General features: G+C 66.2%; 35 protein-coding genes, 1 tRNA gene and 2 pseudogenes. 12 read left to right on the plus strand and 26 right to left on the minus strand.

The annotated features are described in order from the left end of the window. Nucleotides 1-29: 29 nt before the first annotated feature. A complete protein-coding gene (locus tag MT490_RS08610; RefSeq protein ID WP_297386045.1) occupies nt 30-830 on the minus strand; it encodes a class III extradiol ring-cleavage dioxygenase in 801 nt (266 codons plus the stop codon). 78 nt (nt 831-908) lie between these two features. On the opposite strand from MT490_RS08610, the gene MT490_RS08615 reads away from it, so the two are divergent. From MT490_RS08615 to MT490_RS08635, 5 genes are all read left to right on the plus strand, one after another. Further along, complete coding sequence (locus MT490_RS08615) at nt 909-1418, plus strand: (2Fe-2S)-binding protein (protein ID WP_297386047.1); 510 nt, start codon at nt 909-911, stop codon at nt 1416-1418. A 120-nt stretch (nt 1419-1538) separates the two neighbouring features. Further along, the gene (locus tag MT490_RS08620) at nt 1539-2486 is read left to right on the plus strand and encodes an RcnB family protein (RefSeq protein ID WP_297386049.1); all 948 of its coding nucleotides are present in this window, start codon (nt 1539-1541) and stop codon (nt 2484-2486) included. A 107-nt stretch (nt 2487-2593) separates the two neighbouring features. Beyond that, nucleotides 2594-3334 carry a 2OG-Fe(II) oxygenase gene (locus tag MT490_RS08625; protein ID WP_297386051.1) on the plus strand — a complete coding sequence of 247 codons (741 nt, stop codon included), beginning with the start codon at nt 2594-2596 and terminating at the stop codon, nt 3332-3334. A 48-nt stretch (nt 3335-3382) separates the two neighbouring features. Beyond that, nucleotides 3383-5149, plus strand: coding sequence for a single-stranded-DNA-specific exonuclease RecJ (recJ, locus tag MT490_RS08630; protein WP_297386054.1), 1767 nt, complete (start codon nt 3383-3385; stop codon nt 5147-5149). A 60-nt stretch (nt 5150-5209) separates the two neighbouring features. Beyond that, a tRNA-Glu gene (locus tag MT490_RS08635) sits at nt 5210-5284 on the plus strand. Nucleotides 5285-5563: 279 nt separating this feature from the next. On the opposite strand, the gene MT490_RS08640 is transcribed toward MT490_RS08635, so the two are convergent. From MT490_RS08640 to MT490_RS08650, 3 genes are read right to left on the minus strand one after another with little or no spacing between them, the layout of a single operon-like run. Beyond that, nucleotides 5564-6343 carry a sulfite exporter TauE/SafE family protein gene (locus MT490_RS08640; protein WP_297386056.1) on the minus strand — a complete coding sequence of 260 codons (780 nt, stop codon included), beginning with the start codon at nt 6341-6343 and terminating at the stop codon, nt 5564-5566. A gap of 7 nt (nt 6344-6350) precedes the next feature. Continuing rightward, nucleotides 6351-6869 carry a rhodanese family protein gene (locus MT490_RS08645; RefSeq protein WP_297386057.1) on the minus strand — a complete coding sequence of 173 codons (519 nt, stop codon included), beginning with the start codon at nt 6867-6869 and terminating at the stop codon, nt 6351-6353. Nucleotides 6870-6873: 4 nt separating this feature from the next. After that, nucleotides 6874-7188, minus strand: a complete 315-nt coding sequence (locus tag MT490_RS08650; RefSeq protein ID WP_297386059.1) for a metalloregulator ArsR/SmtB family transcription factor — start codon at nt 7186-7188, stop codon at nt 6874-6876. Between the two features lie 71 nt (nt 7189-7259). Here MT490_RS08650 and MT490_RS08655 point away from each other — a divergent pair, with 71 nt between their 5' ends. Next, entirely contained in the window at nt 7260-8147 is an 888-nt protein-coding gene (locus MT490_RS08655) for an MBL fold metallo-hydrolase (RefSeq protein ID WP_297386061.1), read from the plus strand. 466 nt (nt 8148-8613) lie between these two features. Here the strand turns inward: MT490_RS08655 and MT490_RS08660 are convergent, their stop codons facing one another. The 16 genes and pseudogenes from MT490_RS08660 to MT490_RS08735 all read right to left on the minus strand — a co-directional run bounded on the left by MT490_RS08660 (nt 8614) and on the right by MT490_RS08735 (nt 25007). Continuing rightward, nucleotides 8614-9534: a hypothetical protein gene (locus MT490_RS08660; RefSeq protein WP_297386064.1), complete on the minus strand. Its 921-nt coding sequence runs from the start codon at nt 9532-9534 to the stop codon at nt 8614-8616. 2 nt (nt 9535-9536) lie between these two features. Then, nucleotides 9537-11333, minus strand: a complete 1797-nt coding sequence (locus MT490_RS08665) for a hypothetical protein (RefSeq protein WP_297386066.1) — start codon at nt 11331-11333, stop codon at nt 9537-9539. A 500-nt stretch (nt 11334-11833) separates the two neighbouring features. Further along, nucleotides 11834-12067: an AlpA family phage regulatory protein gene (locus tag MT490_RS08670; protein ID WP_297386068.1), complete on the minus strand. Its 234-nt coding sequence runs from the start codon at nt 12065-12067 to the stop codon at nt 11834-11836. A gap of 5 nt (nt 12068-12072) precedes the next feature. Beyond that, complete coding sequence (locus MT490_RS08675; RefSeq protein ID WP_297386070.1) at nt 12073-12291, minus strand: DUF2274 domain-containing protein; 219 nt, start codon at nt 12289-12291, stop codon at nt 12073-12075. After that, nucleotides 12291-12554, minus strand: a pseudogene (locus MT490_RS08680) (TrbI/VirB10 family protein); the annotation flags it as partial. The pseudogene MT490_RS08680 and the gene MT490_RS08675, both read right to left, overlap by 1 nt. A gap of 476 nt (nt 12555-13030) precedes the next feature. After that, nucleotides 13031-13192: a hypothetical protein gene (locus MT490_RS08685; RefSeq protein WP_297386072.1), complete on the minus strand. Its 162-nt coding sequence runs from the start codon at nt 13190-13192 to the stop codon at nt 13031-13033. Continuing rightward, nucleotides 13162-13302, minus strand: coding sequence for a hypothetical protein (locus tag MT490_RS08690; RefSeq protein ID WP_297386074.1), 141 nt, complete (start codon nt 13300-13302; stop codon nt 13162-13164). Before MT490_RS08690 ends, MT490_RS08685 begins: the two co-directional genes overlap by 31 nt. 251 nt (nt 13303-13553) lie before the next feature. Next, entirely contained in the window at nt 13554-13955 is a 402-nt protein-coding gene (locus tag MT490_RS08695; protein ID WP_297386076.1) for a copper-binding protein, read from the minus strand. Next, nucleotides 13952-17107: an efflux RND transporter permease subunit gene (locus MT490_RS08700; protein WP_297386078.1), complete on the minus strand. Its 3156-nt coding sequence runs from the start codon at nt 17105-17107 to the stop codon at nt 13952-13954. Before MT490_RS08700 ends, MT490_RS08695 begins: the two co-directional genes overlap by 4 nt. After that, nucleotides 17104-18579, minus strand: coding sequence for an efflux RND transporter periplasmic adaptor subunit (locus tag MT490_RS08705; RefSeq protein WP_297386080.1), 1476 nt, complete (start codon nt 18577-18579; stop codon nt 17104-17106). The genes MT490_RS08700 and MT490_RS08705 overlap by 4 nt, the downstream gene beginning before the upstream one ends. After that, nucleotides 18576-19802: a TolC family protein gene (locus tag MT490_RS08710; RefSeq protein WP_297386081.1), complete on the minus strand. Its 1227-nt coding sequence runs from the start codon at nt 19800-19802 to the stop codon at nt 18576-18578. Before MT490_RS08710 ends, MT490_RS08705 begins: the two co-directional genes overlap by 4 nt. 174 nt (nt 19803-19976) lie before the next feature. Beyond that, nucleotides 19977-20339 (minus strand): hypothetical protein, encoded by a 363-nt coding sequence (locus MT490_RS08715; protein WP_297386083.1) that lies wholly within the window; start codon nt 20337-20339, stop codon nt 19977-19979. A 67-nt stretch (nt 20340-20406) separates the two neighbouring features. Further along, the gene (dmeF, locus tag MT490_RS08720) at nt 20407-21366 is read right to left on the minus strand and encodes a CDF family Co(II)/Ni(II) efflux transporter DmeF (protein WP_297386085.1); all 960 of its coding nucleotides are present in this window, start codon (nt 21364-21366) and stop codon (nt 20407-20409) included. 34 nt (nt 21367-21400) lie between these two features. Continuing rightward, nucleotides 21401-21847 carry a DUF305 domain-containing protein gene (locus tag MT490_RS08725; protein WP_297386086.1) on the minus strand — a complete coding sequence of 149 codons (447 nt, stop codon included), beginning with the start codon at nt 21845-21847 and terminating at the stop codon, nt 21401-21403. Between the two features lie 95 nt (nt 21848-21942). Then, nucleotides 21943-23088 (minus strand): copper resistance protein B, encoded by a 1146-nt coding sequence (locus MT490_RS08730; protein WP_297386087.1) that lies wholly within the window; start codon nt 23086-23088, stop codon nt 21943-21945. Continuing rightward, on the minus strand, nt 23085-25007 hold the full coding sequence (locus MT490_RS08735; protein WP_297386088.1) for a copper resistance system multicopper oxidase: 1923 nt from the start codon (nt 25005-25007) through the stop codon (nt 23085-23087). Before MT490_RS08735 ends, MT490_RS08730 begins: the two co-directional genes overlap by 4 nt. Nucleotides 25008-25252: 245 nt before the next feature. Between MT490_RS08735 and MT490_RS08740 the strand changes: the two genes are divergently transcribed. Continuing rightward, entirely contained in the window at nt 25253-26473 is a 1221-nt protein-coding gene (locus tag MT490_RS08740; protein ID WP_297386090.1) for an integrase arm-type DNA-binding domain-containing protein, read from the plus strand. Nucleotides 26474-26884: 411 nt separating this feature from the next. Here MT490_RS08740 and MT490_RS08745 read toward each other — a convergent pair whose 3' ends face one another. Then, nucleotides 26885-27058, minus strand: coding sequence for a hypothetical protein (locus MT490_RS08745; RefSeq protein WP_297386091.1), 174 nt, complete (start codon nt 27056-27058; stop codon nt 26885-26887). 57 nt (nt 27059-27115) lie between these two features. Between MT490_RS08745 and MT490_RS08750 the strand changes: the two genes are divergently transcribed. Next, entirely contained in the window at nt 27116-40792 is a 13677-nt protein-coding gene (locus MT490_RS08750) for an autotransporter-associated beta strand repeat-containing protein (RefSeq protein WP_297386093.1), read from the plus strand. Between the two features lie 517 nt (nt 40793-41309). Beyond that, entirely contained in the window at nt 41310-41450 is a 141-nt protein-coding gene (locus MT490_RS08755; RefSeq protein ID WP_297386095.1) for a hypothetical protein, read from the plus strand. Between the two features lie 77 nt (nt 41451-41527). On the opposite strand, the gene MT490_RS08760 is transcribed toward MT490_RS08755, so the two are convergent. Both MT490_RS08760 and MT490_RS08765 read right to left on the minus strand, forming a co-directional pair. Next, complete coding sequence (locus MT490_RS08760) at nt 41528-41731, minus strand: AlpA family phage regulatory protein (protein WP_297386096.1); 204 nt, start codon at nt 41729-41731, stop codon at nt 41528-41530. A gap of 272 nt (nt 41732-42003) precedes the next feature. Then, on the minus strand, nt 42004-42186 hold the full coding sequence (locus MT490_RS08765) for a hypothetical protein (protein WP_297386098.1): 183 nt from the start codon (nt 42184-42186) through the stop codon (nt 42004-42006). A 145-nt stretch (nt 42187-42331) separates the two neighbouring features. On the opposite strand from MT490_RS08765, the gene MT490_RS08770 reads away from it, so the two are divergent. After that, nucleotides 42332-42955 carry a hypothetical protein gene (locus tag MT490_RS08770; protein WP_297386100.1) on the plus strand — a complete coding sequence of 208 codons (624 nt, stop codon included), beginning with the start codon at nt 42332-42334 and terminating at the stop codon, nt 42953-42955. A 14-nt stretch (nt 42956-42969) separates the two neighbouring features. After that, nucleotides 42970-43257, plus strand: a complete 288-nt coding sequence (locus MT490_RS08775; RefSeq protein WP_297386102.1) for a sigma factor-like helix-turn-helix DNA-binding protein — start codon at nt 42970-42972, stop codon at nt 43255-43257. Here the strand turns inward: MT490_RS08775 and MT490_RS08780 are convergent. Both MT490_RS08780 and MT490_RS08785 read right to left on the minus strand, forming a co-directional pair. Continuing rightward, nucleotides 43222-43503 (minus strand): conjugal transfer protein TraD, encoded by a 282-nt coding sequence (locus MT490_RS08780; RefSeq protein ID WP_297386103.1) that lies wholly within the window; start codon nt 43501-43503, stop codon nt 43222-43224. The two genes, MT490_RS08775 and MT490_RS08780, sit on opposite strands and share 36 nt — an antisense overlap. A gap of 22 nt (nt 43504-43525) precedes the next feature. Then, entirely contained in the window at nt 43526-43828 is a 303-nt protein-coding gene (locus MT490_RS08785) for a conjugal transfer protein TraD (protein ID WP_297386105.1), read from the minus strand. Between the two features lie 172 nt (nt 43829-44000). Between MT490_RS08785 and traA the strand changes: the two are divergent. Continuing rightward, nucleotides 44001-45572, plus strand: a pseudogene (gene traA, locus MT490_RS08790) (Ti-type conjugative transfer relaxase TraA); the annotation flags it as partial. Here the strand turns inward: traA and MT490_RS08795 are convergent. Then, the gene (locus MT490_RS08795) at nt 45562-45813 is read right to left on the minus strand and encodes a transposase (protein WP_363321739.1); all 252 of its coding nucleotides are present in this window, start codon (nt 45811-45813) and stop codon (nt 45562-45564) included. The pseudogene traA and the gene MT490_RS08795 sit on opposite strands and share 11 nt — an antisense overlap. Nucleotides 45814-45842: the final 29 nt, after the last annotated feature.

Genomic DNA, 45842 nt, shown 5'->3' on the forward strand with positions numbered 1-45842 from the left:
CTCCCTCTCCCACAAGGGGAGAGGGATTTTCACCCGAAACGATACCCGCTCACCGCCCAGCCCATCACGTGGTCGCGGTAGTCGCACACGGCCGGCCCCTCCCCGCCCGCGCCGAGCGCGACCATCAGCGGCAAGAGGTGCTCCTCGCGGGGATGGGCGAAATGGGCGTGGGGGAGTTCGTCCCACGCCGCCACCCGCGCGGCCCGGCGTGCCGGATCGGGATCGGTGACGGCGTCGACCAGGGCCGCGTCCCATTCGTCCGCCACCGGGGTGACCTGCGGGCCGCGGGCGCGGAGGTTGTGGAAGCTCATTCCCGAGCCGACGATCAGCACGCCTTCGTCCCGGAGCGGCGCCAGAGCCCGCCCGATCGCGATATGCGCCGCCGGGTCGAGGTCCTTCCGCAGCGACAGCTGGGCGAGCGGAATGTCGGCGCCCGGCACCGCCACCATCATCGGAATGAACACGCCGTGATCCCAACCGCGCGCACGCTCGACGCCGACCGGGAAGCCCGCGCCCTCGATCAGCGCCTTGGCCCGCGCTGCGACATCGGGCGCACCGGGCGCATCCCAGCGCAGGCGATAGGTGTGTTCGGGAAAGCCGTAATAGTCGAACAGCAGCGGATGGCCGTCGCCGGCATGGACGGTCACCTGGTCCTCCTCCCAATGCCCCGAGACGAGCAGGATCGCCTTGGGCCGTTCGGGCAGGCCGTGGATCAGTCCGGCGAGATAGGCCTGCATGCTGCGCCACATCGGATCGGGCGGACCGCCCTCCGGGTCCATGAAGAAGCAGGGCCCGCCGCCGTGCGGGAGGAAGAGCGTGGGGAGTGTCATGTGGGGGATGTCGGCCTCTCCGCACGCAGTCGCAATGCCGGTTTCGGAAACGTGCCGTTTCCCGCTACACCCGCCGCCATGACTCGCTTCACCGTCAACAACCAGCCGGTCGAGTACAGGATGGACCCGCGCACGCCTTTGCTCTGGGCGCTGCGGGACGCGTCGAACCTGACGGGCACCAAATATGGCTGCGGCACGGGCGATTGCGGCGCCTGCGCGGTGGATGTCGACGGGGGGCTGCGGCTCGCCTGCCAGGAGACGATCGGCGCGCTCGAGGGGACCTTCGTCACCACGATCGAGGGGCTTTCGAAGGATCGCAGCCATCCGGTCCAGCAGGCCCTGCTCGCGACCAACATCGTCCAGTGCGGCTATTGCATCCCCGGCATCGTCATGGCCGCATCGGTCCTGCTGCGCACCAACCGCAACCCGAGCGAGGACGACATCAAAAGCGCGATCCCCAATATCTGCCGCTGCGGCATCTATCCGCGGCTGATCGGAGCGATCACCGAGGCGGCGCGATCGGCGCGCGGCGAGGCGCCCCTGCCCGAAGAGCCCCAGCCTGAAGCCGAGACCCAGGCGCCGGAATGAACTTGCCCAATTCTTTCAGTCGCCTTTCGCCCCAATTCAGCAACCGCTCATCCGGCGAAGTCTAGATCAAATCCTATCTTGAAGCCCGGCCCCTTGCCGGTCTCGACGGAGACAGTTGAGATGAAGAAGACCTTGCTCGCGGTGATCATCGCCGCAACGGCTCTGGTCCCGCCGGCAGCGCTCGCGCAGGACCGGGGACGCTGGAGCGGCCGCGATCGCTCCGAGAATAGTTCGGGCGAACGGTCGTCCGAAGTCCGCCAGAACCGCGGCGAATGGCGCCAGCAGCAGAGCCAGCAGACGCCGCAGGAGCGGCCGCAGCGCCAGCGGGACGGCGGCGACCGCCAGCGGGGCGGCTGGAGCCGTCCGCAGCAGCAGCAGACCCCGCAGGCAGTGCCGCAGCAATCGTTCCAGCAACAGCAGCAGCAGCGCTGGGGCGGCAATCGCGGCGATCGCAGCCAGTGGAACAACAGCGGCGATCGCAGTCGCTGGACGGGCAGCCGCAGCCGGTGGAACGGCGGCGACCGCCGTCCGGACGCCGACCAGACCCAGGAACGGTCAGGCCTGCAGTTCCGCGACCGCGACGACCGCAGCCGGTGGAACGGGGGCGACCGCAGCCAGTACAACCGCGGCAATCGCGACTGGAACGACAACGACCGCAATCGCGACTGGAGCCGCGACCGCAATCGTTGGGACAATGATCGCAGCCGCAACTGGAGCGGCGACCGCAACCGCTGGGACAGCGATCGCAGTCGCGGCCGCTGGAACAACAACTGGCGCAACGACCGCCGCTACGACTGGCGCGGCTATCGCAGCAGCAACCGCAGCCACTACCGCCTGCCGCGCTATTACGCGCCGAGCGGCTGGGGATATGGCTATCGGCGCTTCGGGATCGGCTTCACGCTGAATTCGATCCTCTATTCGTCGAACTACTGGATCAACGATCCGTTCTATTATCGCCTGCCCGATGTCGATGGGCCCTATCGCTGGGTGCGCTATTACAACGATGCGCTCCTCGTCGACATCTACAGCGGCGAAGTGGTCGACGTGATCTACGACATCTTCTGGTAAGGACGCCCGCAGCCTTATCGGAGATCCTGGGGCCCGGCGGCGACGCCGGGCCCCTTGTCGTTTGGAAAGGCTTGCAAATCCCCTCGCCGCGCGCGATTTCGCGGGCCGTGAGCAAGAGCAAGAACGAAGGCCGGGTCTCGGGCGGCCCCTCGCCCATCCGCGCCCGGATCGGCCGCGACGTCGCCGCGCGGCTGGAGGCGAACCCGCGGGTCCGGCGCGCCAAGGTCGACACGGCGCAGATGTATACCGTCCCCGATTTCCTGAGCGACGCCGAGTGCGACGCGCTGATCGCGCTGATCGACTCCAATTCGCGCCCTTCGACCCTGCTCGCGGTGAGCGAGGATCCCGATTACCGGACCAGCCACAGCTCGGACCTCTATCGGTGGTCCCCCGACATCCTCGCGATCGACCAGCGCATCGCCCATCTGCTCGGCATCCCCGAGGAGAATGCCGAGACGCTCCAGGGCCAGCGCTACGCGGTGAACCAGCAGTTCCGCGCGCATTGCGACTATTTCCACGAGTCGAGCGCCTATTGGCCCAAGATGAAGGAGACCGGCGGCCAGCGCACCTGGACCGCAATGGCCTATCTCAACGACGTGCCCGAGGGCGGCGCCACCTGGTTCCCGCGCGCGGGCATCCGCTTCAAGCCGAAGCGCGGGCTGCTCGTCGTGTGGAACAACATGACGCCTGACGGCACCCCCAATTACGACACGCTCCACGAGGGCATGCGCGTGATGGAAGGGATGAAGTACATCGTCACCAAGTGGTTCCGCGAGGGCGCGTGGATCAAGGACTATGTGCCGACCTATGTCGCGGGCGGGATCGAGACCGCCGGCTCCGGCAGCTGACGGACGGCCGCCCTCGACAACCCTGCCCAGGGGGGCCACAACCTGCGCATGTCAGCCGTGCTCAACATCCACCGTTCGATCCTCGGCCAGCCGTGGCGCTGGCGCGGGCTGGCGGCGGATGCGCGCGATCCGGGCTTCGCGCCCGACGATCTGGTGACGCAGCTGCTGCTCACCCGCGGCTGCCCGCGCGAGGCGATCGACGATCATCGCGCGCCCAGCATCCGCGCCTTCATGCCCGACCCCTCGATCTTCCGCGACATGGACCGCGCCGCCGAACGCCTCGCCGATGCGGTCGAGCGCCGTGAGCAGGTCGCGATCTTCGGCGATTACGACGTCGACGGCGCCACTTCCGCCGCACTGCTGATCCTGCTGCTGCGCGACCTGGGGCTCGAGGCGCGTCCCTATATCCCCGATCGGCTGATGGAGGGCTACGGCCCGTCGGGCGAGGCGCTGGTGCGCCTGCACGGCGAAGGCGCGCGGCTGATCGTCACCGTCGATTGCGGAGCGCAGGCGTTCGAGGCGCTCGACATGGCGCGGGCCGTGGGCGCCGAGGTGATCGTCTGCGATCACCACAAATGCGCCGCCGAGCTCCCGGCAGCCTATGCCCTGGTCAACCCCAACCGGCTCGACGAGACCGAGGGCGCCGCGCACGGCCATCTCGCGGCGGTGGGCGTCGCCTTCCTGCTGGGCGCGGCGCTGATCCGTTCGCTGCGCGCGCGCGGCTGGTTCAAGGGGCGTGCAGAGCCGCGGCTGCTCGATCTGCTCGATCTGGTCGCCCTGGGCACGGTGGCGGACGTCGCGGCGCTCAAGGGGCTCAATCGCGCCTTCGTGGCGCAGGGCCTCAAGGTCATGGCGCAGCGCCGCAACATCGGCCTCAATGCGCTGATCGAGGCGGCCCGGCTGACGCGCGCGCCGACCTGCACCGATCTGGGCTTCGCGCTCGGGCCGCGCATCAATGCCGGCGGGCGCGTCGGGCGATCGGACCTCGGCGTCCGCCTCCTCACCACGCGCGATCCGGACGAGGCGCGCGCGATCGCGGAGGAGCTCAACATCCTCAACGAGGAACGTCGCGCGATCGAGGCCGAGGTCCAACTCGCCGCCGAGCAACTGTGCCTGGCGAAGGGGAATCGCGCGATCACGATCGTCGCGAGCCGCGGCTGGCATCCGGGCGTGATCGGCATCGTCGCCGGCCGGCTCAAGGAGAAGCTCGGCCGCCCCTCGATCGTGATCGCGCTCGACGAGAACGGCCTGGGCAAGGGCTCGGGGCGCTCGATCCCCGGCGTTGACCTGGGCGCCGCGGTGCTCGCCGCGAAGGACGCCGGGCTGCTCGCGGCGGGCGGCGGGCATGCAATGGCGTGCGGCGTCACCATCGCCGAGGAAGGGCTCGAGGCCTTTGCCGACTTCCTCGAGGAGCGTCTTTCCGAACGCGTGACCGCCGCGATCGGCGAGCGCGCGCTGCTGCTCGACGCGGTGCTCGCGCCCGGCGGCGTCAATCCCGAATTGGTCAATGCGATGGAGGCCGGCGGCCCCTATGGCATGGGCTGGCCAGCGCCGCGCGTGGTCGCCGGGCCGATCTCGGTGCTCAAGGCGGACGTCGTCGGCAGCGGCGGGCATGTCCGGCTGATCGTCGCCGGCGAGGACGGCCGCAGCCTCAAGGCAGTCGCCTTCCGCCAGGCCGAGACCGAGCTGGGCGCCGCACTGCTCTCCGCCCCGCGGCACCGCAAGCTCTGGCTCGCCGGACGGGCCAGGATCGACGACTGGGGACCCCGCCCCGCGGCCGAACTTCACATCGAAGATGCGGCATGGGCCGATTGAGACGATCGCGCTTGACCCGCGCCGCATCCTTCCCTAACCGGCCGTTCCACGCTTCGGCATGGCCCCTTCGTCTAGCGGTTAGGACGCGGCCCTTTCACGGCTGAAACACGGGTTCGATTCCCGTAGGGGTCACCAAGCCTTTTCAATGGCTTGGATGGCATTCTTGCCAACGATTCTCGCAATTTCTCCAAAATTCCTCTCAAATAGATTCTGGGATCTCCGGGGATTGCCTCGGAAGCGAGCTCAAGTGCGCCATCGCGGGAATCAGGACCTAGCCCCAGCGGCGGGATTGGCGGACGGCTTCGTGTCCATCGCTGGCGTTCAATCCGTCTTAGCTCCGTCCGAAAGCCGACCCGCATCTTTCGAAGTCGACGGGCGCAAAGCTGCCGGTTGATAATCTTGAGACCACACCGCTCAAAGCGACGACAGGGTGACGTAAGAGCCGACGGCGATGACGACGGTCGCGAATCCCTTTTCAAGCACACCCTTGCGGGCGGCGAACAGACGCCCCAGCCAGATGCCGAGGATCGTTCCGCCCACGCCGCCAGTCACCAGCAGCGCGGTCACCGTCCAGTCGACCAGCCCGGACGCGGCATAGGAAGTGGCGGTCGTCAGGCCCAGCGCGCTGACGACGACCAGCGACGTGCCGACTGCGTAGGGCAGCGGCATCGCCGTCGCGAGGATCAGTCCCGGCACGATCAGAAACCCGCCGCCGATCCCGAAGAAGCCGGCGGCCAGCCCCACGGCGAGCCCGATCGGCACGAGCCGCGGCAGGAGCACGCCGGCGCTTTCCCGCGTGAGGCGCACGTCGGGCGCCTCGGCTGTCCGCCGCTTGCGGAACATCGACAGGCCGACGCCGATCATCAGCAGCCCGAAGAGCGCGAGCAGTTGCTTGCCGTCGATTGCCTTGCCCAGCTCCGCACCGAGCGCCGCGCCGATCATTCCGGACGCGGCGAACACGCCGGCGCAGCGCCACTTCACCCGGCCGGCGCGGGCGTGTCCTGCAAGGCTGGCAAGCGCGTTGGCCGCCACCGCGACGGCGGCCGTGCCGATCGCCGCATGCGGCGAACCGACGCCGACGACATAGACCAGGAGCGGCACCGCGAGGATGGATCCGCCGCCGCCGACAAGGCCGAGCACGAGGCCGATCAGGCCGCCCGATGCCAGCGCCGCAACGATCGAGACCGCGTCCATCGGTGTCTCAGACCGCCGCCCGCCGGTTCCAGGGCATGATGCGGAGCAGGTTCGCCATGCCGCACCAGCCCGTGGTGCCGGCGAACATCAGCCCTGCACCGACGAAGGCGGACAGCCCGAAGAAGCCCGGTGCCACCAGCCACCCGAGCAAGACGCCGGCCAGCACCAGGGCGCCGGCGGTGATCTGCACCTGCCGCATGATCTCCAGCGGCTGTCTGCGATCGGCGATGGTCGCGAGGCCGGCGCGCCGCCAGCTATCGATCCCGCCCTCGAGAAGATAGGCGGGCGCACCGGCGGCGGCCGTCCGAAGCTGCGCCGCGTTCGCTGTCGTCCGCATACCCGAGCGGCAGTGGAATATGACGGCTCGGCTGTCGCTCGTCAGATCGCTGATCCGCGCGAGCGGCAGGTTGAGCGCGCCGGGGATGCGCTCGCGCGCATGTTCGTCGGCGTCGCGTATATCGACCAGGCGCGCGCCGGTCTCGATCGCCGCACGTGCCGCGGCCGGGGACAGGGTCTCGATCGTCATGACATCAATCCTTGCAGAAGAGCTGATAGAGCGTGGTGAGCAGCGTTTCGACGCGCGGATCGGCGATCCGATACCAGAGCGTCTGACTGTCGCGCCGGAAGGCGATGAGCCCCTCGTCGCGCATCTTTGCGAGATGCTGCGAGCAGGCCGACTGCGACAACCCGACGTCGCGGGCGAGGTCGCTCACCGTCACCTCGCCATGCTCGACGAGCTTGCACAGCAGCATCAGTCGGCGCGCATTGCCGATCGCCTTCAGCGTCTCGGCAACCTGCCCGGCCTTCGTCTCGAACATCGCCAAATCCATGGGCGGCTTGAGCATCGTACTACTCCGTTAGATATTGCTAATTTAGGTTATGCTAATATATAGTCAAGGCATAACGGAGAACGACCATGACCCAACCCCTTATCGAGGCATTTTTCGACGAGCCGACGAACACGATCAGCTACCTCGTCGGCGACCCCGCCACGCGCATTGCTGCGGTCATCGACCCGGTGCTCAACTTCGATCTGGCCAGCGGGACCGCCGACACCCGCTCGGCAGAGCGCATTCTTGCTTTCGCGCGCGAACAGGACTGGCAAATCGAGATGGTGCTGGAGACGCACGCGCACGCCGACCATCTGTCGGCCGCTCCGTTCATCAAGGCGCGCACCGGCGCCTGGATAGGGATCGGCGCGCATATTCGCGACGTGCAGCGCATCTTCCGCCCGGTCTTCGCGATGACCGATTTGAAAACCGACGGCTCCGACTTCGATCGGCTGTTCGAGGACGGCGACCGCTTCGCGATCGGCGCGCTGGAGGTGGAGGTGCTGTATGTTCCGGGGCACACGCCGGCGGATGTCGCCTATCGGATCGGCGACGCGGCCTTCGTCGGCGACACGCTGTTCATGCCCGACTATGGCACCGCGCGCGCCGACTTCCCCGGCGGCGACGCACGCACGCTGTACCGGTCGATCCAGCGGCTGCTGTCGTTGCCCGACGACACGCGACTGTTCCTGTGCCACGACTACAAGGCGCCAGGGCGGGACGAGTATCGCTGGGAGACCACGGTGGGAGAACAGCGCCGGTCCAGTGTCCATGTACACGATGGCGTGACCGAGGATGCGTTCGTCGCGATGCGGGAGCAACGCGATGCCGGACTCTCAGTGCCGAAGCTACTGCTACCCTCGATTCAGGTCAACATCCGTGCGGGCCGGTTTCACGAGGCGGAGGCAAACGGCGTGACTTACCTGCGGATACCGGTGAAATGGCAAGGTCACGCGGGTAAGCCGGGGCAATAGGCGGGCATCCGACCAATGAGCCACATGACGGCAGCTTCGCGCCCATCTTGGTCGCACGAACTTTCGAAACTTACACTCCAAAGCGGTCATTGGTTCAGGTCTAGGTTTGAAGGCTCGATGAATCATGATCTGACTCCCTTGAAGCCCGTGCGGGCGCGGAGCGGCTCTACAGCAGAGTCGGCCGGACTGGACGTCGATGCTATCTCGTGACGGCGCCAAAAGAGCGATGGGGACCAAGTTAGGTCCGCAGTTTCGACCCATGCGGACATTGGCCTCCGAATTTAGTAGTCCCAAGCTCCAAGAGCGGCGAAGCCGAAGTCTCCAGCTCGTACCTGGCCCCCAAGGATGGTGATCGATAAGTCGGCCACATGACCCCGTTCAGATCGAGCATCGTGCTGTCGCTGGATACTTCTAGCTAACTCGGATTCCGATCAAAATTTGTCCGCACTGCCAAGCTATGCCTGGCTCAGCGCTCTCCGCCCACGCTGACAATCAAACCCAGCGTGCCCTCAAAACCCTCCCCGCGACGCTGGCGCTGTACAATGTCTAGTGCGAAGCTTGTCCCTGGCCCATGGCCCTCTGGCACCATACCTGTGATGCCAATCATGGTGCCGCGGCCCGGCTCAAGCACCAGTTCGGTTGCGTCGCCCTCCCGGCCAAAGTGGCCATGCTCGTCGCGGCCCTGCAGCAAATTGACTCTCAGCTCTTCAGCATGCCGCAGCGGGCGCTTGGCCAAGCGCGCCAAGCTTTCCATTCTGACGCCGCCAAGCGGCTTGACTGAAATTTCAAATGCGGCCGCCTCGGTGAATGGATTGAATGCGTTGAAAAAGAATTGGAAAGGCTGCCCCGCGCTCGCCACGACTTCCGCAATGTTGAATTGCGCCCAATGCCTATCGCTTGATGGGTTGGGTGTGGTTTTTCCTGGATCAAGCGGGCTCGAAACATGGGCAAGCAGGCAAACATGCTCAGGGGCCCAGGTGGGCACGATGCCAATAATGGACTGAGAGCGCCGTGCTTTGCCATCGCATGGAGCCAGGACCACTGTTTGCCCAAATGGATTGAGCTTGGAAAACGCCGTGCATGGGTCGGCCCACCACACTCTAACATAGACTGGCGCCGCCGTTGTCCCACGGCCAAAGTTTGCGACTTCAACAGTGACTTCGGTTGGTTGCCCCCTAACGAACGCATTTTGGCCAGGCTGATTGTTGACTACAATCGATGGGCATAGCCACGAAATGACATTTGCTGGCAGAGGGCGCTCGACTGCCGGCCGGCCCATGTCATTCTGGAAATAGGGAATGACGAGCCAGTTGTTTATGCGCGGGTCGTGATCACGGTCTTGCGAGCCGTGCTGATTGTCGGGCGCGGAGCCAGGTTCCAGCACCATGCTCATTCCTCCGAGTAAGCCAGCACGTCGACAGCGAAGCTGGGATCATTGATCGAACCCCCGCCGGCCACGGCCCAGCATGGATGGCCAAAGCCCCGGTCTGCATCGAGATCCAAATTTTCGCCAGGATCAGCGTTGGTCAGAAAGCGTCGCAGCAGGGGCATAGCGACGGCGTTGGCTGAGTGATCATAGTCTGATGGCCATGGGGCCGTGAGCCTCCATGGATCTGCGTTCGCTGGGAATGGCACGGCAGAAGCTGGCGCTTCGAACGCGGAAACAGGGTCAAAATGATATGTCTCAAGCGCATTGGCTTCTTCCCGGTGCGGCCAGCCAGCGCGCTGTGGCACGCGCAGAAACTGCTGGTACAGCGGAGACGTGATGAGCAGCTCGTCAGGGTAAATCAGGCCCGTCACAGTGAGATACGACAGGGCCAAGTCAAATGCTTGCCAAGCAGTCAGCTGAAGCTTGAACATTTCGAGCAAAATATGCCCTGACGCTTCTGGCGTGCTGATCGCTGTAAGCTGGCCCTGATTGATCCCAGTGGTCTGTGTTGGATCAGGCTCTTCCGAGCCCAGCAGTTCATCGAAGAACTCTTCAGGCTTGCATTCTCCCTCTGCTGCCCATTGGAAAATGCAGAAGATCAGAAGCCCCAGCCCGACGGCAAATAGGCCGCCAAGGCCCAAAATGATGCCTAGGCACGCATCGCCGCCACTGGACTTTGAATCTGATTTGCCTGGCTCGCTTACCCCCGTGTCTGGACCTTCGCCGCCCAGGCCTGGCGGCTCTGGAGGCCCCTTGGGCTCGCCAGCATCTCCGCCAGAGCCACCCACCATCATCCCTGGAATATCATCATCGCCATTGCCAGACATGAAGGTCATTGGCGGATCTGGTGCGAGCGGCCTGCTGAATACGATCAGCAATTCCAAATGCCGCACGAGCCGGTTCAATCCCAAATTCCAACTCGGCTGGCTTCGGCTTGGATGTGCTTTGCTGAACGCACTCTCGAGCGCTTGCTTTATGGCATTGGGCAAAGCAAAGCCACCAATAGCGCCGCGATAGCTCAGGCGACGCGCGAGTTCAGGCAGCGAGCTTACAGCCGTGTTGGACTTGAGCCAGCTGCCCAACGTGTTTCGTGCAAGCCTGTCTCTGTAGCGATGCGAGCGCCTGGGGCCGCCGACCACTGCGCCAAGAAAAGCTGAGCCAGCGGCATTGCCAGCAAAGCCAGAGACGGCGCCAACAGCAAGCGCCCTGGTCTGGACGTCGTTCGCATTGGCAAGCAGCGCGCTGACAAACGCGTCTGTGCGCCGCCCTAGAAACGCGTCTCTGACTGTCCACTGGCTTGATGGCTCATCATTTTGCCGGGCGTGCGGCTTCAAATGCGGCAGCGGCGCGATTTGGTCGCGCAGGGCCTGCATTTCGCTGCCAAGCTGCGTGACTGTCGTTTTGAGTGCGGCCAAGCGGCTGATGCTCGACTGGGCAATTGCTAGCGCTCCAGCCTTGGTGGGGTCAGCCATGGCCAGCTCAAGTTCTTGCCGGGCCAAGCCAAGCTCTTGATACGCCGTTAACCCACGCTTCCATAAGCTTGCTGCTTGCTCAAGCAGCTGCAGCTCGACACCGTCTGAGCCTGCATGCTCGAGCAGCACGTCGATAAATGAGCCAAGTGTCGCTGCGTCTCTGTCGATATCGGCTGCGTCAGCCAGTTTCTGGGCTTGCGACGCCAATGCTGGTTCATCGAACGCCGTGGCCAAATTGGCTTTGAGTGCGTTCAAAACGGCTTCGTGCGCGTGATATTCAATCATTGCTCGCGCTCCCAGCAAGGCATGCGACAGGCACAGGCGCACGGCTGGCCTGCGTGCATGATGGATTTTGTCTCGGAAGCTATCGAACGGCCCATATCTCCCTCGCTCGAACAAGAGCTCGGCCGCTCGTTCTCAAGCGACCAGAAGCAGAAAAATGCGACTCGATTCGACCAATTAAATCACGAAACGGACTAACGAGAAAGCGCGCGGTGCGGCCACGCTGCAATTTACATTATCAACAGAGATAACGGTCTCACTAGCTTGCCGAGTCTGTTTGCTGATCTGCGCGTGGAGCCATTTGCGCGTGGTTTGCTGCTGCGCGCCGTATTGCGGAAAAACCCACCACGGAGAGGGCAATATTTCCCCAACGGCGTGGCGCGATATGTTCATTTGGCATCGCGACTTGAACAGGGGATCAGATTAAGCCGCGGCCGCCCCTATGCCGTGCTTCAAGCGTTCGGCCTCTATCCCACGGCTGGCGGCGCGCAAGACCGAGGCCGCTACTCGGCCGGCAAGTCCCGATCCACAATCCGCCGGCTCACAACCTCTCGTAAACTGGCGACAATGAGCAGCGTGCTCCGTCGGTCCTTCGCGATCTGGATTTCGCCCGAGGCGATCAGTTCATAGATCCTCGACCGGCTTAGTCCGGTCATGGCGACCGCGGCAGGGATGCGAACGCTGATCGGCTCGATCGAACCATTCGCGGTGCTCTCGCCCGGTTTGGCGATGGCCATGGCAGTCACTTTCCGCTTGCCCGAGTTTTCACAAATGCCCGGTCGCTATCGAGAAAGGCGGTCAGCATGGATGGGATGAGGTCGGCAACTGCCTCTTCCTGGCCATAGGTTTCCCGGTAAAGCGCCGCATATCGTGTGAGATCCGCGAACAGCTGCGGGGTCACCTGGATACCGACCTTCACCGGAGTGCGATCGGGAAGCCGCGGAAGACGTAGATCAGCCATCACCGCTCCTCCACCCAGGGTTTCAGGATCAGATCGTGATGCACCAGCAGCCGGACGGGCGCGCCCGGCCGGATGGTGATCGTCGGCTGGACCTGCAGATTCCGCGAAGTGAGCTGGTCGCCGGCTCGCGAAACATTCTGCTGGGTCGACTGCCGGACGGCCTGGACGAGATCGTTCTCGCCGCTGAACTGCAGTTCCGAGCCCACGCCCAGCAGCGTCGACAGCACGACGCCCTTGAGCAGCGCCCAGCTATGAAAATCGACTTAAGACACGCGCCGACGCTTTTAGCCGCAAGCAGCCTGAACATGTGCGACGGCCACCCGGCGATGCGCCGTGCGAGACCATGGTTTCTCAAGCGAGGTTCTCACGCCTCGGCGCCGCCGTGTAGACGACGCGAAACGGAGGATAAGGCCATTCGGCAATTTAGCAACTCGCCGCGGCGGCCTTGCGCAGGGCGCGCAGGAGCTTGGCAACGCAGGCGGAGCCGGGTGTTGAGAGCATGCTTGAGACATGCGCCTTCGCTTTTAGCCGTGAACCGGCCTGGACATATGCGAAGGCCACCCGGCCACGCGAAGGGTTCGGTCATTGCTCCTGCCGCATCCGTGCTCACCGGGACGCAGCGAGAGTCCCTGCGCCTGCAAAGACCGCGAGCACGAGAGACGACGCGCAAAAGCCCATTGAGATGATCCCGATGGATCATTGCAACGAGATCGTTTCGCATCCGTTTCCACGCCATTGTCTATTCCCCGTGAAAGACCGGCTGTGCGGCCGCCGGGGGCGGCAGATGCGCCGATCGCAGGTGGGATGCCGACTGGCGCATGATCTGGACGCCGCCGCTGATCCCGAGTGTGGTGAGGATCGCGGCGACGATCAGGTCGAGCCAACCGTTCCGGTGCCGCATACGGCCAACGCCGCGGCGACCACGGCGACATTGTCGGTCGCGTCATTGCGCGAGCAGATCCAGATCGAGCGCATGTTCGCCTCGCCGCTGCGGCACCGGTACAGGATCAAAGCAACCGAGGCATTCGGCGCGAGGGCGAGACCGCGATCGCGATCGCGATTGCGGAACCGTGGACCGGACCGCCACCGAGCATTTGCACGAGGTGGATCGCAAGATCGCGGACCTGACTGCACTCCGACGCGAGCTGAGCGCGCTGGTCGCCTCGTGCCGGGGCGGCGCGATCGCCGAATGCCGCATTCTCGAGGCGCTGGCGCCGGCCTTCGCAACGCCGAAGGGCAACGCCTCACGGCCGGCGTGTGCATCACTGCCTGGTGATCGCGGTCACCTCGCCGCCATTCTCTTCGAGTTTCAAGTCGAACGCTACCTTGTCGCCCACCTTGACGCTGTCGAGCAGGCCAGGCGCGGCCTTGAACGCCATCGTCATCGCGGGCCAGTTGGCTTCGGCGATCGGACCATGCTCGATCGTGACCGTGCCGGCGGCCTTGTCGATCGCCTTGACCGTCCCGGTGGCATGGGCGGTCTTCGCCATCGGCATCGTCATGTTGTCCATGTCGCCCGACCTATTGTCCATGCCGGCCACGTTGCCGGAGGTTTCGGCCGACACGGTATTGGCGGGCGCGGACGCGTTGGTCGCGGCCTTCTCGCCACAGGCGGCGAGCAGCGCGACGAGGCCGAGCGCCGGAATCAGGTAAAGAGGCTTCATTGGTCATCTCCTTGCAGGTTGAGGGACGAAGGTAGCGTCGCGCCGGGCCGCCGCATCAGCAGCCAGGCGGCGGGGATCACGAACATCGAGAGCAGCGGCGCGGTCAGCATCCCGCCGATCATCGGCGCCGCGATGCGGCTCATCACCTCGGAGCCGGCGCCGCTACCGATCAGGATCGGCAAGAGCCCGGCGATGATCACCGCGACCGTCATCGCCTTGGGCCGGACGCGCAGCAGCGCGCCTTCCCGGATCGCCGACTGGACCTGATCCGCGTCGGGATCGGGTCCGCGCTCCTCGAGCGCGTGGCGCAGGTAGATCAGCATCACCACCCCGAACTCGGCGGCGACGCCGGCGAGCGCGATGAACCCGACCCCGGTCGCGACCGACTGGTGATAGCCGAGCAGGTAGAGCAGCCAGAACCCACTGGTCAGCGCGAAGGGCAGCGTGCCCATGATCAGCGCCGCCTCGCCGACGCGCCGGAAGATCAGGAACAGGAGCAGGAAGATGATCGCGAGTGTGGCGGGCACGACCAGCTTCAGCCGGTCGAGCGCGCGCTGAAGATATTCGAACTGCCCCGAATAGGCGAGCGATACGCCGGGCGAGAGCTTGACCTGCCGTGCCACTGCCGTTTGCAAATCGGACACGACCGAGGCGAGATCGCGACCGCGCACGTCGACATAGACCCAGGTCGAGGGGCGCCCGTTCTCGGTCTTGAGCATCAGCGGTCCGTCGGCGATGGCGATCTTCGCGACCGTACCGAGCGTGATCTGCTGACCCGAGGGCGTCAGCACGGGAAGTGCCCGCAGCCCCTCCGGACTATCGCGCAGCTCACGCGGATAGCGCACGCTGATCGGGTAGCGCGCCAGCCCCTCGACCGTCTGGCCGATATTTTCGCCGCCTACGGCCCCCGAGACGATCGCCTGGACATCGGCGATGTTGAGGCCGTAACGCGCGGCTGCGGCGCGATCGATATCGACATCGATATAGCGCCCGCCGGTCAGTCGCTCGGCCAGCGCCGAGCTGACACCCGGCACCGCCTTGGCGACGCCTTCCACCGCGCGCGCGATCCGGTCGATCTCGGCAAGGTCGCTGCCCGACACCTTGACCCCGATCGGGCTCTTGATGCCGGTCGCGAGCATGTCGATCCGGTTGCGGATCGGCGGCACCCAGATATTGGCGAGTCCCGGGACCTTCACCGCGCGGTCGAGTTCCTCGACCAGCTTGTCCGGCGTCATGCCCGGCCGCCACTGGTCGCGGGGCTTGAACCGGATCGTCGTCTCGAACATCTCGAGCGGCGCCGGATCGGTCGCGCTCTCGGCGCGACCGGCCTTGCCAAACACGCTCTGCACCTCAGGCACCGCCTTGATCATGCGATCGGTCTGCTGGAGCAGTTCGGACGCCTTCGCCGCCGATAGCCCGGGCAAGGCCGAGGGCATGTAGAGCAGGTCGCCTTCGTTCATCGCCGGCAGGAACTCGCCGCCCAGCCGTGACGCCGGCCAGGCAGTGGTCGCGAAGACCAGTGCGGCAATCAGCAGCACCGTCTTTGGCCGCCTTAGCGTCCAGTCGATCGCGGGGCGATAGGTAGCGGTCAGCACACGGTTGATCGGATTGGCCTGTTCGGACGGGATGCGTCCGCGGATCAGCCAGCCCATCAGCACCGGTACCAGGGTCACCGACAGGATTGCGGCTGCTGCCATCGTCCAGGTCTTGGTGAAGGCGAGCGGCGCGAACAGCCGCCCCTCCTGCGCCTGGAGCGTGAACACCGGCACGAACGACAAAGTGATGATCAGCAGGCTGAAGAACAACGCCGGCCCCACCTCGATCGCGGCCTGGGTGATGACGCGCCAGCGTTCGTCGCCAGCCAGCGGCTCGCCCGGATGCTGATGCTCCCAGCGCTCGATCGCCTTATGGGCATTCTCGATCATCACGATCGCCGCATCGACCATCGCGCCGATCGCGATGGCGATGCCGCCCAGCGACATGATGTTGGCGTTGACGCCCTGGAAGCGCATCACGACGAATGCCGCGAGTATGCCGAGCGGCAGCGTCACGATCGCCACCAGCGCCGAGCGGACGTGCCAAAGGAACAGCGCGCAGACGAGCGCGACGACGATGAACTCCTCAAAAAGCTTGTGGGTGAGGTTGTCGATCGACGCGTCGATCAGCTGCGAACGGTCATAGGTCGGCACGATCGCAACCCCGCCGGGCAGGCTCTTCTTCAACTCCTCGAGTTTGTGTCTGACCGCCTCGATCGTGCTGCGCGCATCTGCGCCCGAGCGCAGGATGACAACGCCGCCCGCGACCTCGCCGTCGCCGTCCAGCTCGGCGATGCCGCGGCGCATCTCGGGCCCTACCTGGACGGTGCCGACATCGCCCAGGGTCACGGGCACCCCGCCTGCGGCGGTCTTGAGCGGGATGGCGCGGAAATCGTCGAGCGACTTCAGATAGCCCGAGGCGCGGACCATATATTCGGCCTCGGCCAGCTCGACGACCGCCCCGCCCGTCTCCTGGTTGGCGCGCTGGATGGCGTCGACGGCTTGCTGGTGGGTCACGCCGTAGCCGGCCAGCTTTGCCGGATCGAGCACGACCTGGTACTGCTTGACCATCCCGCCGATGCTGGCGACATCGGCGACGCCGGGCAGGCTCTTGAGTTCATAGCGCAGGAACCAGTCCTGCAGGCTTCGCAGCTGCGACAGGTCGTGGCCGCCGGTGCGGTCGACCAGCGCATATTCATAGACCCAGCCGACGCCGGTCGCGTCGGGCCCGATCGCACTCTTCGCCGCCTCGGGCAGCCGTCCCTGCACCTGGTTGAGATATTCGAGCACGCGGCTGCGCGCCCAATAGAGATCGGTGCCGCCGGCGAAGATCACATAGACGAAGCTGTCGCCGAAGAAGCTGTAGCCGCGCACGGTCCTCGCGCCTGGCACCGAGAGCATGGTGGTCGCGAGCGGATAGGTGACCTGGTTCTCGACGATCTGCGGCGCCTGGCCCGGCCAGGAGGTGCGGATGATCACTTGCGTGTCCGAGAGATCGGGCAGCGCGTCGATCGGCGTCGCCCGTACCGCCCACAGCCCGGCGACGACCAGCGCCAGCGCGCCGAGCACGACGAACAGCTTGTTCGCGACCGACCACTGGATGAGGCGCGCAATCATCGGCCCGCCTCGTGCGTCATGCGGCGCAGCGTCGGTCCCTCAGGCGGTTGGTCGAAGCCGAACCGCACGCGGTCACCGGCCTTGAACCGGCGCGCAAGCGCCGGGCGGCCGAGCCGGAAAGTCATTGTCATCGCCGGCCATTTGAGCGCCGGCACGGGACCGTGATCGAGCGTCACGCCATTCGCATCGATCTTTCCGATCCGTCCGGTCGCCTCGAAGAGCGCGGGCTGCGCGACTGGCGCCGGCGCTGCGTCTCCGATCGGCCGCGCCTGCATGCCCGACAGGCTGGCCTCGGAATCGAGCAGAAACTGGCCCGACGCCACCACCTTCTCGCCCTCGGACAGGCCGGCAAGAATCTCGGTCCGCCCGCCGGTCTCGCTGCCCGACTGTACCTCCGCGGGCTGATAGCGGTCATTGGGAAGCGCCAGCATCACGAGCGCGCGCTTGCCCGTGCGGATCACGGCTTCGGACGGCACGAGCAGTGCCGAACGGCTGCTCCCGCCGAAGTCCACGCTCGCGAACATGCCGGGCCGCAGCCGCCCGCCACGATTGGGCAGCTCGATCCTGACCGTCAGCGTCCTGCTCTCCGCCTGGACGTCAGGCAGGATCGCGGCGACACGGCCCGCGAAGCGCTCGCCGGGCCAGGCCGCGAGTGTCGCGGTTGCATCCTGGCCGGGGCGGAGCTGGCTAGCCAGCGCCTCGGGTACCGCAGCATTGAGCCAGACCGTGCCGAGCCCGTTCACCTCGGCCAGTGTCTGCCCCGCGGCGACCGTCATGCCCTGGCGCACCCCGAGCGTCCTGATCGTGCCGCCGGTCGGCGTCGAAATCGTGATGACATTGTACGGACGCCCGCCCCGCTCGACCGCGGCGATCGTGCCGGACGGCATACCGAGCAGTACGAGCCGCTGCCGCGCCGCCTGGATGAGCGGCGCGTTACCGGTACGGCGCACCGCCAGATATTCGGCCTGCGCGCCCGCCCATTCGGGGACGAGCAGGTCGGCGAGCGGCGCACCGGCACCGATCACATCGCCGGGCGCGCGCGCATAGACCCGGCTGACGAAGCCCGACGCGCGTGCCTGCACGATCGCCACGTCGCGCTGGTTGAAGTCGATCGTGCCAGTGGCGGTGAGGCCACTCGCCAGCGCGCCGCGCTCGGCGGTCGTGACCCGCAGCCCCAGGCCCTGCACGCGCGCCGGATCGATCGCCAGACCGGGTCCGCGCTCAGCCTCGTCGGCATATTTGGGCGTGAGTTGCATATCCATGAACGGCGACTTGCCGGGCTTGTCGAAATGCTGGCTCGGCACCATCGGGTCGTACCAGTAGAGGATCCTGCGGCCGTCCTGGCCGACCTGCCGTTGCGGCGCATCGGTCCGGCCGAATTGGGCGATGCCATAACCGGCGCCGCCCGCGACGAGCGCGATGGCAGCGGCCGCGAGCCCGAGCCGGGCGCGGCGCGAAAGCTGGATGGTCATTGGTCACCCCCATAGGTCAGCACCAGCCGCGCGGCGTCGCGCGCGACGGTCGCTTCGCGGTCGAGCGCCTGCAGTGCGGCGTCGGCGAACATCGTCTGCGCCTGGATCAGGTCGAGCAGCGTCGCGCGGCCGGCAGAGTAGCTCACCGTCTCGAGATCGACGCGCTGGCGCGCCAGCGGCAACAGCGTGTCTTGCGCGCGCATCCATTGCTCGTGGTGCATGACATGATCGGCGAGCCCTGCTTCGAGATCGGCGATCAATGCGCGGCGCAGGTCCTCACGCTGCGCGAGCGCCGCGCCTTCGGACGCGATCGAGGAGGCGATCATCGGATCCTGGCGGCGTTTGGCGAACAAGGGCAGGCTCACCGTCACCCCGGCCGAGACCATGTCGCCATAGCCGCTGCCGCGGCGCTGATAGGCGAGGTCGAGGCCCCAGTCGGGGCGCTTATCGGCGCGTGCCAGGGTGACATCGGCTTCAGCGGCGCGCACCCGCGCGATTGCAGCGTCGAGGTCGGGATGCTGCGCGATCGCGGTCCGGAGCTGGTCCGGATCGATGGCGAAGTCCGGAAGCGCGCCCTCGATCTCGGGGCGGGGATCGCCGGTCCAGCGCGACAGGATCGCCCGCGCCCGCGCCACTTCGGATGCGACTTCGCTCCGCCGGTCCTCGAGCACGGCGATCGCCTGCCGGATTTCCAGGGTCTGCGCAGGGCGCGCCGAGCCCGACGCGACGCTCGACGCCGCCGGCGAGACATAATCCGCGAGTTCGGCGAGTGCCTTGCCGATCGCCGCGAGCCGGCGTTCGGCATAAGCGAGATCGATCCAGGCGAGCGCCGTTGCTACCTGCACTCGTCTTGTTTCCGCGACCCGGTCGGCTTCGGCGACGCCGATATCCGCCTCTGCCCGCCCCGTGCGCGCGCGACGCTTGGCGCCGTTGGGCACCTCCTGGCTGATCCCGAGCCGCGCCATGGTCATCTCGTCGCGGTCGAAGCTCCACGCCGGCGGTCCCGAGATCGGGAAATTGTCGAGGCCGACCCCGAGCCTAGGATCGGGTAATCGTCCGGCGGACACGGCTGTCGAGCGGCGTGCGTCGACCTCGAGCGACCGCGCGCGCAGCGACGGCGCTTCGGCAGTGGCGCGTCGAAGCGCCTCGCCGAAGGTCAGCGGATCGGCCAATGCCGGCGTGGGCAGCACCGCGAGCAGCGGCGCAAGCAATAGGAAACGCATGGAAAGCTCCTGACCGGAAGGCGATCAGGCCGCAGCCGGCGACGAGGCGGGTCTGGAAAGGTTCGCTCCACACCGGCATCGCCGCCCAAGCCCGGGCAGATCACCAAGGGCGACCGCACGGCGCAAGGCACGCCGCTCATGCGCACGCGCCCGCCGTTCGGCCGCTGAGGCTAGTCAGCCGCGGAGCGTCGGAGGATGTTGCTCAGGAGAGAGATCGGTTCCGGTCAGGACCGGCGCGACCGTCCAATAAAGGGGCGTGGCCGCGACCCGGCGCACTGCATCAGCACTGTCCCCGCTGATCGCGAGCACGGGCACAATGCACCCCATCGCTGCGATGCAATCGAGCGTCATGCCCTTGCAAGGTCCCTGGACAGGCCGCGGGCGCTCCTTCTCCATCATTTCCATGCAATCGGCATCCATTCCGGAAACCGCAACAGGCGCCGTCGGCATCCGTGGGCCCGAAGCATAGGCGGATTGTACCCCGAGGAGTCCGATCAAGGCGCCGAGCAGCAGAAGGAGATGGAGCGCACGCTTCATTGGTGCCGGAGCCTAACCGAAAAGCGGCGGCGCAACAATTCGCCTTTGCCTCCGGGGCAAGCGCCGGTCATGCCGCCCTGCGCAGGCGCGGATGCTCTCCTGGGCAACGATGCACCTCCACCGTCACATGGACCAGTTCCTCATGGATGGTCACCCGCGCAGCATAGTCGCTCGGTGAAAGCGGATCGGCAGCGACCAGAGAGACGATCGCGGCATAGCGTCCCGGGCCGACACGCCAGACATGGAGATCGGCGATTTCGGCATCGCCATCAGTCATCGCCTCGCGGATTTCGGCCTCAAGTGCCGGATTGGCGGAAGCGTCGAGCAAGACCGCGGCCGTATCGCGCAGCAATCCCCAGGACCAGCGGGCGATGACCAAAGCGCCGACGATGCCCATTGCCGCGTCCATCCAGGTCCAGCCAAGGAACCAGCCAGCGAGCAGCGCGACAATCGCGAGCAACGAAGTCAGCGCGTCGGCAAGAACATGGGCATAGGCCGAGCGCAGATTGTTGTCGGCGTGCGCGTGTTCGTGGTCATGAAGTTGGCCGTGGTCATGCGAATGGCCATGGTGATCGTCGCCGAGCAACCACGCGCTTGCGAGGTTGACCGCCAGCCCCAGCGCCGCGATCCACAAGGCCGGCGCATAATCCACGGTGGCGGGTACAAGCAGCCGGCCGACCGACTCGACCCCGATCCCGAGCGCGATCAGCGCCAGGACGAGCGCGCTCGCAAAGCCGGCTAGATCGCCGACCTTGCCCGTCCCGAAGGTGAAGCGCGGATTCTCCGCGTGACGCCGCGCGAAGGCATAGGCCAGCGCCGCGACGCCGAGCGCTCCGGCGTGCGTCGCCATGTGCAGCCCGTCGGCAAGCAGCGCCATCGAGCCGGTGAGCCATCCCGCAGCGATCTCGACCACCATCATCGCCGCGGTCAGCGCCACTACCCAGCGAGTGCGGCGTTCATGTTCGTCATGCGCGTCGCCGAGAAAGGCGTGGCTGTGGCCGTGCGTCGAAAGAGTCTCAATGTGCATAGCGCCCCCTATTCCTTCGGGAGGTTCAAAACCATCATCTCCGCGCGAGAATCGCCTTCATCTGCGCGATCTCCTCGGCTTGCGACTGCTTGATCCGCTCGCAGAGCGCAATGACCTCAGGGTCGGTCAGCGACGCCTCCTTGCACATCAGTATCGCGCCCGAATGGTGCGGGATCATCGAGCGCAGAAAGTTGGTGTCGCCGATCGTCGTCTGGGTGCGGATCAGAGCGAACGCGATCAGGAACACGGCGACCGCGCCGGCGAGCAGCGCGCCGTTGGCGGCCCTGGACGGGAACATGTGGCGCATCGCGAGGATCATCAGCACCACCATCGGCGCGACCATCATCAGCGTCATGTAGAGCATGTTGAGGTTGCTGTAGAAGCTCGACAGGTGGTCGATCATCACGAACATCACCAGGTACATGATGATGCCGCTGACCACGGTCTGCACCGCGAGGCTCACATAGGCGTTCTTCATCATTGCGCGTCTCCTTGGGATTTCCCCCGGGGCAAGCGCGGGACGCCTGCGCCCCGTGCATGTGGCTGTCGTACCCGTCCCTCCCTGCCCTTCATGATTCAGAACCAGATGCGCACGCCGGCCACAAAGCTCGTAGTGGAGGGATCCTCGCCGTCCGCGCGCGCGAAATCGGCGGTGCGGCCCGTCTTCGCCTCATAGGAAACGCCGACATAGGGCGCGAACCGGCGCGTGATCTCGTAGCGGAGCCTGACGCCCAGCTCGGCGTCGGTCAGGCCCGAGCCGACGCGGTTCGCGGGCACGTCCTGCGCCGAAAGGTTGAACTCGACACGCGGCTGCAGGATCAGCCGCTGCGTGATGCGCTGGTCGTAATAACCTTCGAGCCGGCCGAGCAGGTCCCCCCTGTCGGACAGGAACAGCGCGCCCTCGACCTCGAACATATAGGGCGCGAGCCCCTCGAAGCCGACCGTCGCGTAGGTGCGGTCCGGCCCTCGGCCGAAATCCTGGCGGATACCCCCCTGGAGGTTGAAATACGGGCCGATGGCGCGGCTATAGAACGCCTGGACCTCGGCGCTCTCGATCTGCTCGCCGAACGCGCCTTCACCCTCCGATTTGAGCCAGAGGCGGTCGATGTCCCCGCCGACGAACGCCTCCCCGTCCCAGTGATAGCCGTCGCGGCCCTGCCGCGCGCGATACTCGGCGAGGTTGAACATGACCTGGTAGAAGGTCTGCCCGCCCTGTTCGCGCATCATATGCTCGCGCGCACGCGCCATCTCGTCACGCGGGAACTGGCGGTCGGCATAATGATCCATCGGCGGCAGTGGCGCGGGGGCATCGCCGGCGGGCAGCGCCGTCCCGGTCATCTGCATCCCGCCATGCGCCTCCGCGGGCGCCGCGCCGTGCTGGCTGTGGTCCTGCGTGTCCATGCCGGGCATCGGCTCGGCCGGCTTGGCCTGATCCGATGGGGGCGGCGTCTGGCCCATGTCGTGCGCCGAATGGTCCATGCCCTCCATGCCGCCGCTTTGCGGCGTCGCCGGCCGCGGTGCCGTGGGCTTGGGCGCCGGCCTGGCGGCAGGCTTCGCCGCCCGCTTTTTCGGCGCAGGCTTTCTGGGGGCTGGCTTGGGTGCGGGCTTCTTCGCTGGAGCGGGCATCTGCATGCCCTGATGCTGCGAATGGTCCTGCGCGAGCGCCGGCTGGCCAAGCGCGAGCGCCGTGGACGCCGTGAACGCGACGAGGAGCCGGTTCATGCCGCCTCTCCCTTCGGCCGCACGCTGACGACCCGCATCATGCCCGCCTCCATGTGATAGAGCAGGTGGCAGTGGAACGCCCAGTCGCCGACCGCATCGGCGGTGAAATCCCAGGTCACCTTGCCGCCCGGCTGGACGATCACCGTGTGCTTGCGCGGGCCGTGATCGCCGTGCCCGGTGACCAGCTCGAAGAAATGGCCGTGGATGTGGATCGGGTGGCTCATCATCGTGTCGTTGATGAGGTTGACCCGCACCCGCTCGCCCTCGATGAACGGGATCGGCTCGTGCTTGTCGGACATCTTCTCGCCGTCGAATGACCACATGAACCGTTCCATGTTGCCGGTCAGGTGGATGTCGATGCTGCGCGAGGGCGCGCGCACGTCGGGGTTGCGGTCGAGCGCCATCAGGTCTTTGTAGACCAGCACCTTGTGTCCGACGTCCTCGAGGCCCTGTCCGGGCTCGTCGGTGCGATCCATCGGCATCGGCGAGATCGTCTGCACGCCGGGGCCTTTCCTGACCTGGGGCGCGTTCGAGAAGTCGCGCATCTTCATTGAGCCCATGTCCATGCCGGCGTGCTGACCGGAGGCACTGCCCGTCGCGCCATGATCCATGCCGGGCATCGCGCTATGGTCCATGCCCGGAATCGCGCCATGATCCATCCCGGGTATCGCGCTGTGGTCCATGCCGCCCATTGCCGCCGCGGCACCGGTGGCGAGTTTCGCCGACGCATTCTGTTCGGCGGTGGGGTCGATCCCGCGGGAGGCGCCGGACATGTCCATGCCCTCCATGCCTTCCATGCCCGACATGTCCATGCCCATGTCCTTCATCGTCACGAGCGGACGTTTCCTGAGCGGCGGCACTTCGCCCGCCATTCCGGGCCGCGGCGCCAGCGTCGCGCGCGCCATCCCCGAGCGGTCGATCGCCTCGGCGACGATCGTATAGGGCTTGTCCTCTGCCGGGGTGACGACCGCGTCATAGGTCTCGGCGACGCCGATCTGGAATTCCTCGACGTCGACCGGGTGGACGTTCTGGCCGTCGGCCTGGACGATCAAGAGGGTGAGCCCGGGCACGCGCACGTTGAAGTTGGTCATCGCGGAGGCGTTGATCACGCGCAGCCGCACGCGCTCGCCGGGCTTGAACAGCCCGGTCCAGTTGTCGCTCGGGCCATGGCCGTTGACGATATAGGTGTAGGTCGAGCCGGTGACGTCGGAGACGTCGGTCGGGTCCATGCGCATGGCGCCCCAATCGAGCCGGTCCTTGAGCTTCTGGTCCTTGCCCGACAGCAGACCGGTGAGCGTCTGGCGCTGGAAGTTGAAATGTCCCGCATCGACCTTCATCCGGCGGAAGATCTCCTGCGGAGAAAGCGGGCTGTGATCGGCGAGCACGAGCACATGCTCGCGGTCGTACCGGACCGGATCGGGCCCGGCAGGGTCGATCACGATCGGCCCGTAATGGCCGAACTGCTCCTGCATCCCCGAATGGCTGTGATACCAATAAGTGCCGTTCTGCCGAACCGGGAACTCGTAGAGGAAGCTCGACCGGGGCTTGATGCCCGGAAACGAGACGCCCGGCACGCCATCGAACTCCGGGGGCACGAGCAGGCCGTGCCAATGGATCGAGCTGTCCTCGTCAAGGTCGTTGACCACGTTGAGCCGCACCGTCTGACCTTCGCGCAGGCGAAGAAGCGGCGCCGGGACGGTGCCGTTGACTCCGATCGCCCTCGTGCGCCGTCCATCGATCACCAGCGTCTGCCGGGCAATCTTGAGCGTGATGTCCTCGCCCGAGAGCGTCGGCAGCGGCCGGACGATGCCCGGCGAGACCGTCTGCGCCCAGGCGGGGAGCCAGCTTACGGCTGCGAGCCCGCCAGCGGTGAGCGTGGCGCCGCGCAGCAGCTGGCGGCGGTTGATCGTATTTGTCATGTCTGTCCCCGTAGCGGGCCTGAGCCTTGAATGCCGATACGCACGGCTGAAACACGGGTTCGATTCCCGTAGGGGTCACCAACAAGCCCTCCCAGAGGGTGCCAAAAGATGCCATAAACGGCTGTTTTCTGCGGTTTTTCTGTGGTATAAGCATCTCAATCGGATCGGCTGGATACCACCAGATACCAGCATTTTGATGGTATGTTCGATGGTAGCCTGCCGGTCACGGATCGGGAGATACCATCATGGCCCTGACCGCCCTCGCGATCAAAAGCGCCAAGAGTCGCGCCAAGTCCTACAAGCTCGCGGATAGCGACGGGCTCTATCTGTTGGTGACGCGCTCAGGCGGCCGCTGCTGGCGCATGAACTATCGCCACCTCGGCAAGCAGAAGACGCAGGCGTTCGGCACCTGGCCCGACACGAGCCTTGCCGACGCCCGCGAGCGCCGCGACGCGGCGCGCAAGGTGCTGGCGCGGGGCGACGATCCGGCCGAGCAGATCAAGCTGGAGCGCATCGCGGCGACCGTGGCAGCGTCCAACAGCTTCAAGGCTGTCGCCGATGAATGGCTGACCAAGGCTGAGAAGGAAGGCCGTTCGGCCGTCACGATGAAGAAGCTGCGCTGGCTGCTGGACTTCATCAACGAGTCGATGGGCAAACGCCCCATCGCCACGATCTCCGCGCAGGAACTGCTGATCATGCTGCGCAAGATGGAGAGCAAGGGAAAGTACGAGACGGCCAAGCGGCTCCGCAGCACATGCAGCCAGGTGTTCCGCTACGCCATCGCCACGGCCCGCGCCGAGCGCGACGTTGCCGCCGACCTGCGCGGCGCGCTGATTGCCCCCAAGCCGGTCCACCGCGCCGCAATCACCAGCCCCAAGGAAGCGGGAGGCCTGCTTCGCGCCATCGAGGCGTTCGAAGGGCATCCCAACACCAAGGCGGCACTGCAGCTCTTGCCGCATGTGTTCGTGCGGCCCGGCGAACTGCGTCATGCCGAATGGAGCGACTTCGATTTCGACAAGGCGCTGTGGACGATCCCGCCGCACAAGACCAAGATGCGGCGGGCGCATACCATCCCCCTCTCCCGCCAAGCGCTCGCCATCCTCGAAACTATCGAGCACGACGCGGAGTATAGTCGTTTCCTGTTCCCCTCCCTACGGTCAGTGGATCGGCCGATGTCGGAGAACACGATCAACGCGGCGCTGCGGCGCATGGGCTTCGCTCAGGACGAGATGACCGGCCACGGCTTCCGGGCAATGGCGGCGACGCTCTTGAACGAGATGGGTCTATGGCATCCCGACGCGATCGAGCGCCAGCTCGCCCACTCCGACAACAACGCCGTCCGTCGAGCCTATGCCCGAGGCGAATATTGGGACGAGCGCGTCAAGATGATGCAGCACTGGTCCGATCATCTCGATTTCCTCCGCGACGGCGCGAAGGTGCTCAAAGGCAAGTTTGGAAAGGCATGAAGGCGGCTGTAGTCGACGGGTCCTAGGTCTCGAACTGGGCCGCTTGCTGTTCATCAGTTTTCAGGTTTGGGGTCGGAGAAGCGGATGTTCGTTCAGCCTCATTGGCGGGCGACCGCTAACGACCCGATTGCAGTTGCCTGGTCACGATAGCTGGTCGCCGCCAAATAACAGGGCTTGGAGGAACACGTTCCGCGCGCGGATCGGCGGCCCAGGGGACCACAAGCTTCGACAGGCCAGCCTTGGCGTTTCTTACGCGTCTACAAGGGGTTTACCCCGATATTCAGCAAGAAACAGAAATATATTATGGCAGTATCATCTTCGGAGTGCCGCCAGTGATAGAAAGCCATTCAACAGCACTAAATCATTCAGCTTTTATGGCAGAAGTAGGTACAACTTTTATTCAAAGTTCAATCAGACGCGCAATGCAAGATGAACGATATTGCATACCGCAATCATGATTCGAATCATAAATACCTTAGGCATCCCTCGCTTGTCCAATAAATTTCCTAGCACGTATTTCATCTTCACTACTGATTTTGCCTTCCGACCGGCTACCGCCGGGCCGTAGTTGTCGCCGCGCAGCATTTCACGGCGAGTACAGGGCGCAGGACGCTAGCGCCCGACCAACAGGAGGCCGGTGCCATGCGATCGAATCATGGCGTGAACATCGCGATTGCCTCAGGTCTCGCCCTCGGCGCGTTCGGCGCCGTGCCGGCCCTGGCGCAGGAAGTCATCGACGGCGGCCAGACCGTCTCCGTTCCCGGAACGCAAGTCTCGCCCTGGAACATCGGCAACACGCTGACCGTCGGCAGTTCGGGCGAAGGCACGCTCGACATCACGAGCGGCGGCACGGTCACCAACACCGAGGGGCAGGTCGGAGTCAATGACGGCTCTTCGGGCACGGTGACCGTGACCGGCCCGAACGCCAGCTGGACCAATAACGGCAATCTCTTCCTCGGCTATGGCGGCGAGGGAACGCTCACCATCGCCAATGGCGGTACGGTCGACAGCACGCTCTCGACGTTCATCGGCCGAAGCGCGACCGGCGTCGGCACGGTGACGGTGACCGGCGCGGGCTCGACGCTGACCAGCACGCCGGGCGGCGTCTTCATCGGCTATGGCGGCCGGGGCACGCTCAATATCCTCGACGGCGGCGCGGTCATCAGCCGTCCCTCCACGATCGGGGAAAGCACTACCGGATCGGGCGAGGTGCTCGTGTCCGGCGCGGGTTCGACCTGGACCATCGACGTGGTCAGCACCACCTCGCTCGGCCTGGCGATCGGCAACCAAGGGTCGGGCCTGCTGACGATCAACGACGGCGGCGCGACCAATGTCGGCTCGGTCGCGCATATCGGCAGCGTCGCGGGTGCGTCGGGCACGCTGATCGTCGACGGCGGCAGCTGGACCGACCAGGGTCTGTACGTCGGTCAATATGGCCAGGGCACAATGGAGGTCACCGGCGGCGGCACGGTCGACAGCTATTACGGCCATATCGGCCGCCAGCTGGGCTCCACCGGCACGGTGACCGTATCGGGCGCGGGCTCGACCTGGACGACCCATACGAGCGCCACCTCGGTCGGCCTCTATATCGGCAACCAAGGTACCGGCACGCTCGCGGTCAGCAGCGGCGGCGCGGTCAGCACTGCCGACGTCCATATCGGCAGCGCCGCGAGCGGCTCGGGCACGCTGACCGTCGGCACCGGCGGCTCCTTCGGCAGCGGCAGGACCTATGTCGGCCATACCGGGACGGGCGTGCTGACGATCAGCGGCGGCGGCGCCGTCAGCAATACCGGCGTCGGCTACGTCGGCTATGCGAGCGGATCGTCGGGCACGGTGACGGTGACCGATGCCGGTTCGCGCTGGGCCAACAGCAGCAGTCTCTATGTCGGCAACAGCGGAGCGGGCGTGCTCACGATCAACGGCGGCGGTGCGGTCAGCAATGCCGCCGGCATCATCGGCAACGCGAGCGGAACGTCGGGTACGGTGACGGTGGCCGGCGCCGGTTCGAGCTGGGCGAGCAGCGGCATCCTCTATGTCGGCAGCAGCGGAACGGGCGCGCTGACGATCAGCGGCGGCGGCGCGGTCAGCAATACCTACGGCCGCATCGGCTCTGCGAGCGGATCGTCGGGTACGGTGACGGTGACCGGTGCCGGTTCGACCTGGACCAACAGCAGCGCTATCTCCGTCGGCCAGAACGGGACGGGCGCACTGACGATCAGCGGCGGCGGCGCGGTCAGCAATTACACGGGCGCCATCGGCGATGCGAGCGGATCGTCGGGCACGCTGACGGTGACCGATGCCGGTTCGAGCTTGACGACCGGCGGCTACCTCTATGTCGGCCATACAGGGACGGGCACGCTGACGATCAACGGCGGCGGCACGGTCAGCAGTACCTACGGCCGCATCGGCTATGCGAGCGGATCGTCGGGCACGGCGACGGTGACCGGTGCCGGTTCGAGCTGGACAACCGGCTCCTTCAATGTTGGCCATACCGGGACGGGCGCGCTGACGATCAGCGGCGGCGGCGCGGTCGGCAGCGGCACAAGTCATATTGGCTCCTCTGCCGGTTCCTTGGGCACTGCGACCCTGACGGGCAGCGGCTCACATTGGACGATCAGCAGTTCGCTGACCGTTGGCAATTCTGGCGAGGGCAGGCTCTCGATCCTGAGCGGCGCGACGGCCACGAACACTTCTGGTACCATCGGGAACGCCTCAGGCGCCCTCGGAACGGTAACGGTCGACAACGCGCGCTGGATCAACAGCGGCATCGTCAATGTCGGCCAGGTTGGGACGGGCGCGTTGACGATCAGCGGGGGCGGCGCGGTCAGTAATGCGGCGGGCTACATCGGCTATTCGAGCGGATCGTCGGGTGCGGTGACGGTCACCGACGCCGGTTCAAACTGGACCAGCAGCGGCGACCTCTATGTCGGCCGGGGCGGGACGGGCGCATTGACGATCAGCGGCGGCGGCGCGGTCGGCAATACCGCCGGCTACATCGGCTATGCGAGCGGATCGGCGGGTACGGTGACGGTGAGCGATGCCGGTTCGCGCTGGACCAGCAGCAGCGGCCTTTATGTCGGCTCGACCGGGACGGGGGCGCTGACGATCAGCGGCGGCGGCGCGGTCGGCAATACCGCCGGCTACATCGGCTATGCGAGCGGATCGTCGGGCACGGTGACGGTGACCGATACCGGTTCGAGCTGGACGAGTAGCGGGCAGCTCCAGATCGGCCGGGGCGATGACGGAGCGCTCTCGATCCTGAACGGCGCGACGGTCAGCAGCGTCGGCGGCGGCTTCGTGGGCGTCGACGACACCGGGACTGGAACGGTGACGGTCCACGGCTCTGGTTCGGTCTGGACCAGCAGCAACAATATCCTCGTGGGCTATAACGGCACGGGTACGCTCACGGTCTCTGGCGGCGGCCTGGTCGAGAACCCCAACGGCTTTATCGCCGCTTATGCCGGCTCGACCGGCGCGGCGACCGTGACCGGGCCGGGTTCCATCTGGAGCAACACCAATACGCTCCGCCTGGGCTATCAGGGAACGGGCACGCTCTCGATCGTCGATTCCGGCCGCGTGACCGCCCCGGGCGGCGTGACCGTCGCCGAGATATCGGGCAGCACCGGCACGCTGGAGGTCGCGAGCGGCGGCCTGCTCGAAACCTTCGCGCTGAGCGCGGGTAGCGGCGCGGCGCAGGTCACCTTCAATGGCGGCAAGCTGCTCGCGCTCGGCGACAATATGGCCTTCATCACCGGCTTCGCGAGCGGCGCGCTGGACATCGCCACCGACGGGCTCACCCTCGACACCGCCGGCTACACGGTCGCGACCGACCAATCGGGTTTCAGCGGTGCGGGCGCCTTCACCAAGTCGGGAAGCGGCACGCTCATCCTCCTGGGCGACAACAGCTACGCCAGCGGCACCACGATCAATGAAGGCACGCTCCAGATCGGCGACGGCGGTACCACCGGCAGCATCACCGGCGATGTCGCCAACAACGCCGCGCTCGTCTTCAACCGTTCCGACGATATCGACTTTTCAGGCATGATCAGCGGCACCGGCATCGTGACAAAGGCGGGCACGGGCATCCTGACGCTGGTCGGCGACAGCAGCGGCTTCGACGGCGCGACTTCGGTCGCGGCGGGCACATTGATGGTCGACGGCAGTTTGGGCGGTACGGTCGACATCGCCTCGGGTGCTTCGCTCGGCGGTATCGGCACCGTTGGGGGCACCGCGACCATTTCCTCCGGCGGCACGCTGATCGGCCGCCAAGGCGAGACGCTCAGCTTCGGCAGCGACTTGGTCCTCGCGAGCGGCGCAACCGTCGACGTGTCGCTCGGCGCATCGGGGACCACCGGGCTGTTCGACGTTGCCGGCAATCTGACGATTGACGGCCAACTCCACATCACTGACCTCGGCGGCTTCGGCCCCGGGCTCTACCGACTGTTCGACTATGCCGGCGCGCTCACCGACAACGGCCTCGCGATCGGCACCGTGCCGACCGGCACGTCCGCGAGTGATCTCCTGGTCCAGACCTCGATTGCCCAGCAGGTCAACCTCGTCAATACGAACGGGGTCACGCTCAACTATTGGGACGGCGACGACACCAGCCTCCACAATAATGGCGTGATCGACGGCGGCGACGGCGTGTGGAACCTCGCCAATGCCAACTGGACCGATTCCGGCGGCGCTTTCGACGCACCCTGGTCCAACGGCGGGTTCGCGATCTTCACCGGCCAGGCGGGCACGGTGACGGTGGACGCCAGCCTGGGCGCTCTCTCGGTCAGCGGCGCACAATTCGCGACCGACGGCTATCGACTTCAGGGTGGCGCGATCACGATCACGCTGCCCGAAACCATCTTGCGCGTCGGCTTCGGGGCACTCGCTGGAGCAAGCGTGACCGCGACGATCGCGTCCGAGTTCACCGGATCAGGCGGTCTGGAGAAAACCGATTTCGGCACGCTCATCCTCGCCGGAACCAACAGCTACACCGGCGGTACCCTCGTCAGCGAAGGCACGCTCCAGCTGGGCGATGGCGGCGCCAGCGGATCAATCCTCGGCGATGTGGCCAACAACGGCATTTTCGCGATCGACCGGTCCGACAGCGTCACCTTCGCCGGCACCATCTCGGGAACCGGCGGCTTCCGTCAGGCCGGCACCGGCACGACCATCCTCACTGCCGACAACAGCTATACCGGCGGCACGACGATCGCCGCGGGCGCGCTGCAGATAGGCGATGGGGGCACCACGGGCAGCATCACCGGCGACGTCGCCAACAATGCGGCGCTCGTCTTCAACCGCTCGGACGATTTGGCCTTTTCGGGTGCGATCAACGGTACGGGCAGCGTGACCCAGGCCGGTGCCGGGACGACCATCCTCACCGGCGACAGCAACTACACCGGTGGCACGACGATCACGGCGGGGACGCTGCAGATCGGCGATGGCGGAACGACCGGTAGCATCACCGGCAACATCGCCAATAACGTAGCCCTTACCTTCGACCGGTCGGATGATCTCACCTTCGACGGCGTGATCAGTGGCGCGGGCACCATGACCCAGGCCGGCAGCGGCATCCTGACGCTGACCGGCGACAGCAGCGGCTTCGGCGGAAGCACGATGGTCGCGGCGGGCACGCTGCAGGTCGACGGCAGCTTGGGCGGCACGGTCGATGTTGCCTCAGGCGCCTCGCTCGGCGGCATCGGCACCGTCGGGGGCACCGCGACCATTGTCACGGGCGGCACGCTGATTGGGCGGCAGGGCGAGACGCTGAGCTTCGGTAGCGACCTGGTCCTCGCCGGCGGCGCGATCGTAAACGTCTCGCTCGGCGCGCCGGGAACCACCGGACTGTTCAACGTGGCAGGGAACCTGACCATCGACGGCCAGCTCGACATCACCGATCTCGGCGGTTTCGGACCCGGCCTTTACCGGCTGTTCGACTATGCGGGCGCGCTCACCAACAACGACCTCGCGATCGGCACCCTGCCCGCTGGCACCGCCGCGAGCGATCTCCTCGTCCAGACCTCGGTCGCCCAGCAGATCAACCTCGTCAACACGAGCGGCGTGACGCTCGACTATTGGGACGGCGACGATACCGGTCTGCACAATAATGGCGTCGTCGACGGCGGTGACGGGGTCTGGAACCTCGCCAACCCCAACTGGACCGACTCCGGTGGTGCGTTCGACGCACCCTGGGCCAATGGCAGTTTCGCGATCTTCACCGGCCAGGCGGGCACGGTGACCGTCGACGCCAGCCTGGGCGCTCTCTCGGTCGGCGGCGCACAATTCGCGACCGACGGCTATCGGATCCAAGGCGGTGCGATCACGCTCACGCTGCCCGAAACCATCCTGCGCGTCGGCTTCGGGGCGCCCGGCGGTGCCGGCGTGACCGCCACCATCGCCTCCGCGCTCACTGGTTCGGGCGGGCTGAGGAAGACCGATTTCGGCACGCTCATTCTCACCGGTGCGAACGGCTACACCGGCGGCACCGTGATCGGGGAGGGGACCCTCCAGCTTGGCGATGGCGGCACTAGCGGATCGATCCTCGGCGACATCGTCAACAACGGCATTTTCGCGATCAATCGATCCGACGGCTTCACCTTCGCCGACACCATCTCGGGAACCGGCGCGTTCCACCAGGCAGGCACAGGCACGACGATCCTCACTGCCGACAACAGCTACACCGGCGGCACGGCGATCGCCGCGGGCGTGCTGCAGATCGGCAGCGGCGGCACCAGCGGATCGATCGTCGGCGATGTCCTCAACAACGCCGCGCTCGTCTTCAACCGCTCGGGCACGCTCGCCTTGGACGACGCGATCAGCGGCACCGGCACCGTGACTCAGGCCGGCACCGGAACGACTGTCCTTACCGGTGACGGCAGCTACACCGGCGGGACGATAGTCACCGCTGGCACGCTCCAGATCGGCGACGGCGGCACCACCGGCAGCATCATTGGTGATATCGCCAACGACGCCGCGCTCGTCTTCAACCGTTCCGACGATATCGGCTTTTCGGGCATGATCACCGGCACCGGCACCGTGACACAGGCGGGCACGGGCATCCTGACCTTGACCGGCGACGGCAGCGGCTTCGGCGGAAGCACGACGGTCGCGGCAGGCACGCTGATGGTCGACGGCAGCTTGGGCGGCACCGTCGACATTGCCTCAGGCGCCTCGCTCGGCGGCATCGGCACCGTCGGGGGCACTGCGACCATTTCCTCAGGCGGAACGCTGATCGGGCGCCAGGGCGAGACGCTGAGCTTCGGCAGCAACCTGATCCTCGCCGACGGTGCGATCGTCGACATCTCGCTCGGCGCACCTGGGACGGTGGGACTGTTTGACGTGGCGGGGAACCTGACCATCGACGGCCAGCTCGATATCAGCGACCTCGGCGGCTTCGGCCTCGGGCTCTACCGGCTGTTCGACTATGCCGGCGCGCTCACCGACAACGGCCTCGCGATCGGCACCGTGCCCGCTGGCACCGATGCGAGCGACCTGTTCGTCCAGACCTCGATTGCCCAGCAGGTCAACCTCGTCAATTCGACCGGCGTGACGCTCAATTGCTGGGACGGCGACGACACGAGCCTCCACAATAATGACGTGATCGACGGCGGCGACGGGGTATGGAACCTTGCCAACCCCAATTGGACCGACTCCGGCGGCGCGTTCGACGCACCCTGGGCCAATGGCGGGTTCGCGATCTTCACCGGCCGGGCGGGCACGGTGATGGTCGACGCCAGCCTGGGCGTGCCCATGATCTCGGGCGCGCAATTCGCGACCAGCGGCTACCGAATCCAGGGCGACGCGATCGCCCTCGCGCTGCCCCGGACCACCCTGCGCGTGGGCTTCGGCAGCCGCAGCGGCGCCAGCGTGACCGCCACCCTCGCCTCCGAGCTGACCGGATCGGGCGGGCTGGAGAAGACCGACTTCGGCACGCTCATCCTCACCGGCACCAGCAGCTACACCGGTGGCACCTTCGTCAGTGAAGGCACGCTCCAGCTGGGCGATGGCGGCGCCAGCGGATCAATCCTCGGCGATGTGGCCAACAACGGCATTTTCGCGATCGACCGGTCCGACGCCTTCACCTTCTCCGGCGCCATCTCCGGAACCGGCGGCTTCCGCCAGGTGGGCAGCGGCACGACCATCCTCACTGCCGACAACAGCTATACCGGCGGCACGACGATCGCCGCGGGCACGGTGCAAATCGGCAGCGGCGGCACCACCGGATCGATCGTCGGGGATGTCCTCAACAATGCCGCGCTCATCCTCAACCGGTCGGACGATCTGGCCTTCGGGGGCGCGATCAGCGGCACGGGCAGCGTGACCCAGTCCGGCAGCGGCACGACCATCCTCACTGGAGACAGCAGCTATACCGGCGGCACCACGATCACGGCGGGGACGCTGCAGATCGGCGACGGTGGCACCACGGGCAGCATCACCGGCAGCATCGCCAACAACGCCGCGCTCGTCTTCGACCGGTCGGACGCGCTTGTCTTCGGCGGCGTGATCACCGGCACCGGCACCGTGACGCAGGCCGGCGCGGGGACGACGATCCTGACCGGCGCCAACAGCTACACCGGTGGCACGACGATCGCCGCGGGGACGCTTCAACTTGGCGACGGCGGCGCCACCGGGAGCATCACTGGCGACGTAGCCAACAACGGCGTGCTTCTGCTCCGCCGGTCGAATCTCTACAGCTTCGCCGGCACGATCAGCGGCGCCGGAAGCGTGGTCCAGGCCGGAACGGGGACGACCGTGCTCACCGCCGCCAACAGCTATTCGGGCGGTACTCTAATCGAGGGCGGAACGCTCTCGGTGGGATCCGACGCCAATCTCGGCGCGGCGTCAGGCGGGCTCACCTTCGACGGGGGCACGCTGCTGAACACGGCCGCCTTCACCTCCACGCGCGCGGTGACGCTCGCCAACGGCGGCGGCACCTTCCAGACCGATGCCGACCTGACCTTATCCGGCGCCGCGACCGGCAGCGGCGAATTGACCAAGACGGGAAGCGGCGCCCTGATCCTCACCGGCACGAACGTTTATACCGGCGGCACCGTCATCGCGGCCGGAACGCTCCAACTGGGCAATGGCGGCGCCGGAGGCTCGATCACGGGCGACGTCGCGAACGGCGGGACCTTGGTCTTCAACCGCAGCGACGCGCTGAGCTTCGCCGGGGAGATCTCCGGCATCGGCAGCCTCGTCCAGCTAGGAACGGGGACCTCCACCCTCACCGGCATCAGCAGCTATACGGGCATGACGCGCGTCGAGGCGGGGATGCTCGTCCTGACTGCACCCACCGCGATCGCGCTCAGCCCGGTGTCGATCGCGGCGGGCGCGACCTATGCGCTCGATTTCAGCGGCGCTCCCGCGAGCATCCTCTTCGAGAACGCCTTAAGCGGTGCGGGGCTGATGCGCGTCGATCTGGGCGACCCGACCAGCTTCCTCGTCTTCGGCAGCAATGCGGGATCGGCGTTCACGGGCACGGTCGCGCTGGAGCGCAGCAGCTTCGATCTCGCGGGCGACAACACTGCCGCGCTGACCAACGCAACACTGCGGCTCGATGCCGGCAACACCACCCGGGTGGATATCGGCACCCAGGCGATCGGCAATCTGACGCTGAACGGCGGCACGCTGATCTTCCCGGCCGAGCTGCCCTCCGACGCGCTTTCGCCGGGAATCATTCAGGCAGGCACGCTGACGTTCACCAGCGGCGTGGTCGGAGTGACGGTTCCCCGGCCGGCAAATATCCCGGGTGGAGTCCCCGCGCCGAACGCGAGCCTGCTCCAGCAGGACGACACCGTGACCGCCTGGCTGGTCCAGGCCAGCAACGTCGTCGGCAGCGCGAGCAGCCTGACCCTGGTCGACCAGAACGGCAGCGCCGTCGGCCAGACCGATGTCGACATCGCGCAGAACGGCGATGTCGTCGCGATCGGCAGCTATGGCTACAACCTTACCAGCGGCGCGGCCAATGACGGCCTCTATGTCGCCTACGGGCTGAGCCGGCTCGACCTGCAGGCGGGGCAGATGCTGACTCTCTCGGGCGACGACGGCACCGCGGCGGGCTCCGAGCTGCATGCGCTGGTGACCGGCAGCGGCAACCTCGCGATCGCGGCCGCCGACACGATCACGCTGAGCAACGCGGCCAACGCCTATACGGGTACGACGCAGGTCCTCTCCGGCACGCTGGCGCTGGGAACCGACCATGCGCTGGGGCTGACTTCGCTGCTCGCGATCGAGTCCGGCGCCACGGCGGACATCGACGGCAGGACGCAGGCCGTCGGCGCGCTCGACGTGCGCGGCACGCTCGCGCTGGACGGCGGCAACCTCAGCGTCGCCAATGGCGGCACTTCGACGGGCTCGCTGAACGGCGGAGGCAGCCTCAACCTGACGGGCGGGACGCTCGCCATCCAGGGCGCCAACGCACAACTCAGCGCGAGTGTCACCATCGCCTCGGGAGCGGCCGTGATGCTCACCGACGTGCAGGGGCTTGGCACGGGCGCGATCGCCGATGCGGGCATGCTCACCCTCGACGGTGCCAGCGGCACCCTCGCCAATGCGCTGAGCGGCGCAGGCGGCGTCGCCCTGACCAACGCCGCGTCGGTGACGCTCGGCGGCAACAACAGCGGCTTCTCCGGCCTGTTCGCCATCGCGCAGGGCACCAGCCTCACCGCCAGCCTGCCGCAGCATCTGGGCACTGCCGCCATCCAGGACGACGGAAACCTCACCCTCGATACCGCGAACGACTGGACCTTCGCCAACATCGTCAGCGGCACCGGCGCGCTGACCAAGGCGGGGAGCGGCACGCTGATCGTGACCGGCACGAACAGCTATACCGGCGGCACCACCATCGCAGCTGGAACGCTCCAATTGGGCGATGGCGGCACCACAGGAACCATCGTCGGCGACGTCGTCGACAACGGCATGTTCGCCTTTGATCGCAGCGACGCAATCACCTTCGCCGGCGCGATCTCGGGCAGCGGTAGCCTGGCGCAGCGGGGCACGGGCACCACAATCCTTACCGGCGCCAACAGCTACGTGGGAGCGACGCAGGTCGAGGCCGGGACGCTCGTGCTGGCCGCCCCTTCCGCGGTCGCGCCCGGACCGGTGTCGATCGCAGCGGGCGCCATCTATGCGCTCGATTTCAGCGGCGGCCCCACGAGCTTCCTCTTCGGAAATGCCCTGACCGGATCGGGGCTGATGCGCGTCGATCTAGGCGATGCGGCCAATATCTTCGCGTTCGGGAGCAGCGCCGGCTCGGCCTTCGCCGGCACGGTCGCGCTGGGGCGCAGCAGCTCCGCCCTCTCCGGCAACAACACCACAGCGCTCGCCAATGCGACGCTGCGGCTCGATGCGGGCAACGTAACGACGGTCGGTGCGGGCACCCAGGCGATCGGCAACCTGATTTTCAACGGCGGAACCGTGGTCTTCCCCGTGGCCCTGCCTCCCGACACCATCTCGTCGGGCCTGATCAGTACTGGCACGCTGACGCTGACGAGCGGAACGGTGGAGGCGTCCGTCCCCGAGCAGGCGCCCGTCACATGGAACGGCATCGGCCCCGCCTCCACGCTGCTTCAGCAGGACGACATGATCGTCGCGCAACTGATCGCGGCCCAAAGCGTCGTCGGTAGCGCCAGCAACCTGACGCTCGCCGACAGCGACGCCAGCGGAGTCGAGGAGGCATTGGTCGACATCGTCCAAAACGGCAATGTCGTCGCGATCGGCAGCTATGGCTACAATCTCACCACGGGCCTGGAGGACGACGGACTCTATGTCGCTTATGGCCTGAGCCAGCTCGACCTGCGGCCCGGCCAGACCCTGACGCTGCTGGGCGACGACGGGACGGAGGCGGGCTCGGACCTGCACGCACTGGTGACGGGCAGCGGCAACCTCGCGATCGCTGCCACCGACACGATCACGCTCGGCAACACGGCCAACGACTATACGGGTACGACACGCGTCACCACGGGCACGCTGGCGCTCGGCGCCGATCGGGTATTGGGACTGACTTCGCTGCTCACGGTCGATGCCGGCGCGACCGCCGACATCAGCGGAATGACGCAGGAAGTGGGCGCACTCGACGTCAGCGGCACGCTCGCGCTCAACGGCGGCACCTTGGCGACGAGTACAATGCTCGGCGCGGGCACGCTGCGCACATCCACCGGCGGCAATGTCGCGCTCGCAGGCGGGACGCTGACGATCGTCAATGGCGGCGCGACGGCGGCGGGCACGCTGAGCGGCGTTGGCAACCTCAACCTGACGGGCGGAACGCTCAGCATCAACGGCGCCAATGCGCAGCTCGGCGCGAGCATCGCCATCGCCCACGGGGCTGCCGCGACACTCACCAATGCGCAGGGGCTTGGCACGGGACCGATCGCGGACGCGGGCACGCTCACCTTCGCCGGCGCCAGCGGCACCTTCGCCAACGCGCTGAGCGGTGCAGGTACCGTCGGCTTGACCAACGCCGCCTCGGTGACTTTGGGCGGCAACAATAGCGGCTTCTCCGGCGTGTTCGCCATCGCCCAAGGCACCAGCCTCACCGCGAGCCTGCCGCAGCATCTCGGCGGGAGCACAGTCCAGGACGACGGGCGGCTCGTCATCGATACCGACACCGATTGGGCGCTCGCGAGCCGTGTCACCGGAATCGGCAGCCTGACGAAGCAGGGCACGGGCGCGCTCACCATAACCACCAACGAGACCTATTCTGGCGGCACGATCGTCTCCGAAGGCACGCTGATCGTGGGGACGCCCACCAGCACCGATGCGACGCTATCCGGCGGCGGGGACACCTATGTCGCCTCGGGCGCGACGCTCGGCGGCTATGGCCGCGTCCACGGTACGGTGACCAATGAAGGCACGATCGCCGTCCGCGATGCCCTTGCCCACTTTACCGGCCAGGCGAAGGGCGCGTTCACGATCAACAGCGGACTTGTGAACAACGCGCTCGCGCAGATCGCGGGCGACGGCATCGGCAACCGGCTCATCGTGTCGAACTATGTCGGCGGCGCCGGCAGCATCGTCGCGATCAATACCGAACTCGGTGACGATGCTTCGCCCTCGGACATGCTCGTGATCGACGGCGGGACCGCGACCGGCAGCTCAGGCCTGCGCGTCACCAATATCGGCGGCGCGGGCGCGCTCACCACGGGCGACGGGATCCGCGTGATCGACGCGATCAACGGCGCGACGACCGCGGCCTCGGCGTTCGGCCTGGCCTCGCCCGTCGTCGCGGGGCCCTACGAGTATTCGCTCTATCGCGGCGGGCTGACTGCGGGCGAAAATTGGTATTTGCGCTCCGCCCTCGATTGTTCGCTCGCCCCGGATAGCGCGCCCTGCCTCTCGACCGAAGAGGAGGAGGCGCCCGACTATCGCCGCGAGGATTCGCTCTATGCCGCGCTACCCTCCCTCACCCTGCTCTACGGCAGCGAGCTGATCGCGACGCTGCACGAACGTTCGGGCATGCGCGCGCCGCTGTCCTCGGCTTCGGGGCCGGCGATCTGGGGCCGCGTCGTCGGCGGGCGCGAGAAGCATGACGGCGACCCGCTCGGCATCTACGGCTCCGGGCCCGGCTTCAACTATGACTCGGTCGTGTACCAGGCCGGGATCGACTATCACCGCGCCGAGCACGATCGGCTCGGGGTCTATTTCGCTTATGGCCGGCTCGGCAGCAACGTCGACCATTATACTGGCGGTTTCGCGGGCGACGCGCGCCTCAAGGCCTATACGATCGGACATTATTGGACGCATGTCGGTGCGAGCGGCTGGTATATCGACGGCGTCGTGCAGGGGACCCGCTACGACCTGAAGGCATCGTCGCACCGCGGGCTCGCCGATCTCGAGACCGACGGCCACGGTTTCGCCGCCTCGCTGGAGGGCGGCTACCCGATCCGGCTGAGCAGCGACTGGTCGCTCGAACCGCAGGCGCAGATCGTCTTCCAGAAGGTCTCGCTCGACTCGGCGAACGACGGCGTATCGACCGTGCGCTTCCGCGACATACGGTCGCTCGCGGGCCGCATCGGCCTGCGCCTGTCGCACGATTTCACGGTGAACCCCGACGCCGCCGAGCCCGGCTCCGGCCGCGGCACCTGGTGGCTGCGCGCCGATCTGTGGAACGAATTCGAGAATGATCCGGTCACCCGCTTCTCGTCCGACGACGGCCCGGTCGACCTGGACAATGATCTCGGCGGTTTGCAGCTCAAGCTGACCACGGCCGTGAGCGCCGAAGTCGCGAAGGGGATCGATCTCTATGCGGGCGGCAATGTGCGATACCGGCTGGACGGAGACAGCTGGGGCTATCAGGGGTCGATGGGGCTGAAGATCGCCTTCTGACTCAGGGGATCACTCCCGAACTTGCGCTCCCGGACGCGCATGGGCGTACAGCAGATCGGAACCCTGGCCGGGCGTCGCAGGCGCAACCACCCAGCTCAAAAGCCGATCCGGCGGGCCTCTCGAGCCCGCCGCCAGCTATCGAGATGTCGCCTCTACGGCTTCGCGGGCGAGCGTCAGCACAAGTGCAACCGTATCAACCTCGTTTAAACGCTCTCCTGCGCCTTGCAGGGTGCGGAGATTGTCCGCCACGACATGCGAAACCGCGGCGAAGTGGCCATCAGCTATCAAGCGCGCCCGAGCCCTCGCACGTGCCTCCCTGAGTTCTTCTACCTCCACACCATCCTCCAACGTGTCACGAGATAAGCAGTGAGCATCCGATGGATCGTCGAACGGCCTTCAACGGAACGTGAAACATTTATCCTGATCCAGTTGCAAGAATAACCCCAAAAGAAATTCCGTTCCGGCCGACATTCTTCCTCGCGAGAGAGTACCCGCAGCAGGCAAGGAGCTACATGTCGTGAGCGAGCGCGAGTGGACAAGGCCGAAAGTCACAGCCGGACAGACGGCTTTTGTCGATGGCGATCCTCTTGCCGAGTTCATCCTCGACCTGAGCGAAGGTCCGCTTTCGAGGAGCGAGGATATCGTGCGGAATGACTGATCCTGGGGCGCGAAGCCACCTTCACTCGGCCGACATCTTGGCCGCGCGCTCGCCCCGGGAGAGCGCGGTAGCAGCCATCATTCTGCGCTATCACCTCGATAGGCCATCGGATCGGCGATCCAGCGGTTGATGGCAGACTCGTGCCAGCCGGCGCCGTGAATGCTGATCTTGACCTGCCGGGGAAAGGTGCCCTCACCCATCTTCCGATAGAGGCTCGTGCGGGAAAGCCCGGTGCGCGCGAGCACGGTCTTGAGACGGATGATCCTTTCGATGTTGGACATGGGCAATACTTCCATACTCGGGGTTAGCGAAGCTCCCCGGGGCAGGATCGATATCCTTGGGACGAAGCGCAAGAGTGCCAAAATCGGTGCGGGTGTGCGGTGGCGGTCTCTGGCGTCCCGTGGCGGCCCCTGTCGTCCAATGGCCGTGAAGGGAAATATTCCCATGCCGTCCCGGCAAGGGCAGATCGACTGCCGCCAGCTTTCAGCGCAGCCATTTCGTCCCAAACGCGAAGCGATTCCCGTACAGCGATTCGCGCCTGAATCAGACGGACCTACTGGGCTTCCTTCTTCTCTAGCTGATCCACTTCGCGCTCGACGACTTCACGAATAAACGCTGCCCGACGCTGCGGACCGACCAGCTTGTCGATGCGCTCGCCCAATCCCTCCGGCAAGCGGACCACAGTCGATTTCACCTTGAGCGGCGGCCTTCCCATGCCGCTGTCGTAGCCGGGCATTGGATGCGATCAATCGGAAGCTGAATAACCGATATCTCTTATTGCGAGTTTCTCGATAAAAATCTATATCCGATATCGGTTACTAAGCCGCAGGGCTGGGCTGCTTCCGACTCCGGTGCTGCGTCGATGCGATGAGGAATGGGCGATGACGGCGCTTGGTCTTCCAAACGGCGGTCCCGAGCCGCAAGCCACAACATCACGTAGATCCGTGCTGAGAGTACTGACGGCGCCGCTCGCAATTCCCGCAGGCGCAGTGGTCGCACCCGGGAGCGGCAGAATTGCTCCTCTGTTTGATGCCTATGGCGACGAGCCAGTTGCTCTGAGGCGAAGCCGCGCAGGGCGCCGTCTCAGCCGGTTCCGCTATCACAACGCCGAAGGCTTCTTTCTCGGAATAGAGAAAGGGATTGTACCGCATCCGACCGACAGGCTCTATCAGATCGGCATTGTGCTCCAGCTTGGGTTGAGTGCCCATCTGCTCGATGTGGGGTTCGCCGATTCATGGTGCGCCCGCCATATTGGCCTGAACGTCGCCAGATCGCTCGCCCACGCCAATGCAACCGGCCTCGGCTTCGAAACAACCGACATGGAATTGCTGGCGGCGATCCTCTCACCGTACAGCAAGTGGCGCAATGCGAGTTCGCGCGACGTAGCCCCCGACTTTCCGTTCTCCACCGGGGAACTCCGAATGCTGACACGGGCGCTGCTCGACCGCGTGCATCAGGTGACCGGTCATACGCGCCCACGTGGCTGGCAGCATCGCTTGCCGTGATGAGGGGACGCGCCATGGCTGCCTACGATGCGACCGTGAATCCCGATCCCGCCCGCGAGGTGATGGCGACAGCCGAGGAACTGGCACGGATGGAAGCAGCCCTGCTGACGCTGCCGCGTCTCACCCGCGAAGTGTTTCTGGCCCATCGGATCGACGATCTTAGTTATGCCGAGATCGCCGAAATCACCGGCCTCAGCCTGCGACAGGTCGAACGCAAGATGGCCGACGCCCTCTATGGTTTCCACTGTGCGCTGCAGGGCCGACCGTTACCCCGCAGACGGTGGTGGGGCTGGCGATGGTGAGACAGCCATCGCGCCGCTTTTCGTTTGTGCTTCGGCTTCGAACTCGCGCCTGCCGCGCCGCGCCCACAGCGCAAGCGCGTGATCGCGTTCCTCGCCTTGCAGATTGCCCGCGATCGACAGAAGCGCGCCATAGAGCATGGCGCGATCATCGCCGGTCAGTTCGACCAACCCTGCCTTCACGACCAGGCCGCCCAGCTCGATCAGATGCCGCGTGCGTTCCCGGCGCTTGACGACCCATTCGCGCATGTCTGCTCGTGCCTTCTTTGCCTCAAGCCGATGCGCCGCCGCCCTCGCGCTGCGCTCCGCCCTCCGGCTCCGCGCGAGGGCGGCGGCGAGGTTGGCGCGCGACGCGAAAGAACGCCGCGCCCGCCCTGCGCCAGCCCTCCTTTGTCGCGGCGTCTTTTGCATCCACCGCACTGATCAGTGCGCCAGCGAGCAGGTCAACATCAAGCGCGTCGGCGCCGGTCGCGGCCACCAGCTCACCAAGCTGGCGCACGCGGCGTTCCTTGAGTTGCTTCGCCTTGTCGGCGAGGGCTTTCAGTTCTGAATCGAAGTCGCTGGGCTTGCGCATCACGGTCTCCATTGCTGGGTGATGCGGTTGTGATAATAGAGTGCCGAGCGTAATGCTGTAGAGACGCCGGGACGATCTGACACTACGCGGTCCCTAACAGGAATTTTTCGTGTGAGGGCGCGCTTATACGTCGTGCCGACGTGGCGCTTGCGGTGTAAATGGTGTGATCGCCATGGCGATCTACCATTTCTCCGCCAAGATCATCTCCCGCGCCAACGGATCGTCCGCGCTCGCCTCCGCCGCCTATCGCTCGGCGTCGCGGCTCTATGACGAGCGGCTCGACCGTCATCACGACTTCTCGAACAAGGCCGGCGTCGTCCACTCCGAGGTGCTGCTGCCGGACGGCGCCCCCGAACATCTCTCCGATCGCGAGAAGCTGTGGAACGCGGTCGAAGCCGCCGAGCCGCGCAAAGATGCGCAACTCTCCCGAGAGGTGGAGTTCGCGATCCCGCGCGAGCTGGACCAGGCCGAAGGTATTCAGCTGGCGCGTGAGTTCGTTGAGCGAGAATTCGTGGCGGAGGGCATGATCGCCGATCTCTATGTACATTGGGACGTGGGCGCTGATGGCGAGCCCAAGCCGCATGCGCGTGTGATGCTCACGCTTCGCGACGTCGACGAGAACGGGCTCGGCAAGAAGAACCGCGACTGGAACCGCACCGACCTTCTGGAGAAATGGCGCGAACGCTGGGCCGAGCATGCCAACCAGCGGCTCGCCGAACTCGATATCGATGCGCGCATCGATCATCGCAGCTTCGAGGCGCAGGGCATCGATCTGGAGCCGCAGCACAAGATCGGCCCGGCGGCGTCGCGCATGGCAGCAAAGGGTCTCGACCTCGAACGCGTCGACGAGCATCGTGAGATCGCACGCTCGAACGGCGCGAAGATCATCGCCGACCCACGCATCGCACTCGATGCGATCACTCACAACCAGGCGACGTTCACGACGCGTGATCTCGCCATGTTCGCGCACCGGCATAGCGAGGGGAAGGACCAGTTCGATCGCGTGATGACGGCGGTGCGCGCATCGCCGGAACTCGTCGCGCTCGGCAAGGATGGGCGCGGCCAGAATCGCTTCACTACCCGGGAAATGGTCGAGACCGAGAAGCGGCTCGAGCGCGCCACTATCCGGCTGGAGGAAGGGCGGCGACATGGCATGGACGAGCAGCACCGCAAGCTCGCGCTCGTCCGTGCCGAGATGCGCGAGCTGGTGCTGACGAGCGAGCAGCGGAGCGCCTTCGAGCATGTCACCAAAGGCCAAGGGCTGGGCGTGGTCATTGGCTATGCCGGCACCGGCAAGTCGGCGATGCTTGGGGTCGCCCGTGAGGCCTGGGAGAGCGCCGGCTATTCGGTCCGCGGCGTGGCGCTATCCGGCATCGCCGCCGAGAATTTGGAGAGCAGCTCGGGCATCGCTTCGCGCACCATCGCCAGCATGGAGCATCAATGGGCCGAGGGTCGCGAGCTGCTGACCAACCGCGATGTGCTGGTGATCGACGAGGCCGGCATGATCGGCACGCGCCAGATGGAGCGCGTCCTGACCGAAGCCGAGAAGCGCGGCGCCAAGGTGGTGCTGGTTGGTGATCCCGAGCAGCTTCAGGCTATCGAGGCCGGCGCCGCGTTCCGCGCGACTGCCGAACGGCATGGCAGCATTGAGATCACTGAGATTCGCCGTCAACGCGAGGATTGGCAGCGCGACGCCACGCGCTACCTCGCGACCGAGCGAACAGCGGAAGCGATCAGCGCCTATAGGCGGTGCGGTCGAAGGGGATGGGTCGGGTGCGGCGAGCGCTGGAGGGGATGACCGCTTCGATTTGGCGCTGTTTTAGAAGCAGGCGGATGGCGTCGGTGTCGTAAGCCTTGTCGCCAAGCAGGCGGGCTGGTGCCGGGACGGTATCGAGGAGTGCGGGCGCGACGATGTTGTCGGCGGTGTTGCCGGGCGTCAGGATGAAGGCGACGGGTCGGCCGAAAGCGTCAGCCAGCGCGTGGATCTTGGTCGTCCGCCCGCCACGCGAACGAC

It is taken from the genome of Sphingomonas sp. (assembly GCF_026460985.1).
Lineage (GTDB): Bacteria > Pseudomonadota > Alphaproteobacteria > Sphingomonadales > Sphingomonadaceae > Sphingomonas.

Coding starts and splice junctions, on each gene's coding strand:
- MT490_RS08750 (WP_297386093.1), top strand. CDS start 27,116: ATGCGATCGAATCATGGCGTGAACATCGCGATTGCCTCAGGTCTCGCC.
- MT490_RS08610 (WP_297386045.1), bottom strand. CDS start 830: ATGACACTCCCCACGCTCTTCCTCCCGCACGGCGGCGGGCCCTGCTTC.
- MT490_RS08710 (WP_297386081.1), bottom strand. CDS start 19,802: ATGCGTTTCCTATTGCTTGCGCCGCTGCTCGCGGTGCTGCCCACGCCG.
- MT490_RS08675 (WP_297386070.1), bottom strand. CDS start 12,291: ATGGCTGATCTACGTCTTCCGCGGCTTCCCGATCGCACTCCGGTGAAG.
- MT490_RS08730 (WP_297386087.1), bottom strand. CDS start 23,088: ATGAACCGGCTCCTCGTCGCGTTCACGGCGTCCACGGCGCTCGCGCTT.
- MT490_RS08665 (WP_297386066.1), bottom strand. CDS start 11,333: ATGATTGAATATCACGCGCACGAAGCCGTTTTGAACGCACTCAAAGCC.
- dmeF (WP_297386085.1), bottom strand. CDS start 21,366: ATGCACATTGAGACTCTTTCGACGCACGGCCACAGCCACGCCTTTCTC.
- MT490_RS08715 (WP_297386083.1), bottom strand. CDS start 20,339: ATGAAGCGTGCGCTCCATCTCCTTCTGCTGCTCGGCGCCTTGATCGGA.
- MT490_RS08760 (WP_297386096.1), bottom strand. CDS start 41,731: ATGTCCAACATCGAAAGGATCATCCGTCTCAAGACCGTGCTCGCGCGC.
- recJ (WP_297386054.1), top strand. CDS start 3,383: ATGTCAGCCGTGCTCAACATCCACCGTTCGATCCTCGGCCAGCCGTGG.
- MT490_RS08645 (WP_297386057.1), bottom strand. CDS start 6,869: ATGACGATCGAGACCCTGTCCCCGGCCGCGGCACGTGCGGCGATCGAG.
- MT490_RS08620 (WP_297386049.1), top strand. CDS start 1,539: ATGAAGAAGACCTTGCTCGCGGTGATCATCGCCGCAACGGCTCTGGTC.
- MT490_RS08745 (WP_297386091.1), bottom strand. CDS start 27,058: ATGCTGCGCGGCGACAACTACGGCCCGGCGGTAGCCGGTCGGAAGGCA.
- MT490_RS08685 (WP_297386072.1), bottom strand. CDS start 13,192: ATGCGGCACCGGAACGGTTGGCTCGACCTGATCGTCGCCGCGATCCTC.
- MT490_RS08740 (WP_297386090.1), top strand. CDS start 25,253: ATGGCCCTGACCGCCCTCGCGATCAAAAGCGCCAAGAGTCGCGCCAAG.
- MT490_RS08700 (WP_297386078.1), bottom strand. CDS start 17,107: ATGATTGCGCGCCTCATCCAGTGGTCGGTCGCGAACAAGCTGTTCGTC.
- MT490_RS08640 (WP_297386056.1), bottom strand. CDS start 6,343: ATGGACGCGGTCTCGATCGTTGCGGCGCTGGCATCGGGCGGCCTGATC.
- MT490_RS08775 (WP_297386102.1), top strand. CDS start 42,970: ATGGCTGCCTACGATGCGACCGTGAATCCCGATCCCGCCCGCGAGGTG.
- MT490_RS08770 (WP_297386100.1), top strand. CDS start 42,332: ATGACGGCGCTTGGTCTTCCAAACGGCGGTCCCGAGCCGCAAGCCACA.
- MT490_RS08670 (WP_297386068.1), bottom strand. CDS start 12,067: ATGGCCATCGCCAAACCGGGCGAGAGCACCGCGAATGGTTCGATCGAG.
- MT490_RS08695 (WP_297386076.1), bottom strand. CDS start 13,955: ATGAAGCCTCTTTACCTGATTCCGGCGCTCGGCCTCGTCGCGCTGCTC.
- MT490_RS08780 (WP_297386103.1), bottom strand. CDS start 43,503: ATGCGCGAATGGGTCGTCAAGCGCCGGGAACGCACGCGGCATCTGATC.
- MT490_RS08650 (WP_297386059.1), bottom strand. CDS start 7,188: ATGCTCAAGCCGCCCATGGATTTGGCGATGTTCGAGACGAAGGCCGGG.
- MT490_RS08725 (WP_297386086.1), bottom strand. CDS start 21,847: ATGATGAAGAACGCCTATGTGAGCCTCGCGGTGCAGACCGTGGTCAGC.
- MT490_RS08765 (WP_297386098.1), bottom strand. CDS start 42,186: ATGCCCGGCTACGACAGCGGCATGGGAAGGCCGCCGCTCAAGGTGAAA.
- MT490_RS08705 (WP_297386080.1), bottom strand. CDS start 18,579: ATGACCATCCAGCTTTCGCGCCGCGCCCGGCTCGGGCTCGCGGCCGCT.
- MT490_RS08735 (WP_297386088.1), bottom strand. CDS start 25,007: ATGACAAATACGATCAACCGCCGCCAGCTGCTGCGCGGCGCCACGCTC.
- MT490_RS08660 (WP_297386064.1), bottom strand. CDS start 9,534: ATGGTGCTGGAACCTGGCTCCGCGCCCGACAATCAGCACGGCTCGCAA.
- MT490_RS08655 (WP_297386061.1), top strand. CDS start 7,260: ATGACCCAACCCCTTATCGAGGCATTTTTCGACGAGCCGACGAACACG.
- MT490_RS08615 (WP_297386047.1), top strand. CDS start 909: ATGACTCGCTTCACCGTCAACAACCAGCCGGTCGAGTACAGGATGGAC.
- MT490_RS08785 (WP_297386105.1), bottom strand. CDS start 43,828: ATGCGCAAGCCCAGCGACTTCGATTCAGAACTGAAAGCCCTCGCCGAC.